Below are 41,823 nucleotides of genomic sequence, written 5' to 3'. Positions count from 1 at the left end.
TTCATGGCTTGGAATGATCTACTGTACATAATTCGCTTCTATACATAATGGCACTTATGCAAAGCTTTGCATAAGTGTCAAAAGCGGCCATTACAATCTCTGAGTGAATGGTAGAATAATTCCGCAAAGCGGTCATGCGTAACGATAAACTAAGCAGTGCCGAACACCTCTACCAAAGCATCTCTTAGTAACCCCTGAAGCGTTGCTTGAACTCGCTTGCCCGACCAAGAACCTCGTTCCTTACCCCAACGGCGAGTTTCTTTCCTTTATATCCGAGGTCGTCGTTTTGCTCGGGAGAGGTGACACTTTCTTTGTACCCATATATCTCAGCGTCGAAATAATAATATCGCTCACGTAAGGCTCTGGCAAAATCATCCGCAAAGACGGCCCCTGACCCACAGCCGGCAATTACTTCGGCTCTTCCCTCTGCGCCGCACGCGAATAAATTGACAACAATCCTATATTCGGTGGGCAAGCCGCTTTCTTGAATTCTCTCGCATAAATCATTCACAGAAAGCTCTTCTGTTGCGTCGCTGAACTTGTTGGCAACTTTCACGCATCCGACATTTCCATGTGCAAGGATATATAATTTGTCGTCTGCTGCCACTTTACTTAAGCAGCCGGCATTATCTCGGTTATTTGCATACCGCACAATTACAGTGCGCTTCCCCTTCCAGTCCTCGACAGATTTCCAAACTTGGGCCATTTTGAATACTTCATCATCATGTCCGCTGGAAAACGGGACAAACAGCCAGCGTGTGTACATAAGAATTCTCCTTGATAAGTTTTGGCTAGATATATTAGTAATGACCTAGGGGACAGGGGTGGGTTACGCACTGCGGATACGAGTAAGTATTATTTTGTGGCCTAACGTTCGCGTTCACCTGTGGGCGACAGCCGCAGGCTAGCGCACGTCGGGTGCAATGAGAGGGGTGGCTTCACCAGTCTTCATCGGTATCCGCGTCATTACCGTAGCATTTGGGTGTAGGGTTCGGATAATTTTTGATCGGCTCCCATGATCCTGACGCGGTTAGGAATTCAATATAGCTGGGCGGAATATTCTGAATTGCTGTGCATTCTTTATCACTCACAGCAGCTTGCATATTCGCGTATTCGTCGTAGGAGGCCGCATTCCTGACTATGATATTGATCATGCTATCAGGGAGAGTAATTCTTAGAAGGCGATGCTGGTCCGTCGTGGCATAACACTCTGCATACTTTTGGTTTCCGGTCAAGCACTGACCGAACGATGTGCTATCAGCTGCACTTAATACCCGCCCTGCTTGAGCGGCCGCAAATACGGTTGCCCCCCCGCTGGAATTGCGCTTCTTGGGGTCCAGGCCTTCATGTCTGATACCTGGACCGCGCTCGCATCGGATTAAACTCGCGCCTGTTATATGCGCATCCATCACTGCTTTGTAAAAGTAGTTCGGCATTTCATTCTATCCTTGTCTGATTGAGAAAGTTCGATTTTGCAAGCTTATCCACCCGTAGCTCGTTAGAAAGCCCACCTGACGCTACTACTGCGTAGTGGCATGACCGTCTAACAAGTCTTTAAATAAACCTTTTTAAGGTACAGTCTTTTCTATTTCACTGTCAAGTATGGTGTCTCAAGGTTAGATTTTCTAAACGGGATAACCAGCATTTATGCATGATAAATGGAGCTAGATAATTTCAAAAGCCACATTTTGAATGACCGAGAAGCACCTTAAACCGACATTCAAGGATCAGCATAAATAGACTGCTTAGGGTCGGCAACGGCCAATTCGATAAATTCAAACGGGGGCTGATAACACGATTGTTACCCCTATAACTCACTGGATTATCATCAAAACTAACGCCACAACAGCAAAGATAATAGCGATGCGCCGCCACACACGGGCTGAGGGAGATAATTTGCCCTTATTGCGCAGATAATCCCGCACTGAGAAAAAAGCGAAAAGCAAAGACAAAACGCCAAAGATCAGTACGGTCAGATTAGGCATCATTTTCATGCAGTATGCTGTAACAGACGCTGTTGCCGCCAGCCGGGAGCGCGGACTTCGAACAGCGCCTCGTTGGGTCTCATCAACGCCAATTCCAATGCAGCGGCAGTTCGCTGGTGCTGAAAACCTTCCCGCAAGACTTTTCGGCACTGACTTTCAGAGATCGGAGCACCCAGCAAATAGCGGCTTCCGGCCTGAAACCGGTGTTGTCTCGCAGCCCACCAGGCTTGGATCTTGGCCGGATCAGGCCAGGGCAAATCCTCGTCGCCGTCGAGTTCGACATCTTCGTCTTCCGGGCTTTCGCTAGGGCCTGATTCGAAACCTTCCGGCCGCTCGCCTTCCAGATTCTCATAAGCGATGTCGGCGCCCGTGATAAAACTGAACGACTCGCCCGCCAGCCGCGCCAGTTCCGGCGTTTCCATCTGCTTGATCAGCCAGGGTACGTACAAAGGATCGCCCACCATTCCCGTACCGGCAATCAGATCCCTTTGCCGTTCCGGATACTGTGCCATGCCTTTCAACAAGGGCGCCGAGTTCTCAATCGGCATCGCGCGCAACAACATGGGCAGAGCGCCAGGAAATTGCCCCGAGCCGGTCACCATGACTACCTTGAGAACTTCCAGCGCATCGCTCCGATTACCCAGCAGCACCGCCGACCATGCGGCCCAGAAACGTATTGAGGCATCCTCGGCATGAAAACAATTGCGGAGATCGTAAATCAGGTCACGGCGTTTCAGCTCTCCCACTGCTCGCAAAGCACGGGCACGGAGCAGTGGCGGGGCATCATGGTCTTGCATCCAATTATCCAGAATATTGCCCGGATTCACTCGATGAACCGCGCAGGCGGAAAGGCCGATAAACCGGTGGAAGTTCGAGCCGGAATCCAGCAGAAGTTTTACCGTTCTCGCCAGTTTGGAAGGTTCAGTCCAGCCAAAAGCCGAAACCAGTCCCTTAGCTACCTCAGCCGAATCTTCGGCAATGCTTACGACTTTGGCTAATTTTTGCGGGTTCTTGCTTTCCAGAGCCAGTAACCCGGCAGTAAACACTTCACCGGCCTCGCCGATTTCCAGCGCCTGTTCGCACAGATTCCAGCCTTCCGGTCCGGCAATTCGCAAGCCATCCAGATGGGCTTCTACACGATTGTCGAGTCTGGTTAATTCACTTAATTTATAGTGAGGCGCTTTAACTGCCCGATTGCGGAGAAACCAGAGAAAAGCCGCTTCTTCGGCGTGTTGTTCAACGACGTGGGGAATCGCGGCAGCAAACATAAGCTATAACTTTTCCAAATAAAGGGAAACCCGATTAATTTAGGGCATATCCTGGTTCATGGAAGCCAATTCATCATATTCATCAACCGACTCCTCCAGCCATTCCAAAAAACTCGCAACTTCGGCTTCTTCACCGTTATGGTGCTGGACGAATCGCCATTCCCCGCGAGGATCGATAACCTCGGGATCTAACAAATATTTAGTCGCAGTCACGGATGACACACCAATAACCAGGCTTCTGGCCGCCACCTCATCCCCACAAGATTCCATTTTTTTTTGCCATTCAGATATCTTCTGCTTGCGCGGGCCGTTAAGCAAATCCTTGACTGGAAGGAGATCCAGCCCTCCATCGATCATGCGCCAGCCATTAAACATCTCGAGAAAGTGTCTGTACGATGGCGGCAGCGGTTTCCCGATTGCCGCCTCAAGCGCCGATATCTCTTCCTGAGAGGATGGAGGCCCTAATTCCTGCTCATCAGGAAGGCCTATTGAATCATAATATTTTTTGCGGGCGGAAATGCCTTTTTCGACGGCGCGCCTGATACGGTCTTCGATGCTCTGATCCATTTTATCCTCAAGTTCGCTAGCAGTTCTTGGTTGTGAAACCGGTCGGGTTTGGTGTTGTATTCCGTTGTTCTTTTATCTGTCGCCCGGATGCGCCGTTCACTTCACGATCCAGCCATAGAAACGGCCCCTGAGCCCGGCCACCCAGTTGCATTTCATGAATGTGGTCCGCCTCCATATTGTTTCCGAGCGGATCGTTTGTTTTTGCACAGTCATCGTAGAATTTTTTTGGCTGCTTGGCCGGGTTGGAGGAATCCGGCCAGCCTTCCGGCGCCGGTTTGTTCCAGTCGCGAGCGAATTTTGCGGCCCATCCGTTGCCGGCTTTACGTTGCAGTGTCGGCTTGCCGTCTTTGTATGTATTTCTGGGTTTGATCTTTCCCTGCTTGGCAAGCGAGTCCAACTGATTGGCCTTGGCTTGCATCTGCGCTTTTTGACACGGCGTCCAGCCAGGCTCGCACTCGAGCACGATCATGCCTACAGGGGTAGGAGCAAGGATTGCACCGGCCAGATCGACGGTATTTTCATGATTCTGGAATTTTTTGTCTGTCAGCCGGCAGACATTTTTGCCGTCCATCTTCACATCAAACGAATAAAGAATCCAGGTGGACTCCTTAATGAAAGTGCTGGATTTGACGCCGCCGATAGAACCCGGCTCATCACCATTGGACAGCGAAAATTCCGAACCCTTGATCGCAATCATCATACCGCCATCGGCCTTAACGGTGGTTGTACCTTTGGCTAATGTCGCAGACTGGGAAATGTTCGGATAAGGAATGGGCACCGGGCCGCCTGGAGTCGGGGTCTTGCAGACATCGGGAATGGTCGCAGTGGAGATGGCGTTACTGCCTTTATGCACCAGCGAATTGGCTACCCCGTTCACCTTAATTGTTACAGGCATTTAAACCGATCTCCTCACTTCCAGAATGCTTGCCGCACGTTCGCCGCCTTCGGAACTGGCCCAAGCGAATGCCACGTTGCCATTTGAATAATTTTTGCTGCCGGCTATTGCGGCAAGTCCAATGTAGAGCGGCCCGCTGGCGGCGGAAACGTCGCCCCAACAATCTGCCGGGGCGACAAAGTCGGATACCGACTCAAAATACTCCTTGGTCCGCAAACAGGTAAAACCATATTCGTCGCCCCGATAAGGTTCGCCGTTCATATCACAATAGACATCGGTCACCTTGACGCCTTCGGGTAATGCCTGCAGGGCGGTGCGGAAAGCCTGAGTAAGACCTTCGCCGACGCAGACTGTCTCAGTCTTGATGCGTTTGGGCTCAAACGCCGAGCCCAAGCTAAGCAAACGCGCCAGAGGCTGAAGGCGCAGCCGTACAACAAATTCGTGCCGCATGACCAAAATCGCGCCGGCCGCTTCCCCTGGAATAAACCCCCAGGCATTGTTGAGCGGACCGGCTCCATGCAGCTGGTCGCATGCTTCCAACCATTCCAACGTCTCGGGTTCCAGATACGAATCGACTCCGGCTACCACACAAGCATCGAATGCGCCCTGAACAAGCTGTCTCGCTGCGGCTTCAAGGGCCAATAGTCCGGCGGCATGTCCATTGGGAAATGCGGCAACGCTTGCAAAAGTACTACGGTACTTTTCTGCCAGTGCATTCATGAGCATAGGTTGAAAATTCTCAGGCAATCCGGGCCGCTGACCGGGCAGGCCCAGCGACAGCGCGGTACGTGGACGCAGTGACTGCGCCTCGGCAATGGGGGCAAGAGCCTGGTCAATTGCCGGAAACAGCAATGCCTTAAATCGTTCCACACCCGTGATGTCGATATCCAGCCAGGGCGCTATCGCGGCACACATCGGCTCGCCAGCCGTGTCGATCATATAAGGATGTTGCGTGAAGCCGCTGATTCCCGCCCGTACTGCCGCAGCGCTAGACCAGGCATTGCGTCCGACCGGCGTGCAGGCCCCTAACCCAACAACATAGATTGCCGTACTACTCATCTTGCCCCATCTCCAGCGCAGCATCATCAGTCATAGCGTTTCCCTCTCTCAAATTAGTCTTGAGGGTTACGACGGTACGTTCCAGCTTTTGTACTTTGAAGTGGCACGGCAAAGCCGTATGCCAGACTAAGGAAACGCGCGGAAAATCCGGCTCCAGGATGACTGTGTGCAGATTGCGCGTTTTATGGATTTCGCGGCTGCCGTCATAAAAACGGGTTTCGAAGCCCAGATAAATTTTGGGCAGCACAAAGCGCAATAAATTTCCGCTGGGCGTCAGGCCGCTGAGCGCGACGGGTTCTCCGCCCTTTAAGAAACCTGGGGCCTGTTGATCAGCCGGCGCACATTGATAAAAGCGGTCATCGAAATCTTCCGGAAGGAGAGGCTGACGATTTTTCATCCAATTGTCATCATAAGTGCCTGCGAACGATACGCGCGGTTGCCAGTGGCAGCTGACAGCCCCAAAGCCGGCCGGGTCCGGCCGATCACTGCCCGACTGAATAAGCTGATTCGGATATTCAATATTGGGTAACGCTACACCTGCCAGATTCAGCCAAGAAGCCGCGTATCCGGTGCCTACAGGATTGCGCCAATCGAAATCCCGCTCCGGATTGTCCGATGCATGGTCCACCCCGCCAAAGGCCCGTTCGTATATTAAGGGCATTTTTTCGAAAGGTTTCGGGGCTGACAAACCGCCTTCAGCATCCCAATGACGATCGCCATAAATGCGAAGCATCTTTGTAATAGGCCCTACCCGAAAGCCGGCATCCAGACAAGTTACCGTATAACCGATAGGGGCGTATGCATGGCCGATGACTAGCACATCGGTAGTTTTTTTTGTTAAAACAAGATCGGCCTCGTACTTTATGCTGCTCTTGCCCGGCTCGCCGTAATATTCAGGAATGCGCAGCACCGGAGGCTGCTCCTTCGAGATTTCGACGGAACCATCCGGTTTGATGTCAAATGTTGCCTTGACTGCTACCAGCCAGATCTCGGCGCCATCGCGATCACGGACCCATCCTCGCTCAGCGGCAAAAGGCGTACGGTTATCAATTTGCCACATGAGAATACATATTAATTGATGTCAACCGCCGCACCCTTAATCTTGTTGTATCCGCTTGACCGACTCAGTACATAAGCGCCTTTGAGAAGCACTTTTCCCGCGGCAGTCAAAGTAACGCTTGCTTCGCCGCAGCGGAGCACGATTTCTTTTTGCGCAGTAAGCAGTAATCTTTCGCCGTCAATCTGAATATCGACAGAGGAGGCAGGGATGCCGCCTGATCGGTGATCGACCAGCAGATTTAGAATGACCGGTTTTTCCGGATCGCCATCGGCAAAGGCCAGAATCACTTCACGGCCTGTATTGGTCTGCGACAGCGGCACGCCTGTTAGCGCCCGCAGCGCTTTTCCCTGCTTATTGTTTGGAAAATTTACCATCGGCAGGCCATTTTCGAAACCTTCCAAGCGGCCGATCACAACACTTGGCAGAGAGGGCGTCTGAGGAGGGCTTACCGCTTCATCGTTGACTTGTTCGCCAGCGTGTGCCGATGGACTTTGAAATTTGATAACCGATTCTGCCGCCATTTTCTAGTTCTCGCCAATTTTGCTGCCTTTGATGACCACATTACTGTCTGCCTTGGCATTGATCTTGCCGGAACCGCGGATGGTAATATTTTTACCCTTGATAGTAATGTCGCCATTTTTTTTCATAGTAATACTGGCATCTCCTGTTTTTATAACGATGGAATCGCCTGCATTTATCATTAAGTTTTTACCTACATCAAGGCTATCATCCTTGCCGACCGAAGCGCTCCGGTTATCACCGATACTGGAACTCTGATTTTTTCCTACCTGAATGGACTGGTCGTTGCCAACATCCATTGAATAGCTGTTGCCAATGGTGGTCGCCTGATTGAGTCCTACGCTGACTGTTCTAGCCGCGCCGACCACAACCTCCTGAGCGGCGCCGATGGCAATGGCCTCATTGATACCCACCGCGCGCGTCCTGTTTAATCCAACGGTAATGGTCTCATTCTGGGCAACGGTTTCCGTGCGGTTCATGCCGATGTCGATGGTTTCATTGGCGCCAACGGTTTCCTTGCGATTGACGCCGATAGTGATGGTTTCGTTGTTATCGACAGTTTCCGTGCGGTCATGCTTGATATGGGAGGTTTCGTCGTGATCGATGGTCTTGGTGCGATCATGGCCTACCCAATGCGTTTCATCGTTCTCGACTTCGATGTCCTGATTTTTTTCGGCATGCAGATAAACCTGCTCCGAACCTTTCTTATCCTCGAAACGGAGTTCGTTGCAGTTGGCGCCAGAACCGCCTTTTGAGGAACGGGTACGAACACCGCTCTGTGTGGCGTTGGCCGGCAATTCGAAAGGCGGCATCATATCGGCGTTGTAGACGCTGCCAATGATGAGCGGCTGGTCGGGGTCGCCTTCCAGGAATTCTATGACGACTTCATGGCCGATGCGCGGAATGGAAATCATGCCCCAGTTCTTGCCAGCCCAAGGGTATGAGACCCGTGCCCAGCATGAACTGTCCTGGTCTTTATTCCCGTAGCGGTCCCAATGAAACTGGACCTTTACCCGGCCGTACTTGTCGGTATAGATCTCCTCGCCGGCAGGCCCCACCACAACGGCGGTCTGAGCGCCCCGGACATAGGGCTTCGGCGTACTGCGCCGGGCACGGTAGGGTCGCTTGTTGTCCTGAACGGTAAAACTGCAATCGAAGAGCTTCTCTTCGCTGGCCGCGGATCTGGAAGAATACTCATCCAGCAGTAAATGATAGTTAGCTGAGACCACCAGATATTCGCGGTTCTGGTCCTGGCGCGGGAATTCCTGCAGCTTGAAGCGGTAGCCGGCGGCCAGACCACGGGCGTTGCATTTACCCTCGCAGCGTTCGAAGCGGGCATGGTGTTCCTCGATACGCTGACGAACCAAATTATCGCCCGCGCTGGTTTCCGTATAACGGCCCGGGTAATCGAAGCGTTCATACTCGGCATGAGGGTGGGAGTTTTTGAGGATAGACTTGACCAACAGATTGGCTTTGGGCTTCTTGAAGTCGTAATCGGTCAGTTCATAGGCGCCCGGCTGGACTTCGCGCGCGAAGATCCAGTCGTGGATGTGATCCTTGCGGGTGCGGTCCATCGGGCCGGTTTCGACATGGTAGGGGATGTCGTCATAGCCTGGAAACGGGTCATGGGCATTGTTGGAATCGGCCAGCACCAGATGATGCTTGTCCTTCTCATGGCTGAAATAGTAGTAAATCCCCTCCTCTTCCATCAGCCGGCTGACGAAGTTGAAGTCGGTCTCGCGGTATTGCACGCAGTATTCGCGGGGGACATAGCTGCCGACCAGCCTTTCTTCAAAGTCACTGAAGCCGCGGTCCTGAAAGACTTGCTTGATAATCTCGAGCACGGATTTGTTCTGGAAGATCCGGCAGTTGGAGGTGCGGGTCAAAAACCACAGCCAGGGCCGGACTGTGGCATGATAGCGGGAAAGCCCGTTCAGATCGCCCCACTGTCCGAAGCGGCTGACAAAGCCATGGAAGTAGCGCCAGCTGCCGTCTTCCAGTTGCAGCCTGATAGTGAGCGGTTCGCCCAGCAGTTTTTCGGGATCGATAGCCCGGTCTTCACTGACCAGCTCCACGCTGTATTCGAATGGCTCGCTCAAGCCCTCCCGGCCATGCATCTGGTAAAACAGCAAAGTATCTTCGGCAAGTGATGTAAAGACCTGAATCTTACGATTTTTTTGTGTAACCGCCATGGAGCTTGATTCCTGGAACAAGAGTGCATTCAACACTGAGCGTCAGCGTATAAGCGATCGATACCACTTTTTGCCGTTTATACCATTTTCTCTATCCAGCAAATATTATTAGAAAGCTGATGAAAGTCAATGCAAATTGGTTTAGTGCAATTTGATATAGCTTGTTCTAAACCCGATAGAACAAGTGGAGGGATAGGTTGCAAGAATAATTATACAAGTAATCAAAGCGGCTCCTAACTACAAGCTCAGCAAGAGACTTGCACATGGGTGAACATCGAATTATCTTAAGCACAAATGCTTATTTTCGATCACTTAAGGAGCCCTTATGCCCGGACAATTAAAGTTCGACTTCCGTTTCAGCACTGCCGCAGACAAGAAGGCTGCATCCGCCGCAGATTCGCCCATGCGCATACTGATGGTGGGCAATTTCAGCGGGCATCGTCATCCTGATGCGGCATTGAAGAATCGGAAAATAACCAGCATAGACATTGATAATTTTGACGAAGTCATGTTCCAATTGAGCCCCGTACTGAACTTTCAGGACTTGCAGACCGAAGTCGTCTTCCACTGTCTCGACGACTTTCACCCTGGTCATCTCTATAAGGAACTGGATGTTTTTCATCGCGTGACTCAGTTGCGCCAAAGCCTGCAGAATCCTGCAACTTTTGCACAAACGTCGGCAAAGTTGATGGGGACGGCCAATGTACCGTATGACGCCGGACAATCTGTCGAGACAACTCCGGCTGAGGATCAGAACGCATTGTTTGAGCGTCTGCTCGGGAAAGCGCCTGCGCAGCAACCACACCTGCAAAGTTCTCTGGACCACTTGTTTAAAAACATCATAGCGCCCCATATCGTTGAGAAGATCGATCCGCGCCAGCCCGAACTAATAGCCGAGGTCGACCGGGCAACTAGCGCATTGATGCGCTCCCTGCTGCACCATCCTGACTTTCAGTCTCTTGAAGCGCTGTGGCGATCCGCTTATGAACTGGTTTCCCGACTCGAAACGGGCGAATCACTGCAGTTGTACCTGCTCGACATATCACAGGCTGAATTGGCTCAGGATCTTCTGAGCGCCAGCGAGAATCTGGAAACCTCGGCCGTCTACCAATTGCTGGCCCGGCAGAGCATTGACCAGCCCTGGTCGGTGATAATAGGCGATTATACTTTCGCAGCCGCCCGACAGGATGTACAAACACTGTCAGCCATGGGCGCTATCGCCGCCCATATTGGTACGCCTTTTCTGGCCGCCGCCGACAGCAGTCTTTTAGGTTGCGCTTCGCTCGCCCAGCCTTCCCCTCCCTCGACATGGAATGGCAACTTTGAATTCATGGCCGTATGGCAAGCATTGCGTGAAAAACCTTATGCGCGATGGCTGGGCCTGGCGTTGCCCCGGATTCTTTTGCGCCTGCCTTACGGTAGGAAAACCGACCCGATCGACAGTTTTGAATTTGAAGAACTGACTATGCCGGACGAGCACGAGGCTTTTCTGTGGGGCAGCCCTGCTTTCGCCTGCGCAAGATTATTAGCGGAAAATTTTCAGGAGACCGGCTGGCCGCTGTCGCCCGACCGGCACTTGAATGTCGACGATCTGCCCGCCTACAGTTATAAACAAGACGGCGAAACGCTCATGCAGGCCTGTGCGGAATGGTACCTGCCTGAAGCCACGGCAGAAGCAATGCTTGAGCGAGGCGTCATGCCGTTGCTGAGCTATCGGAACCGCAATTGCGCACGGTTGTTGCGATTTCAATCAATAGCTGCGCCTCTAGTCGGGCTTGCCGGAATCTGTAGCCGAGAAGATTGACTCACGTAGTCCCAGCCTTGAATAATGTCACGATATATGTACATGCTGGAAAGCTCTCATCCATTAGAATTATGATTACTGCCGGAAAACGGTTTCCAAACGTTCAGGGCGAGGTTACAAACCTCGCCCTGCTCAATAGATTCTGCTCATTATCTAACTTTTACGAGCCACATCAACTCTTTCATACCCCAAATTTCAATCAAGCCATTAACATTGCAGGACGTTACGGTTTTAAGGCTCCGTTTGTCGGTGGATTGCCAAGGCAAATCCTCCTTACAGCTTTCAGATTCAGTAATGCGGTTCTCGGATTTTATCTATAAAATATGTTAGATGAATTTAACAATGATCAGTTAGCTTAAAATCAAGCAGAGACTGAGATTCATCCTGTGCGGTGTCTCACCGCGCGATAACAATAAAACATAATGCGCTGCTTCATGCCAAATGAGCGCAACATAAAGGGGGAACTTTCTAATGAAAAAAATTTTATTTCCGTTGCTGGCATTTACTCCGACAGCCTGGGGGGCTCTCAGCGGGGCTTATATCGCCCAAGATGGAACTCAATTTCCTGTCGCCGACGTGACTTCCGCACTTAGCCATACAGAAGCTGCAAGTGCGTTTGGCGACTACCAAACAAGCAAAGGTTTTACTGATTTCGCGTATCGCATAACTGACGCCGTGGAAGGAGCAGTTTTCGAGTGGAATACAGCTACTGATACTATGACTTGCAGCTCACCCAGAGGCTCGTCTTCACTGCCGTTTGAGTCGCCATCAGATGCCGCTATCATTGAATTCCAAAACAATTGCTTTCCTGTTTTATCCGGCGGCCATGCGACAGAAGAGCAGCAAGCCATCAATGCAGTCAATGCCGCAACGACTATTAATTTGCAGCTTAACCGTAGCACAACCCAGATGAGCCGCTCGCTGCAATCAATGCGCACATTGAGGCAAAACCCGAATTCTTCTAACGCGGGCGGGGGCGCAGGCGATGGCTATGAGCTTGTGGGACCATTTGGCCTTTATGTCAATTCCGGCGGTACATTCGGCAATGTTGAGAGCAACAGCACCGCGGCAGGGTTTGACTTATATACCAGGAATTTTAACGGTGGCGTTGATTTAAAAATCAGCGACCGTTTGTTTACGGGCTTGTTATTTGGCTATACCAGCTCATCAGCGGAAGTCGTGAATTCGGGTGGCCGCCTGGATGCCGATACTTTCAGATTTTCACCTTTTGTGACGCTATTGCCAACTGAAAATACCTATATTGACATTGCAGCTGGGTATGCGAGCCATGACAATCGTTCAAAGCGCAACTGCGCAGCGTGCGCTACTTCGGCGAATGCAGCCTTCCGTACAGACGAATACAACATCCATACGGGACTGGGATACACGCATAACTTTGGAGCATGGAGTTTACGCGGATACGGTGAAGCGTCAGCTATTTATATGGATATTAGCGGTTACCAGGAAAGCGGAGATGCCCGTACTGGCTTGTTAAATGTGCCGAACCAATATGTTACGTCAGTAACCAGCACATTTGGCACCGAATTGAGCTATGCCTGGAGCCTGCCTTTCGGCGTGATCACCCCGCGAGTCACTGGCGAATGGGTGAGAGAGTACGCCAATGATGCCCGAGTGACTCAGGCCCTGATTCAAGGCGGAGGCAGCACTTTAATCACGTCGAATTCACCCGAGACAGATTGGGGTAATATCGGCGCCGGTGTTCTAGTGACATTACCGAACGGATTGTCGGCCATGTTTAACTATCAATCCCTTATTATGTCTGACGCTGTTAACCATACTATTGAAGGCGGGGTGCGTTTCGAATTTTAACCGGATTATTCTTTAGTACGTCCAAACATGGAATGATAATCTTAAAGTCAAGTTATTCCATGTTTTAGGAAGCGATGACAGGCGCGCTATTTTCTTCCATTAGCGGATATTGGGTTGCCAACATGGCAACCCAATGCGTTCTTAGTCCAGGCTTTCCGGCCTGGCGCTTATCAAGGAGAGCCCTTCGCAGCAATTAAAAGACGGATTGCCTTTCAGCAAATCCGCCTACAACTCTTTGAACAGCATATTTTCAACGATTATTTGACCATTTCCGCCTTTACGAAAAAGCTTCCCTTCGTCTTTTCAATATTATCCGGCTTTAGTGACTGCCAAGTGGTTAATACTTTATCCTGTGAGCGTTCCAAACTAAACAAGACTTCGCCAACCTGATATTGCTGAACGCCATACTCATTTTCAATTTTTCCATTACCATAAGACACAAAGGCGATTTGCTTACCCACAGAATCGGATACTGCTCTACAAATAATTTTCTCCGAAATCTGATAACCATTAACTACCAGCGAACAAGAACCGTCAGCTTTGATACGCAAATTCATATCAATTACTATAGGACTACCGCCAAAGCTTTTTCCAAGCTGATACTGGTACAGGTAATCTCCTTCCCACTCAAAAGACTCCTGGCTCATACAAGCATGAGAAGTGAGAAGTAATGCAATTGTCATTATTAGAAATTTGGCCCAAGATAGATATTTCATCGTGTCACCCTATATATCTTTTTTTAGGCCTTTTTGATACTTTTGCATTACTAATGAAGATATCTCCGCAAGTGTGATTTTGCCGTCTTTGTCTTTATCAAAACCAGCATTTTGCTTTTTACTACTTGGGCTAAATCGGGAGAAACTCTTAGCCCTTATGCAATTAGTATGACTTTCCTTTTAAAGACATCACTGACTTTTGCTCTCCACGCAATTTTCTCAAAACATCCCAATGCAAAGTATAAAACTTTGCCCATTGTGCTTCTATCGGCTACGGCATCAGTCTAATTGATGTTCTAATTCATCAGCTTTCTTCAGATAAAACGAGGCAGATTCTTGGCTCCCCAGGCGCTTTAGCCGTTTACTGTAGGTCCTCGCCGCAGTTGCCGCATTGCGAAAAGCGTTGATAATGATATTGCGATCAAGATCAGGCAATAATTCTCCATGAGAAAATTGCCCTGCAATATAGCCATCATCGCAATCAATAACCCCTAAAGATATTTCACCATGCTCAAGATTACCTAAAAAAAGCAACGTACTTAGCCCATCTTTGTATGCTCGCAATACACCTTGCCCATGTGCCTTCCCATTTTGACAGCCTCCATCCCATACAACAATTCTGTCTTGCCACTCGGGCGGGGATATAAATTTACAATCTTCTCTGCCTGCTATTTTATTTAATTCCTCGGAGACAACTGGAGTTGGCGTCAAACTTAAGAATAGCAAAGGCATAACAGCCAGAATTAATTTCAAATTATTGAACAATCGCATGGAGATCACCGCAACTCATTAAAAACATTAATGATTAATTACTTCAAGTTGGGAAGCCATTTTTCTAAGAGAGAACGACTTACCTCAAAATGCATTGATCTATTGAGGAATTTTAATCGGCCCCAACGTATCTATCAGGGTCTCGGAAACTTGATCTGAAGTTTTATTGATGAGATCAAAAATAAAGCGTCTGCCAGTTTCATCTTCAATTTCTAGTGCATCACGCCCCGGAATCAGGGCCATGCTTTTGAAATAAATACCTATGCTATCAACACCGGATTCGGACTGATCCGATACTTCATAAACTTTCACCATCCAAAGGCGTTCCCCAGTCTTCACGTCAATTGCAGTCAGATATCCTCCGGGCTGATCGCCACCGTGGTCGTAACTTTGCATATCCTGTTCATAACGGATTCCGTTGCGCTCTATCGGAGCGACCACTGGCGGAGCGGGGCGACTATTAGATTGAAAACCTGGACACATGAGGTTTTCTTCTTTTATTTAGCCCGTTGGATGGGCTGCGCTTTTCTAACCATCAACTTTGCTATAAATAGTAAGCAAACGATGAAGCTGTTTACCATCCAAATCCAACCCTACCACGCTATTCGCCTTGCGGACTTGGTTCTTCCAATGATTTATCATGTCGGCAGACTGAAAGTGGTTTTGAAATAGCTTTAAAAAATTTCAATAATTTCTTGAGATTCCTTATTCACTGTTGCTCTCAAACACGCGCATCCATACCCATAGCTGCCTACTCCTGTTTGCACCCATTCTGATTTTTTAAATTTTGGCCAGTCACCTTTTGCTTCATATTGCCTTTGAATAGATGTGGACATGATGATTTTTTCATACCCCCCCCTGCAGAGATAGGTAGAACTATTTGTTTGATCACTTTAGCTTTCAGTAAAAAGCGGATTGCCTTTCAGCAAATCCGCCCTACAGTTCTCAGCCTCCGTTCCAGATGCTAGTGCCACGGTAATTGGCAGTCTTACCGCCGGGCGCATTGATTTCGCCAATAGGCACGCTACCAGTATTACCCCAGCGCGTAGCTATCGACTGCAATAGCGTGGTGTAAAAAGCCTTCGTATCAGAAGTATAAGCACCGGAATCATGTGGATTGCCCAGAAAATAATAGTATGGGCCTTCTTTGGCCTTGCCGATCATACGCTCAATACTAAAGCCTCTGAATAAACCCTGAAGGTGGATTTCGCGTCCAGAGTAAGCAATTTTATTGTAAGTATATTTCCCGCTCCAGTCTGTCATAGTGATTTCCTCAAGTTGATAGCCAAAAATGCGCTTCTTTCGTTAGCACATACTATATTTATGTTTATTGATAATAGGACAGTCTACTCAAACCCGTACCCAAAATCCCCATCCTGCACGCTCACATGAACCCGCTCGATCGGTTTGCCTTCCATCATCCGTGTTAAAAACTCCTCGCTGATCCGCGGCAACACGGTATTGGTCAAAATCGCATCGATCATGCGGCCGCCGCTTTCGACTTCGGTGCAGCGGCTCGCGATCAGCTTGATCACGTCATCGTCGTAAGTGAACGGCACCTTGTGGCTTTCAGCGATGCGCTTCTTGATCCGGCCGAGCTGCAGGCGGGCGATCGCGCCGATCATTTCGTCGCTGAGCGGATAATAAGGAATCACGACCAGACGGCCGAGCAGGGCCGGCGGGAACACTTTCAGCAGCGGTTCCCGCAGCGCCTTGGCAATGCCTTCCGGTTCCGGCATCAGTTCCGGATCGCGGCACAGTCCTGCGATCAGGTCGGTGCCGGCGTTCGTCGTCAGCAGAATCAATGTATTCTTGAAATCGATGACCCTGCCCTCGCCGTCTTCCATCCAGCCCTTGTCGAAGACCTGGAAGAAAATCTCATGCACATCGGGATGGGCTTTTTCGACCTCATCCAGCAGCACGACGCTGTAAGGACGCCGCCGGACCGCTTCGGTCAGCACGCCGCCTTCGCCGTAGCCGACATAACCCGGAGGCGCGCCTTTCAGGGTCGATACGGTGTGCGCTTCCTGATATTCGCTCATGTTGATGGTGATGACGTTCTGCTCGCCGCCGTACAAGGCTTCGGCCAGGGCCAGCGCCGTTTCGGTCTTGCCGACGCCGGAGGTGCCGGCCAGCATGAAGACGCCGATGGGCTTGTTGGGATTGTCGAGGCCGGCGCGCGAGGTCTGGATTCTTCGGGCGATCATGTCCAGGGCATGGCGCTGGCCGATGATGCGCTGTTCCAGGTTGTCGGCCAGATGCAGAATGGTTTCGATTTCGTTTTTAACCATGCGGCCGACCGGAATGCCGGTCCAGTCGCCGACCACGGAGGCAACGGCCTGCGCGTCGACGCTGGGCAGGATCAGCGGCGTTTCGCCTTGCAGTTCATGCAGTTTCGCCTGCAAGGTTTTCAGTTCTTCCAGCAACTGTTCGCGCGGCACACTTGCCGTTGCTGGGGCGGATTCGGCTTCGGCCATCCGGTCGGCGGCTTTTTCAAGCGGGCTGTCGGTGCCTTCCACTTTGCCGGTCTGATCGCGCAACTGCTTGCGGATATCGAGTATGCTTTTGACCAGTTCGCGCTCGGCATTCCAGCGTGTTTCCAGTTTGCTCAGGCGCTCTTTTTCCGCACCGAGCTTTTCAGCGGCGACCGTTTCGCGGTCCTTGATGTCGATGCCGACCGCTTTCTCGCGGCCGATAATGGCCAGTTCGGTTTCCAGCGCCGCGATGCGTTTGCGGCAGTCGTCCACCTCGGCCGGTACGGCATGCTGGCTGATCGCGACGCGGGCCGAAGCCGTATCGAGCAGGCTGACTGATTTATCGGGCAACTGGCGGGCCGGAATGTAGCGGTGCGACAATCGGACCGCCGCTTCCAATGCCTCATCGAGCACCTGCACCTGATGGTGTTTTTCCATGACCGACGCCACGCCGCGCATCATCAGAATGGCCTTTTCCTCGCTCGGCTCGTTGACCTGCACGACCTGGAAGCGGCGCGTCAGGGCTGGGTCTTTTTCGATGTGCTTTTTGTATTCGGCCCAGGTTGTCGCGGCGACTGTGCGCAGCGTACCGCGCGCCAGAGCCGGCTTCAGCAGATTGGCCGCATCGCCGGTGCCGGCTGCTCCGCCCGCTCCGACCAAGGTATGGGCTTCATCGATGAACAGGATGATCGGTTTTTCCGAGGACTGAACTTCTTCTATGACCTGGCGCAGGCGGTTTTCGAATTCGCCTTTCATGCTGGCGCCGGCTTGCAGCAAGCCGACATCGAGCGTGCGCAGCGACACATCGCGCAAGGGCGGCGGCACGTCGCCTGCGACGATTTTCTGCGCAAAACCTTCGACGACAGCCGTCTTGCCGACGCCGGCCTCGCCGGTCAGGATCGGATTGTTCTGGCGGCGGCGCATCAGGATATCGATGACCTGGCGAATTTCCTCGTCGCGCCCGACGATCGGGTCCATTTTGCCTTGCCGCGCCTGCTCGGTCAGATCGACCGTAAACTGCTTCAAGGCTTCCTGCTTGCCCATCTGCGCCGGCGACATGGCGCCGCTGGCCTCGCCCGGAACGGCGCCGCCGCCGACCTGAAAGCCGTCGCTGGCGCGCAGGCCTTCTTCCGGCGAGCCGCTGACGATTTCGGCAAAACGTTCGGTCAGAGTCTCAGGCTTGATCTTGTCGAATTCCCTGGAGATGCCTTGCAGGGCATGCGTCAGCCCTTTGGTTTTCAGAATGCCGACGACCAGATGCCCCGAGCGGACTTGCGATTCGCCGAACATCAGCGTGCCGTATACCCAGCCGCGTTCGACAGCTTCCTCGACATGCGAAGACAGATCGGAAATGGACGTGGAGCCCCGGGGCAACCGGTCGAGCGCATCGGTAAAGTCCTTGGCCAGCCGGGAGGGATCGAGATTGAACTGACGGATGATTTTATGCAGATCAGAATCCTGCAGCTGCAGAATCTGATGCAGCCAGTGCACCAGTTCCACATAGGGATTGCCGCGCATCTTGCAAAATACGGTTGCGCCTTCTATCGCTTTGTAACAGACGCTGTTCAGCTTCCCGAACAGCGCCACACGACTGATGTCTGACATTTCACGTCTCCCAATTTGTTTGTTTTTATTGTGCTTACGCTGCGCCCAGGCTGCCCCAGAAAGGATTCAGCATCAAATCGTCAGCATCTGTATTCTCATGCCGCTCGCCCAGCCAGCTTGTCCAGCCCAGCCCCGTCTGTCCGTCCAGCCGCGCGCCCGGCACTTGTTCTTTTTTCAGGACCAGATTGACATCCCAGACCAGTTCGTCGCCTATGTAATTGCGGACTATCGCTATTAACTGCCCGATCCTGTAGCCGTTCGGCAACAGGCTCTGGTATTCCGCCAGGCTCAACGGTCCCAGGCGGATTCGGAACTTATGCTGGCATGACCAGACCCGCGATCCCAAAATCGCCGACATGCCTAATTCGCCGGTTCTGGGCGTCTCGCCCAGGCGCGTCAAGTCCGATTCCTGGATATCCAGCCATTCGCCGACGAATTCTTCGATGCCGACCGTCAACCTGAAATAGTCCGCCAGCATGGCCCTCAGCCCTTCGGCATGTTTGGCCTGGCAGGACAAGTAGCCCGTATAGTAGAACTTGGCCAGATCGGGCATGGCATCGCGCTCGTGCAGGGATTCCAGGCCCAGCCCGGCCAGCGAGCCGATATAACCGGAAAAGCGGTCGGATTCGGGCCGATCGAAACTGACGACGGGCTCCGTGTCGGCCCAGGCGCGATAAAACAGGCACAGCATGCGATGGTGGAATATGTCGGCAAAACGCGCCAACGTATGATCGCGGTAATGATGAATTCTTTCGCGAACGTATTCGGTCAGATGCAGAGGCAGCGGCCCATTGGTGCCGAACAGACCCAAGAAGCGCCCGGTCAGCCGCGGAGGAAGTCCGTCCTCACCCGGCGTGAATGAACTGAGCGTGGAGGATTCGAACGACAGCGACACTTCCTGCCCCAGCCTGATCGGATCATCGACGGGGCGGGCCGAATGGCCCAACCGGGGCTTGTCCTTATAGGCGCACTCCAGAAGGCGCATCAGCTGGAAAAAGCCGTATTTATACGGCGCTTTGCTCAGTGACTCTTCTAGAGGATGTGGCGTTGCCCGATTCTCGTCGGCCATCGCATTACCTCGCCCCGGTCGCTGGTTTTCAGCACCGTTTCCGTAAATGAATTGATTGATACATACTGAGCGAAGAACTGCTCCAGCACGGTGCCCAGCAAGAATACGCCGCTCCCCTCAAAGGCCGACTCATCGACATTGATCAATACTTCCAAACCGCGCCCGAACACGATCGGCCCTTTGGTATTGATACGGCGGACGATGGACTTGGATTGAATCGATAACACGCCCTCGATCTGCTTGCGAGAGCCTGGATCACTGTCGCCATACAACGACAGCAGGTTACGAAACGCCATGGCGCCTTCTTTTTCGTCGTTATCGACGATCGATAAATAGTTCAGCGACAGATGGCTAATCAGTTTCCATGCGGTATCCTTATGCGCATTGGACGGGCGCGGCTTGGTCGGCCCCGATAGGCACCGTATGGATTGAACCGGAGCGCCGGTCTGAATCGTAAAATCAGTCGCTCCTACGCCGATGGGCAACTGCAGCGGCAAATCGCGGTTCGTGCACAGCGTGGCAAGGCCGAGCTGCTTCAGCTCGCTTCTAAAAGGCGCCTCATTGGCATCTACCAACGAGATATATATTTCATTGCCGGTATAGCTGGAGCGGGGGCCGTATTGCCGTAGCTTGGACGAAATGACGCGCGGCGCCCGGTGTAGCGTATAGTAGGCTCTCTTATGCTTGTGCCTGGCATCGGCGCTGGCTTGATAAAAAGGCAGGAATTCCTGCTTATCATCGGCTGTGCCGCCGAAACCCGTAACTTCCTTCACCTGATAAACTTCATAATCCAATGGCCGGGTCCGGTCGGGAACGACATGATATTCGGCGGTTTGATTGGTCAAATGAATCCGGTCGGTCCTTTTGGGAAAGATATTGACGGCCGGCGTACAGAACAAGGCAAACCGTGACGCATCGACCGAATTGATCAACCGGGGGTTGCTGCGATTGAGCAGGATGATGATGTCCAGTTCGTTGTCGGCGCACTGCCGCACGGCTTCCTGCAACTGCGTCAATTCAACGAACATAAAACGCTCGGGAAAGGCAAAATACTCCTGCAGTAACCGATAGCCCTGGAATGAACGCGAGACATAAGGCAGCAGCGCCTGATTGTCTTCAAATCCCAGCGGCTGAACGGCGGCGTTCTTGATGACGTGTTGCCAGGCGGCAGGCCGTTGGGTCGGCTGCACGACTACGGCAATCGCATTCGCCAGTATCTGTTCATAAATCTGCATGGGCAATTCGCCGACACCGCGCAGATAGAGCGGCAGATTATTCAGGGCGATCTGGTTGAATTTCAGTCCCGCCGTCGTTCTCAGGCGCAATCGGATGCCGGCTTTCAGTCCGGGCAGGCTCGATACGCCGAGGTTGGCGACGGCGCCGGCACCGGGCAGATATTCAGCTTCCACCAGTTCCAAAGGCCATAAAGTCAGATCGTGGGCCGTGCGGTATTCGCAGGCGGTCTGCTCGCCTTTGCCGATCTGGCTGCGCAAAGCGGTCTCCCGAAGGATCGGAAATCCTTCGTTGAGCGCCCCCTCGGACAGATCCGGCTGAAACTGCACGACCGTCATGGACGGCGTAGGCGCCAGATAATGCGGATAGACCATTTCCAGCAGATGCTGGGTAAAGCGCGGAAACTCTGCATCGACCTTGAGCTGGACACGCGCCGCCATGAATGCGAAGCCTTCCAGAAGACGCTCCACGTAAGGATCTGCGCATTCGAATTCGTCCAGACCCAGCCTGCCGGCAATCTTGGGAAATTCGCGCGCGAATTCGCCGCCCATTTCGCGGATATGCTGCAACTCGCGGTTGTAGTATTTCAGTAAGCGAGGATCCACAGCTAGCCTCCTCTGTCCATGATTTCCATGTTGCCGGTCTCAAGATCGAGTTCTGTTCTAAGGTAGAGGCGCAACGGTAACGGTTGCGCCCAAAGATCGCCTTCTATGTCGAAGGTCATGGCATTGTGATTCATCCGGTCATCCGAAGCGGTCACCGTGACCTTGACCGAATCGCGCAGGATTCGAGGCTCAAAATCCCAAATGGCCTGTCGGACGCAACGCTCTATTTCCTGCACATCGGCGCCCGATAACGTTGTGCCGGCCAGATCGGGAATGCCGTAGTTGATTACTGAACCGGCGACTAAAGGATAATCATCGAGATTCTCGACCGCAGCCAAACGGCCTGTATTCAACAGCCAGCCCATATCTCTCAATACGCCCTGCCGCAACCGGCTCAGCGACAAGACGCGCTGTTCGCGCGATTCCTGAGTCTTATCGGGCGCGTCGTCGGTCAGCCGATCCAATAGCGAAGGCTGCAAACGTTCTTTCTGGGTTAGCTCGGCCATGGTTTTTATTCTCTACAGGCACCCCATGCGGGATAAAAAAGCGGGCAAGAAGCGTTCAAGGTTGCGTTCGAATAAAGATAGGTTGGCGATTAGTCAATATTAAATTTAATTTCACGGACATCCATTAGCGCATAGTCGTTTTCGTCCGTACTCAATAACCGTTGCCCCAAGCCGATGAATGATTCTTCAGCCTGCTCCAGCCACTGCGTCTTGCGGGCCAGACGTATTGCCGGATCATTGGCGGTTTCGGAACCGGGATAACGTGTTGGGATCAAGCCGAAGGCTTCGCCGCCGTTCGCCCAGACGAAATGCGCCGGCATCCAGGCAAAATCGCGCAGATCGGCCGGTTCCTCAATATGAATCTCGTGAATCTGATGGAATGGAACCCAGTAATAATGACCATTGACTATCGCTTCCAGCATGGGCCCCAGGCGGGTGTCGGCATCGGCTATCCAGTTAAAGGCATTGCTGTTGATTGATCCCGGCGTTGCGGGCGCCAGGTCAAAAGCCTGATCGCGCAGATTTCTCGCTTCCGCGAACCGATTGTCGGCGTTCAGTTTAAGCGCTTCCTGAAGCAGCGCGATCCACTGTGCCGGCTCACCAAAAACCACAGGCGTTTTATGGCCTGAGAAGATATCCTTGCGCAAAACTTCGCATCGAATAGCTTCCCTGTAAGTCTGCACCATAGGCAGATTCGCCGCATCGAGCTCGCCCGCCACATTCAGTTGCGTCAGTGCGCGATCCCATTCGCCGAGAATCGACAAAAGCTGAAATAGAAATGTTCTGAGTTTAGGATTGGCAGGGTCTTTACGAACCTGATTTTGTAATTCAGCCAGCGCTTCCTGAAGCCGGCCTTCCTGTAAATGCTGCTCTGCAAGGTTCATAAACTTTCCTGCTGCTGATAAAAACGCTTTGAATTTGTTAGCCGTAAAAAACGCGAAGAAGGATATGCCTTCTTCGCGCTCCCGACTTTAGATTTTTACGTTTTCAGCGATATTCCATTTAGTCTCAATCGCGCCGCCGTCTTTTGAACCGTCCGCTTTTTGAGGCTGGTAGGCGTATTCGAATTCAGCGAAGTTCAGGCTGACATTTTCCGTCAGTCTGTCTTCACCGCCGCTGCCGCCCGTGCTAACAGAGGTCACGATGACTTCCTTCATCTTGATCACGATATATTCCAGAGGCGTTTCGCCGGCTTTGCGCACGACCAGTGTGGCCTCGGGATAATGCTTGCCATTGCAGCAAGCCATGATCAAAGGCGCGGAAGATTTATCGACATATTTGGTTAACGATATATCCTGCACGCTGACTTTGCCAGCGCCGCCGCCGCCGCCTGTATGCGTGGTGCCTGATTGCGACATCCCCCAGCTCCATGCCAAAACGTCAATCTCATCCTTGTGCGTTTTATCGCGCGATTCACCTTTCACATCGCCGATTTTAATAAACATATCAACAGCCATTTGTCTCTCCTTTTATTTTTAAGACATCAAAAAAAAGCCAGAAGCGTCGTCCTTAATAAGTGCTAGGCTCCATGACTCGTAAGCACCAAACATCAACCGCCTTTGGCGGAGGGCAGTTTGGAAACCAATCGCAACGACACTGTCAAGCCTTCCAGCTGATAGTGCGGGCGAAGAAAGAATTTTGACGAGTAATACCCGGGATTGCCTTCTATCTCTTCAACAACAACTTCGGCGGCAGCCAGCGGCTTTTTCGCTTTAGTCGTTTCGCTGGAGTTTGCCGGATCACCATCCACATAATTCAGAATCCAGTTATTCAGCCAGCGCTCCATGTCCGAACGCTCCTTGAATGAGCCGATTTTGTCGCGCACGATACATTTCAGATAATGGGCAAAGCGGCAGGTCGCAAACAGATAAGGCAATCTGGCCGCAAGGTTGGCGTTTGCCGTTGCATCCGGATCATCATACTCGGCCGGCTTATTCAATGATTGCGCGCCGATAAATGCTGCAAAGTCGGAATTCTTCTTATGCACCAGCGGCATAAAGCCCGATTTGGCCAGCTCCGCTTCGCGGCGGTCACTGATGGCGATCTCGGTCGGGCATTTCATATCCACGCCGCCATCATCGGTCGGAAACGAATGCACCGGCAGGCCTTCGACGGCGCCGCCTGATTCAATGCCGCGAATTCTGGAGCACCAGCCGTACAATTTGAACGAGCGGTTGATGTTGGTCGCCATGGCATAGGCGGCATTGGACCATGTGTAGTTGCCGCTGTTGGCCGCTTCGGTATCTTCTTCGAAATCGAATTCGTCCACCGGATCGGTTTTAGAGCCGTACGGCAGACGAGACAGGAAGCGCGGCATAGCCAGACCGATGTACTTGGAATCATCCGATTCGCGCAATGAGCGCCATGCGGCATAATCCGGCGTCGAGAATATTTTCGTCAGATCGCGGGGATTCGCCAGTTCGGCCCATGAATCCATCTGTAATGTCGAAGGCGAAACGCCGGCAATGAACGGCGCATGCGATGCCGCTGAAATCTGCGCTATCTGGCCCAGCAGTTCAACGTCCTGCGGTGAATGATCGAAGTAATAATCGCCCATCAGGCAGCCGAACGGTTCGCCGCCGAACTGGCCGTATTCCTCTTCGTACAGTTTCTTGAACAGCGGGCTTTGATCCCAGGCCGTGCCTTTGAATTTCTTCAGCGTCTTGCCCAACTCTTTCTTCGAGATGTTCATGACTCTGATCTTCAGTTGCTCGTCAGTTTCCGTATTGTTGACCATATAATGCAGGCCTCGCCATGATCCTTCCAGCTTCTGGAAATCTTCATGGTGAAGAATCAGATTAACCTGCTCGGTCAGTTTTTTATCGATCTGCGCGATGATAGCCTCAATTGAATTGATCGCATCTTCCGATATGATGGAGGCATCCTTCAAAACGTATTCGGCCAATGTCTGAACCGCGTTTTCAACTTCTGCCTTGGCACGATCCGATTTGGGTTTGAATTCTTTGTTCAGCAATGATGAAAAATCGCTGAATTCCTGTGCCTGAGCCCCTGCTTGGGCTTCTGGCGCATTTGCTACTTCAACCATGGCTTATTCTCCTGCTTCCGGGGTTTCTGGCGTTGCGTCTGCAGCCGGCTTAGGCGCCGCGATCAGCGACTGCAGCAAGGCAGGATCGTTGATGGCCTTGGCAATCAGCTCTTCCGCGCCGCCCTTGCCGTCCATATAGGTCACCAGATTGGCCAATTGCGTTCTAGCTTCCAGCAGTTTATTGAGTCCTTCCACTTTTCTGGCAACAGCCGCCGGGGAAAAGTCATCCATGCTCTGGAAGGTGATATCAACGTTCAGATTGCCATCGCCGGTAATAGTGTTCGGCACGGTAAAAGCCACTCGCGGCTTCATGGACTTCAGACGTTCATCGAAGTTGTCAACGTCAATTTCCAGCAGCTTGCGCTCGGCAACCGGCGCCAGAGGTTCGGCGGGTTTTCCTGACAAGTCGGCTAAAACGCCCATCACGAACGGCAACTGGACTTTTTTTTCCGCTCCGTATAATTCAACGTCGTATTCGATCTGAACTCTTGGCGCACGATTGCGTGCGATAAATTTTTGACTACTTTCTGCCATTTAATGCCCCTTATTCAACGTATTAAATTTACAAACCAGCGTGATGTCTTTACTCATCTTCACCACGAGTTCCAATGATGACCTTGGCCTGATCCAAACCATCAGGCGCGATATCCTTAAGCGCGTCCATAAAGCTTTTTCCGACCAGTCTCATGCCGCGTTCAATAAAAATAGGCACTGGACTCGACGGTTCATTTTTTTTGTAATATTCGCAGACCAGATTCAATGCCTTAAGCACATCCTGCGTATTGTTGATGGCGCCAGGCGCCGATTTTTTTTCTGCGGCAGCCGCGGCTTTAACGTTGTCAGCGACAATCTCGCTTTCCGCCTCATCCGCAACAGCAACTTCGCCGCCGCCTTTTATTTCAAGCCAGTCAGTCAGAAGCGCCCTGCTTTCCTTTAACAGATTTCTTAAGTCGCCAAAACTGGGCGCATCATTGACTCCAACCTGCTCAGTAACAAAACGCTCCAATGCATTCAGGTTATCGAGGCCGGAGCTGACCGCAGCCAATATCTGCTTGAGACTTTCCAGATCGCTGTCCAGAACGGCGGCGTCAATTGTCGATGACGCTATGCCGCTTTCATTATCGGAAACGGTAATTTTTCCGGTAGCGACAAACACATCGCGTAGGCTGAATCGGCCGAGACCTCTCGATTCGACCAGGGGCGTTTGTTGGAGCGGGCGCAGAATAGTCTCGTGGTCGCACAAGGACATCAGAATATTGACCCGTTCAGTAGGGTCGTTGTCATCATCCGGATCAAGTTGAGGATAAATACTGTCCCAGCGCTGTTCAACCAGCGCCTTGATCAAAGCCATGCCGTCATTGAAGCCGGCAAATCCTTCCGTTGCGATCAGCGCCCGGAGAAAGCTGACCAGCACCCGCAGGTCTCGGGTACGGGATAATAGCTGTTCCGCGCTCTTTTTTACTTCGCGCCAGTTGGGAGGTTCCGCTGCTTGAATGGTATCGCCGACCTGTTGTTCAGGCTTGCCTTTTATCGCCTGTTCCAGAGCAATGAATTCGGCATCGTATTGCAGATCCTCTCCACAGACATTTTCCGAATCTATCGCTTCTAAATAGCTTTCAATATCGACAGCCAATTTGCCCCCTTATTTTTTATTATAACTGCAAACTCTATCACATCATCAAGAACTCTAAAACTCAATGACGTGCTTTAATCTATGAAATTTCGACGGCCACAACCGAAACATTGTCGCGAGCTCCTCGCTGCAGCGTCAAGTCAATCAAAGCCTGTACGCTGGCTTCACGATTATGGGCATTCAAAATCGCCTCAATCTCCTGAAAGCTCACCTCTTTATCCAGCCCATCGCTGCAAAGCAGATAAATATCGCCCGACTGTACATCAGCAGTTCCAGAATCCAACTGTAAATCATCATCAGCCCCAATAGCGCGGGTGATGACATTGGTCTGTTTCAGAGGCCTATCGGCCGGCATCAGGCTGCTTTCCGGATATTCCTGGTCTTCGCAATGATCTACGGTCAATTGTTGCAACTGCTTGTTCCTCAACCGATAGAGACGGCTATCGCCGGCCCATAGATAAGCAAATTGCTTATCGTCCGCCAGCAACACCACAACCGTGCTGCCCACGATTTGATTGCCGAACCGGCTTTCCGCCAGGTCGCGCAGATCATCATTGACCTGTTTCAGGCAGGCGCCAGTTTTTTTTATGGCTGAATCCAGGTCGCCTGAGAATTCCAGCTTGCCCAGGGCTTCAACAATCATCTGGCTCGCCACATCGCCGGCCTGATGCCCGCCCATGCCGTCCGCAACAGCCCATATACCCGCCTGCGGCCGGTCCAGTATCGCATCCTCATTGCATTTCCGACGCATGCCCACGTCGGTTATGGCAAAAGATCGCCACTTTAGATTCTGTTCATCCTGCCCGGCCTCAGATCCACTGCTGTCCGGCTGATTATTAATACACCTGCGCGGCTGCGTCTTATCCGGATCAATGCCCTCAGCAGCATTTGACAAAGTGGTTTTATCAAGCTGCCAGCCTCGGTCTGACATATGGCCGGAGAGCAGGCTGACAAACGCACTCACCGGCGGCAAGCCTTCACAGCCCAGCAAAAAAGGCTTGATATGATCGGAGCCGAGCGTGGCCCACAAGCTGTAGCCGGATGTAAATACATCAAACAAATTAGTGTGCAAATCCGCCAGCGCTTCCTCGGCCGGCCCCGCATGATCAATGCTTATACAGATGGCGTTTTTGGCGGCACCGGCATCCCTATGCAGGGTTCGATTGGCGAATCGGGCTTCAGGCCTTACTAAGGCAGGGATACTGGTCAGCAGATTATCGAAACCGTTCAGGTCGAGATTATCTTCCAGCGCCGTCAGCGCAATCGACTCGACTTCCGAAAACCAAGCGTTATTGGCTATGAACACATCGGGCAAATTGATGTCTGCTGATATAGGCAACGCCAGCGTCAACGGAAAATAACGCCCGACCCGGTCAACGCTGGGCATCAGCACACCGAGCCAACCGGTATTGCCGCACAGCCCCGGACTTAATGCAAAACGCCAGACCGGACTCGATAAGTAAGCCTTCAGCCAGTTCTCGACAAGCTGCTGCTGGCTCGCCGCCATGGCGCTCTGCAGCCATTTATCCCACGGATTGATAAACTCGCGCGAAAGCCGGCGCGAAACAAAATCGCCCAGGACCGGCAATTTTCCATAAAATCCAGGAATGGACAGGTTTTCCACGGTCATATTCCGGCGATGCAGCGAAAGCTCTTTAAGGCATCGAAGGCAAACGGATTGAATACGCTGTTGGCTCTCAACTCGTATTTTGCCGTCAGTCCTTCAATAGCGAAGGTCACGATATAACTGTCCTGCGTCGATTTCTGTATATCAGCCTTATCAAGTACCCTGAACAGCGCCCATGCGCCCTCTTCCGAGCGACTGACCAGCTTGCCGTCCGGCTTTTCGAAACCGTACCGGACCAAGCCTCCGCCCGTACCCGGCCATTGGAACTGCGTCGCCCGCGCCGGACCGTGGCGATAATCGGTCTGCTGGCCGCCCATATCGATCCAGAAGCGCGATGCATTCGAATCGAGTTGCAGCGGCTTGAGCTCAAACGTGATAGCCGGCAACTGTCCGCCGCTCTGGAAAAAGACGTCGCGTATTTTTGCCGCATTCTGGAACTGGCTCAGAACGCCCGACGATATGCCGATCGACTTGTTGTCCTGGGCAATCAGCCTCCATTGCATGCCGCTGGTGTCGACAAACGGTTTCAGATGGGTATTGAAAAACTGGTCGAGAACGCCGTTGGGCGCAAAGAACTTGCCGAAATCCTGCAGCGTAATATCGGTGCGGCTGGCTTTTGACAGTGGATAGCGCCCTTCCAGCGCGCTTTTGCAGACCGTGGCCACTTCGCTTTGCAGGCTGCGGTTCAGCTGGGCCTTGGCGCCGCCCAGAATAATGCCCCAGTTTCCCGAAGCCAAGGTCCTGACCCAGCCTTGCAAAGGGTCCGGCAGTCGTGCCGAGTGCAGATTAATCTGCGCAATGATGTCATTGCCGCCTCCGGAACTGCGCTGCAAGGCCAAGTTGACAGCGGCGGAAGCATCGGATGTGCTGCCCAGATCAGCCATATAGCCGTAAAGCTGCCCCAGGTCGGCAATCACCTGATCGATAGCCACGGCGCCGCCGATATTCCTGATCTGGGCAGTCAGCCTTTCAAAATGCCGCTCGACTTCCTGACCTGAACCGGCCGAGGATTCGCCAGTCACGCCGGCCACTTTGGCGGCATTCAGCAGCTTTTGCATGCGCGCATCGCCGCCTGTTGCGGCTTCGGCACCCTGTTTCAGCTTATCCAGGCCACCGGCATCGGCCGGGGCGCGCGTCAGCGATGTCTGTTGATCCAGCGCCTGCAGCAGTTTACGCAAAGGCGAGTCGCCGCCGGAGACTATCTCCAGCACTTCTATGGATTGCTGTATATTGGCCGTCGCCCTGATGTTCAAATTATTCAGCAAATCGTCCCAGCGCTTGATGAAGTCGATGAAATAATAATTGCGCAGCTTGGCTTCCAGTTCCGCAGAATCCTGTACCCCGGCCATGTTGTCCTCGCCGAGCACCCATTGCTGCTCAACCGCCTGCTTGGCCAGATCCTTGCTTTCTTTCAGAAAAATCTGATAGAAACCGTCATAGGTAAAAAAGCCGGGAATCAACTGCTCTTCCAGTGTGCCGCTGGCGGTCGAAAAAACGCGATTTCCGCTTAACCCCAGGGCATCGATCAGCTTGAAGTCATAATCATGCCGCTGCAATGCCTCACGCTTGATGCGCATGTAAACCTGCTGCGCGACCGGTATTTGCGTCAATATCTGCCGGGTACCTGCAACCAACTGATCATCCAGAGGCTGGGCCTCCATCGGCAATTTCAGCAGATTGTCCAGATGCACCAGCAAGCCTTGCTGCACAGCCTGGGGGTAATTGTTTTCCCAGTCCAGTGCGATCCAGGGCCGGAAAATCCTGGCATCCATTTTCTCCGGATTGCCGAGCATCAAATAAACGCGCAGCAGTTCATACAAAATCTCCGGGTTTTTGGCTTCCTCGCTGACCAGGCGCTGTTCCAGCCTGGCCTTGATGAGCGGCAGGAAACGGTTCGACAGTTGCTTGCCATAAGCGCTGTCGACCAGCGGCCTGAGCTTGTCGCCCTGGTAAAGCCCGAACTGCATGGACCACGGCGCGTCGTCGGCATAAACGGCGTGCACGGCATAAAGCGCATCCATTTGTTTCAATAAGGCGGCGAAATCGCTTTTCCACTCAGGCGTGTCGGCAAGCGTTTTTTCGTAGAGATCGTTTTTTGCCTGCACGTCGGCAATAGCCAGTTTATTGCGTGTAAAACTGGTCGACCATAAAGCCGCCATGCCGATAGTCAGCGCAATGGCCGCCCCGTAAGACAATTTTTGCATCAGCGAACGGCGCTGCTCCACGCGCTGGTTCAAACCGGCGATTTCGGCCTCGCCGAAGATGACTTCTTTAAGAAGGCGCGTCAGAAAATAGCTTTTGCCCTTGCCGCTGAATACCGGCGCCGAAAAGCGGTCGAGCTTGAATGTAGTGGCTAGTATGCCCATTAACCGATCGATCGGCGTGCCTTCCTGCGTGCCGCTGGTGAAATAAACGCCGCGCAGCAGCGAGGGCGTCTGGTAGCGGTTGATGCCGAAGCACTGCTGAAGGAAACTGAGCATGGGCTCTTTCAGTAACGACATGCGTTGCGGAAAGCCGAAAATCAGATTGCGGCGCTGAAGATCTCTCTCCTCCTGCAGACGTTTCTGCATGCGGCTGTTCAGGCGCACCAGCAAATCATCGAAGTCCTGCCCGACTCGGGCGATGACATCGGCCGGATGTTCTTCATTTTCTTCAGGAAACGTTACGCCCCATATCTGGGCGCGCTCATCCTGGCCGAAATCGGCGAAAAAGTCCGTAAAACCCGCAATCAGATCCGTTTTGGTGAACAACATATAAATCGGGATGCGGATGCCGAGTTGCTCATTCAATTCCTGAATCCGCTGCCGTATGGCGAGCGCGTGCAGCGTGCGCTCTTCTTCCGTCTGCCGAAGCAGGTCGGACAGGCTCATGGCAACCAGAACGCCGTTGACGGGGCGGCGCGGCCGGTGTTTTTTCAACAGATCCAGGAACCCGAACCAGGCCGCCTTATCGACAGCTTCATGGCTGTCCTGGGTCGTGTAGCGGCCCGCCGTATCGAGCAGCACCGCCTGGTCGGTGAACCACCAGTCGCAATTGCGCGTGCCGCCGACGCCTTGGATGGCGCTTTTGCCGAAACGATCAGACAATGGAAATTCCAGGCCGGAATTGATCAAAGCCGTCGTTTTGCCGGAACCCGGCGGTCCTATGATAATGTACCAGGGCAGCTCGTACAGATATTGTTTGCCGTGCGACGACTTGCTTTTCATCTGTTTCAATGTTTGCAAGGCCGCATCGAAGTTTTGCCCGAGCATGCCGATCTCTTCGTCCGACTCATGATTGACCTGTAACGGAGCGGCTATCTTGCTGTCCACCAGTTCGTTGACCATCTGCGCGTTGGCGCGGCTGGCTCTGACCTGAGTGAACAGATTATTGGCGCCCCACAGCACGACAAGGATCAGTATGGCGATCAGGCGTGAAACCTCGGTTTCGAGCGGTACATTGCCGCCTATCGCAATCAGCGGACCGAAAAACCATAACACCAGGCTCAGCGCGATAATACCAATGAGCTGTATCACCCATTTTCTCTTGAAGAAATCGATAATTTTTTTCACGATTAACCTTAAAATTCTTAAAAATTGATTTCTATACGCCGATTCATGGCCCGGTGTTCGGGACTATCGTTAGGCACCAGGCTTTGCGTATCCGCGCGTCCTTCCGATGCAATGGGGTGACTAAACTGGCCGCGGCCGCTTAAAAACGCCGCCACTGTTTTTGCCCTTGCACTGGATAAATCCCAGTTGGAAGGAAAGCGCGCCGTGAAAATAGGTACATTGTCGGTATGTCCGACCACGCTGATGGGATCGGTGATGGTAGTCAGCGCCTGGGCTATTTTTTCCAGCAACGGATAATATTCGGCCTGGATCTGGTCGCTGCCGGAAGCGAAAAAGCTCTTGGCCATGATTCTGATCACGGTCTTGCCGTTAATCTGATCCACAGTGACTTTATGCTGCTGGATTTCAGGCGCCAGAAACGCTCTGAGATCGTCGAGGATGTTTCTGACCGGCGCTGCAGGCGCGGGTTTGTTAACGGCCAAGGTGGGTTTAATATCGAGATCATCCTTGATTTTGTACAACTGGCTCAGCAGCGGATTGGATGCCTGATTCACGGCATACAGAAAACCCAAAAATACCAGCATCAGCGCGAAACCCGCCACCGAAGCCACAACCCACAAAGGCACATATTTGGCCAGCGCATTACGCTTGTCGGTAATGCCGCGCCAGTGCGGCGACAGCTCCTTGTCGAAGTCGCCTCTTTGCCGGCGGATGACCAGATACAGATTTTCACGCACCTCTTCGAGCCGCGTCAGGCCGTGTTCCTGGACACGGTACTTGCCTTCAAACCCCAAGCTCAAGCAGAAATAGAAAAGTTCCAGCAGATAAAGATAGGTTCCCGGCTGCGCAACCAGGTTCTGCAGAATCTGGAAAAACTTCTCGCCGCCCCAGGCTTCCTTGTGGAAGGTAACCAGCAGGTTTTGCGTGGTCCAGATACTATTGCAGCCCCATGGCGTGTTGAGTATCGCTTCATCGAGCAGCGAGCACAGCGCGTAACGCGCAGCCTGCACGTGCTCGGGCGGGCAGCCTGCCTGCAAGGACTTGGCCTCGAAGGTTTTGACCTCGCTGATCAGCTTGTTCCTGAGCCCTGGCACGTCGGCATGCGATACCGAGTTGCGCAGCTGCACCACCAGCGACAATAGCGCCATGGCGCTGCCGACCAGCGGATTATCGCCGGACTGCAGATTGATCTGCTGCGGTACAGTTTCGGCGGCTGTTGCAAAGACCGGCGCCGCAGGCTGTTGCAAGGGTTCCGAAGACGGTTTTTTTCGCAGACCCGGCGAGGGCTTCAAAACAGTTTTGTCGTCATCCAGATAATTGCCGAAAGGATCGCCTTGATTCACGCTGTGTTACCCGTTTTTAATTGCCCAAAATTCTAGTTCAAGACCCGGAAATTCGCCTGCGATATGAATGGCGAAGCCGCCGGACTTGTGCATTTGCTGCCAAAAATCACCCTGCTTGCTCAGCTCGAAATACGAGAACCCCGCATGATAGGGAATCTGCCTGGGCGCAACCGGCAGCGGATGCACCGCGATGCCGGGCAGCGCCGACCTGACCAGTTGTTGAATCTGTTCTACCGGACCGATTTTGACCTGGGTCGGGAACTGGCTGCGCAGCATGTCAACCGGCACCTGCGCATTCACAGCCAACACGAAGAAGGCGTCTTTCAGCAAATTGTAATCGGGGATTTTGGCCGCACGCGTACCGTATTTGGGCGGCGTCAGCGGAATCGGTATGGCGTTCTGCTCCAGCACCAGGCTCAGGCAGTCGCGGATTTCATCGATCACGTAACTGAAAGTCAGCTGCAGATTGTCATGTTTGTAGACGGGAAAACTGACCGGGCGCTTCTGGGTTTTGGAGAAAGTCGACAGTTCGCCGGCCACCTGCAGCGCGATACGGTAGAAATCCTCGGGATGCATGCCGGGCAGGTTCTGCAGATGCTCGAAAAGCGGCTCCAGCCGGTTGACGACCTGCAGCAGTAAAAAATCGGATATTTCCGAAACGCCTCCGCGCCCCGCTTCCGATGCCCGTCCGGCTAATGCTTCGCCCCGGGTGTGCAATAAACCGCAAATTTCCTTGATAAACCCGCTGATCTTGGGATTTGCAAGGCAATCGAGACTGGGAGGGATAAACTCTTCGTCAAGAATCACATTTTTGTCGGCGCGGGATTCAATGACCCGAGCCACACCGATGCAGATGTGTCCGGCACGTTCCTGTCTTTCCAGCATCAGGCTGGTATGCAGCCGGCCTATCATCAATGCCGAGACTTCGTTGCTGTTGGTATTGTGATCCCTGACATCCGCTTCAACGGCGTGATAGCGCGCCATATTACTGGGCTTTTCGGCGCTGTCGACTTCAATGGAGCCTTCAAGGCGCGCCGGCAGGGAGAGATAGATAATGCTATTTTGCACGTCGGACGGAATATCGATAGGCTGAGGCAGCTCATCGTCGGCGGGCAGGTTAAAAGGCGTGCCGTCAGGAAAAATACCGCTGCATTCAGCCAGTGCAAACTTGCCCATCGCCAATTGCCGCTGGTCAATCTTCAGCCTTGCCACGCCCCAGTCATAAACCCGGCCTGTACCGCACCGCCCCCGCACCAAAGCTTCGATGTAGCGGTCATGCTGCTGAAAATGTTGCGGACGCAGGAACATCCCTTGCGACCAGATTACCCTGTTGTTTTCTGACATTATTTATCGTGCCCCCCGCACTGAACTGCAAATATCATACCCAAAAAGCCTGAATTTGGAATATTGTTATTTTATTTGTCTGTCCGTAGATTGCTTAACTGCTTCATTTGTTTTTCATAGGCTTCGGCAAAGGCATCTCCGAAAAAGTCCTCCATCGCCTGCTCGACCACGCGCGGATAGAGAGCGCTGTATTTATCCCAGCATTTTGATTTTTTCTGCAGAACCAGCCCTTCCTCATACTGTTTTTCAATCAGCTTCGGATCGAACTGCCTTAAAATTTGCGCCAGCGATGCCTGAATGCCGGCCTGCATGGCCATCTGATGACTCATGATATCGTTGAAGCCTTCATCAATCGCCTCGACCGGCTCCTTGAAGCCGCCCTGCCCGTTTTTGACCAGATGCGTCAGCGCATCCTCGGTCGTCACGGCAAATTTTAGCGGATTGTTATTCGTTGTTTTAATGGTCGTCATACTGACGCGGAACTGGCTCTTAAACTCTGCACGGCTTCTCAATACCGCCACGGTGCCTTCGACCAGCTTTCTGAACATCAAGCCGATCCTGTGCATGGTTTCCGGCGCGGCTTGCGCTTGCAGCGCCTTGTCTTCGAGCCCGGCGCCCTGTAAAAATGCGTTAAACAGCGCATTCGAAGCCACGGTTTGGTTAACCGCCTGAGCCTGCGGAGCGGCCGGCGCCTCCGGTATTGGAGCCGCGGCAACCGGAACCGCATCATTCAACGTTGGCATTTCCAGTTCCGGCTCTTTACCGACCGCACCATCATCGGGCATCAGTTCAGTTTCCAGCAGCAATTCCTGTTCAACCTCCGGTTCAAATCCCTGAAAGCTGAAATCCGCCGCAACCGGTACCGGATCGATGGATACTGGCGTATCCGGCTCCAGCAATTTGCTGCTTGCCTGCTCGGGCGCCGGTTCTGCTTCTGCCGTTACCGGCGGCAAATCTTGTACAGCCTCCGGTTCGAAACCCTGAAACCAACTGTGATCATCGGCCTGCGCATCTGTCCCGGTATTGAATAATTCCTCGAAATTAAAGTCATCGGGAATTTCATTGCTGCTTTGCGCCCCCTCGGTCGGCGCAGGCGGGATGAAGCTGTCATGAATCGAGGAAATATTGGCCTGCATAAGCCCTTCGAAACCCGGCTGACCTTTGTCATGATCGGGATTCAGCAATGCGTCATGTGCCGGAAAAGGCGCGGCACCGGTATCGCGAAGAAACGCATCCAGATGGGGATCGCCATGAGATGAACTATTAAAGATGTCGTCCGCCGGTGCAAACGGACCCGGTGCGTAAACAGGACTTTTGGCGGCAGGAACAGCCTCAAAAGGCGAAGCGAACAGATCGGGCGCCAAGGCGAAATCGTCCGGTTGCTGCTCCGGCGTAATCGAAACCAGGATCTCATATTCGCCTATCCTCAGGCGCATACCGTCGATCAAGGTCTGGGTACCGTCATTAAGCGGCGGCTCCTGGTCGTCTATGTAGGTGCCGCTTAAACTGGAATCCCTGATCAGATAATGGCCGTTCTCGAACGAGATGGAAGCATGACGTCTGGACACAAACTTTTCAGGGTCAGGCAGGACCAGGGTATTTTCGTCGGCACGGCCGATTGTTCCTCCATGCCTGTCAAAAACAGCTTCTGTGCCGGCATTAAAGGGTTGCCCCTTGAGTGATATTATTTTTAGCAATAGCGACATATCCACCCTACTTTATTATTGCTTCCATTTTATAAAATCTTTAACCGTAAATGATTAAAGAACTCCTTTTTGAGTATTAATATACATCGTGAATCGTGAATATTTATAATTTTTCGAACCGACCCGATTGAAGCTGCCCGTCATCGGCCATTGAAAAGACAGCTTGCGCTCATCAAGAACACGCAGCAAAATCTTGCGGGCCTGTCGCTTTATCGCTAGAATCGGGCGCGTTTTACCCTTTATTTTTCCGTTCGTAAGCATTGCAAGTTCATCCACTTTGTAATCGGGGCTGACTTCAATCGAACTGTTCATTATGGATTTGAGGTTTAATCGTGTTTAGCACCAACAGTTTCATGCGCGCCAATGCGCTGCCCGGCCTGATTATCTGCAGTATGCTCGCTTTAAGCGGATGCAGTTTATTCCAGGATGATGCCCCGCCCTCTGCTGCAACATCAGCCCCTGCGCCGGTTCCTTTCACGGTTGAACTTAAATTTGCAGCCGGCAGCGATCTGAATCCGGACATCGAAGGCAGGGCATCGCCGCTGGTGGTGCGCATCTACCAGCTCGAAAGCATTTCAGCTTTCAATAACAGCGACTTCTTTGCCTTATATGAGAACGATCAGGCACTGATCGGCAAGGACATCAAATATCGCGAAGAGCTGGAAGTCAGGCCCGGACAGAAAATCAGCAATAAACACGAACGGCAAGCGGGCGCCCGTTATATAGCCGTGCTTGCGGCCTTTCGCGATCTCGATCAGGCGCAATGGAAAGCCTTTGTTGAAATGAAGCCAGGTCAGAATGAAGCGTTCAACGTCAATCTCGGCAAAACCAGCGTCAGCATTAGCCGTTAACGGGCAAACCTTGATTTCAACGCATCAGCGCCTCGCAGCGATCGACGATGCGAACAGCCTGTTCCTCAGGAGCAAACGCGGCGTATTTATCGGCAAATTTCTCTGCCGTTTTGGTATATTTGCCATTGGATAAAATCTCCATAGCCGCGGCACGATAATTCGGCTTTTTCGTTTCCGGCGGTATGCATACGCCGGCGCCGAGCATGGCGATATTTCTTGCCGTGATTGACTGCTCCAAATGTGTCGGCAGCATCAGCAAGGGTTTGCCGGACAACAGCATGGCCGCCGCAGTGCCGGCTCCGGCGTGACAAATGACTAACCCACACTGCGCCGCTTGCCGCATATCCACCGGTTGCGCTGAAATGTGCAGATTGGCGCCGCTGTATTTTTGAATGAATGCCGGGGTCGTGCCCGGTATATGCGCAAAAACTGACCAGGACGAAGATCGCAATTGCTGCAGCAGCGGCTCCAAACCGGCATAGTCCTTGTTCAGATAAGCGAAGATACACTTATTGCCCACGGAGGGCCACACGGGTCTATCCCTTTCCGAATAAGAAAAAGCCGGTCCCCAATAGACGCCTTGCTTGCGCCCCTGATAATGATCGAGTTCCGGCAATGTGCAGAGAAAATCCTCCTCCACCTCGAACAAATCCGCCAGCACCGTCAGATGCCGGCCGCCGAGACAGTCCGCCACCGAATTTATCGCCGCCACGACCTGTGTCTCGCTGTTTATCAGCTCTTTCTCGGGCACATGCAATCCAGGCCGCATAGCGGGCATTGGACTGAGCCTTGGCGGCGAATAAAAACCGGTGCCGAACAAGGCGCGCGGGATCTTCAGTTCGCGAGCGGCCAGCAACGCAGTCGGCGCATGATCGAACAACAGCAGATCCGGTCTCAAGCACGCTATCGTCGTTTTCCAAGCCTGCGTTCTCGCCAACAGCCCTGCCGCTTCATGAAAGCCCGCATTGCGCAGAATCCCGGCATAATTTATCGCGAGTGGCATAGCGGCATTGCCGGGCCAGCGCATCGGCGCCTGGAGATAGGCGAACCCGTACTTGCCGAGCAACGTATGGGCATGCTCAAGATTCTTGAGCACAAAAACAACCTCGTGCCCGCGCTGCTGAAATCGTCTGGCTACGGAAAGAAAAGCGCCGATATGGCCATACCCTCCGCCGAGTTCCCAGACATAGACTATTTTGCTCATAACCTTAAAATCGGGAAAATAGTGGCAGCCAAAAAACGTTAATTTTTAATAACATATCTTTATTTCTTGAAGCAATTTGGAAAGATGCCGGCGGTGATCCTGCACAGGCGGATATTCAGTAATCATCGTTAATTCATGGATAGTGTTTATTCAATTGCCAAGATTATATAAGTCATGCTCAGCATTCAGGATTCTGTTAATATTATATTCATCAGCGATAAATAAAAAACACTAACGCTGCCGGCGGCCAGGCATATCCGCCCGTCATCTTTGAGGAGCTAAATCATTATGCAATTACCCTTGGCACATCCCAGGCATCCTTCAGTTCGCACTGAAAAATCGCCTTTTCGAAATACCGTCTTTCAGACGCCGCGGTTATATGGTTCCAAGCCGATATTATTGACAGCCTTGAGCATGATGGCTCTGACGCCGATTTCCGCTGATGCCTGGATATTGGACTTTACCCCTAATTCCTATACTGTTGATGAGGCAGCCGGCACGGCGCAGATAGGCATTACCATTACGCAGGAAGCGAACGATTATGGCGGATGCAGTCTGTCGGGCAGGGTTGTCCCCATTGGCGGGTCGGCAATTGAAAATACCGATTTTGCATTGAGTGACGGATTTTCTGTTCAGACCGACTTTAATTTTACCGGGGGGCAAACAACGTACTCAACGACTGTAAACCTCAATATTATCGATGATACCCTGCCGGAAAGCTCCGAAGACATTCAATTGGGCCTCCAGAATCTAAGCTGTAATGTTGAGGAAGTCATCTCCAGCAATGCCACTGCCGCCGTCAACATCACCGATAATGACAACTCCGGCACTGTGAGTCTTGATAATGCCTCTTACAGCATTAGCGAAAGCGGCGGCAGCATCACCATCACCGCCACGCGTGCAAACGGCTCCGACACCCCTGTTTCGGTTAATTTTTCCACCGCAAACGGGTCGGCGGTTGCCGGCCAGGATTTTGACGCCGTATCCGGCACGCTGAATTGGGATAACGGCGAATCCGGCACCAAATCCATTGTTATTCCAATACGGCCTGATTCAGCTGTGGAACAAGACGAAACGCTGACTTTGACCCTGAGCAATCCCAGCGCCGGCCTCAGCCTGGGTACCAGCAGCGCAACCGTGACAATTCTCGACGATGACAGCGCCGGCACCGTCAATCTCGACAGCGCAACCTACAGCGTCAATGAGAGTGCCGGCCATGTCACCGTATCGGCCACCCGCTCAAACGGCGCCAGCGGCAGCGTAACGGTTGACTATAGCGCCAATAACGGCACCGCAATCGCCAGCCAGGATTTCGATGCCGTAGCCGGCACATTAAGCTGGGCCGACGGCGAATCCGGCACCAAATCCATCGACATCCCGATCAATGCCGATGCCTTAACAGAACCGAATGAAACCTTTACCGTCGATCTGAGCAACCCTACGAACGCTCTGACGTTAGGCACTAGCCGCTCGACGGTTACGATAGCCGACCAAACGGCACCGGCGACGACGGGATTCAGCATCGCGCAGGAGACGGTCACGGAAGGCAATGCGGTAACGGTAACAGTGGAAAGAACCGGCGGCACCAATGGCGAGGTGCGCGTTGATTACACCACGGTAAACCGGTCAGCGCTCGCCGGCAGCGACTATACCGAAAAGTCAGGCACGCTGATCTGGAGCGACGGCGATGCCAGCCCGAAAACAATCACGATCGAAACCACAGCCGATAGCGACACGACTGAGCAAAATGAATTGTTTTCGATCCGCCTGTCCAATCCGGTAGGCGCGACGCTCGGCAGCATTGACGCGATCGATATCGCGATAACCAATGCAACGCCGTCGCTGAGCGACATTGACAACCTTACCCCCAACCAAAGGTCGGTAGCCGAAGCGCTGGACCAGTCATGCGCGGCAGCGACCGGCGAATTCAGGCAGCGTTGCGATGAACTGTACCTGTCCGGGATGAGCAACGATGAAAAAAGGCAGGTTCTCGATGCCATCGTTCCTGAGCAAATCGCAGCCCAGGGGTCGGCGGCTGTCGATTTCGGCTCGCAGCAGCTGCAGATTATCCATGGCCGCATCATCGAAGTAAGAAACAGGCGCAATAACGGCGGCCTGTCCGTGCTCGGCTTCAATATGAATGTCGACGGTGAAAACGTGGCGTTAGGCAGAATGGCGCAGAACGCCTTAAACAACGCCTTGGGAGGGGCCGCCGGGGATGAACCGTTAAGGGACAGCCCGCTGGGCTTTTTTCTGAAAGGCCAGATCAAGATCGGCGATAAAAACAAAACCCGCAATGAAAAAGGCTTCGATCTTGAAACCAAAGGCATTATGCTGGGCGTCGATTATCAGTTTTCTGACGCTCTGATCATGGGCATGGCGGCCGGTTATGGGCACACCAATACGGATTTCAACAGCAACGGCGGCGATATGACTACGCAGTCAGGCGACTTTTCCGTTTACGGCAGCTACTTTCTGCCCCAGGATTTCTACGTCGATTGGGTTGCGAGCTATGCCATCCATGGTTACGAAATGAACCGGCGCATTGCTTATCCCGGCATGATCACCACCGCAACCAGCAATCCGGATGGCGACCAATACGGCGGCAGCGTGGGAGTTGGCAAGGACATTTACATAGGCAGCTTCTTTGTCAGCCCTTATCTTCGCGGCGAGTATATAGAGACCACGATAGACCAATACACCGAACAAGGCGGCGCCGGATTTGCCCTGAATGTGGCGGACCAGTCCATTTCGTCGGTGACATCGACGCTGGGCAGCCAGTTCAGCCAGTCGATCAGCATGCCCTGGGGCATTCTCGCGCCGGGCGCCCGCTTCGAATGGGTGCACCAGTTTGAAGACAGTGCGCGCGCCATTCAGTCCCAGTTTGTCAGCGCGCCGGCCGGCTTGGGTTATTTCACGACGCTGACCGACAGCCCGGACCGGGATTACTTCAACCTCGGCGCTTCAATTGCCGCCACCCTGCCTGAAGGCCGGTCGGCATTTTTCCGCTATGAAACGCGCCTGGGGCAAGCCAACATTTCCAATCATATTCTGGAACTGGGCGTCAGGATTCCTTTTTAGAAAACAGCCGGAATTCCATCGGTACAGCCGGTGGAACTCCCTATCGCTTCATCTGCAATATCTGCTTCTTTCGATGCCAGCGTATAGGGCGCATTAGCGTCAGCGTAATGCGCCGAATGGCCGAATGGCCGAAGGCCAACATGCGGCGCAATACGGCTAGCGCCTATTGCGCCCTATGAATTGCGCCTTATCAACTTGGCTATTAGTTTTAGCGATCGGCAACAATGTGCCATTATGTGAAGTTTCCTTTTATGCACAGTAACTTGGTGGCGCATAGTT

Annotated in this window: 35 protein-coding genes; 4 read left to right on the top strand and 31 right to left on the bottom strand. The window is 52.7% G+C overall.

The features are described 5' to 3' along the window. Nucleotides 1-184: 184 nt before the first annotated feature. From IT781_RS14755 to IT781_RS14710, 10 genes are all read right to left on the bottom strand, one after another. Nucleotides 185-766, bottom strand: coding sequence for a hypothetical protein (locus tag IT781_RS14755; RefSeq protein WP_194970938.1), 582 nt, complete (start codon nt 764-766; stop codon nt 185-187). A 172-nt stretch (nt 767-938) separates the two neighbouring features. Further along, nucleotides 939-1,436 (bottom strand): hypothetical protein, encoded by a 498-nt coding sequence (locus IT781_RS14750; RefSeq protein WP_194970937.1) that lies wholly within the window; start codon nt 1,434-1,436, stop codon nt 939-941. 378 nt (nt 1,437-1,814) lie between these two features. Then, the gene (locus IT781_RS14745; RefSeq protein ID WP_194970936.1) at nt 1,815-1,994 is read right to left on the bottom strand and encodes a hypothetical protein; all 180 of its coding nucleotides are present in this window, start codon (nt 1,992-1,994) and stop codon (nt 1,815-1,817) included. Continuing rightward, a complete protein-coding gene (locus IT781_RS14740) occupies nt 1,991-3,253 on the bottom strand; it encodes a TIGR02270 family protein (protein WP_194970935.1) in 1,263 nt (420 codons plus the stop codon). Before IT781_RS14740 ends, IT781_RS14745 begins: the two co-directional genes overlap by 4 nt. Nucleotides 3,254-3,292: 39 nt before the next feature. Further along, on the bottom strand, nt 3,293-3,820 hold the full coding sequence (locus IT781_RS14735; RefSeq protein ID WP_194970934.1) for an SMI1/KNR4 family protein: 528 nt from the start codon (nt 3,818-3,820) through the stop codon (nt 3,293-3,295). A gap of 16 nt (nt 3,821-3,836) precedes the next feature. Next, nucleotides 3,837-4,715: a DUF4150 domain-containing protein gene (locus tag IT781_RS14730; protein ID WP_194970933.1), complete on the bottom strand. Its 879-nt coding sequence runs from the start codon at nt 4,713-4,715 to the stop codon at nt 3,837-3,839. After that, on the bottom strand, nt 4,716-5,774 hold the full coding sequence (locus tag IT781_RS14725) for a beta-ketoacyl synthase N-terminal-like domain-containing protein (RefSeq protein WP_194970932.1): 1,059 nt from the start codon (nt 5,772-5,774) through the stop codon (nt 4,716-4,718). Next, nucleotides 5,767-6,834, bottom strand: coding sequence for a DUF2169 domain-containing protein (locus IT781_RS14720; RefSeq protein ID WP_194970931.1), 1,068 nt, complete (start codon nt 6,832-6,834; stop codon nt 5,767-5,769). The genes IT781_RS14725 and IT781_RS14720 overlap by 8 nt, the downstream gene beginning before the upstream one ends. 11 nt (nt 6,835-6,845) lie before the next feature. Then, entirely contained in the window at nt 6,846-7,355 is a 510-nt protein-coding gene (locus IT781_RS14715; protein ID WP_194970930.1) for a DUF6484 domain-containing protein, read from the bottom strand. Nucleotides 7,356-7,358: 3 nt separating this feature from the next. Further along, on the bottom strand, nt 7,359-9,545 hold the full coding sequence (locus IT781_RS14710; protein WP_194970929.1) for a type VI secretion system Vgr family protein: 2,187 nt from the start codon (nt 9,543-9,545) through the stop codon (nt 7,359-7,361). A 325-nt stretch (nt 9,546-9,870) separates the two neighbouring features. Between IT781_RS14710 and IT781_RS14705 the strand changes: the two genes are divergently transcribed. Next, nucleotides 9,871-11,349: a type VI secretion system contractile sheath domain-containing protein gene (locus IT781_RS14705; protein WP_194970928.1), complete on the top strand. Its 1,479-nt coding sequence runs from the start codon at nt 9,871-9,873 to the stop codon at nt 11,347-11,349. Nucleotides 11,350-11,820: 471 nt separating this feature from the next. Continuing rightward, nucleotides 11,821-13,179 carry an autotransporter outer membrane beta-barrel domain-containing protein gene (locus IT781_RS14700; RefSeq protein WP_194970927.1) on the top strand — a complete coding sequence of 453 codons (1,359 nt, stop codon included), beginning with the start codon at nt 11,821-11,823 and terminating at the stop codon, nt 13,177-13,179. A gap of 257 nt (nt 13,180-13,436) precedes the next feature. Here IT781_RS14700 and IT781_RS14695 read toward each other — a convergent pair whose 3' ends face one another. The 20 genes from IT781_RS14695 to IT781_RS14600 form a co-directional block, all read right to left on the bottom strand. After that, nucleotides 13,437-13,895, bottom strand: coding sequence for a DUF5991 domain-containing protein (locus IT781_RS14695; RefSeq protein ID WP_194970926.1), 459 nt, complete (start codon nt 13,893-13,895; stop codon nt 13,437-13,439). Nucleotides 13,896-14,174: 279 nt separating this feature from the next. Beyond that, nucleotides 14,175-14,666 (bottom strand): hypothetical protein, encoded by a 492-nt coding sequence (locus IT781_RS14690; RefSeq protein WP_194970925.1) that lies wholly within the window; start codon nt 14,664-14,666, stop codon nt 14,175-14,177. A 99-nt stretch (nt 14,667-14,765) separates the two neighbouring features. Beyond that, nucleotides 14,766-15,149: a PQQ-binding-like beta-propeller repeat protein gene (locus tag IT781_RS14685; protein ID WP_194970924.1), complete on the bottom strand. Its 384-nt coding sequence runs from the start codon at nt 15,147-15,149 to the stop codon at nt 14,766-14,768. Between the two features lie 191 nt (nt 15,150-15,340). Next, entirely contained in the window at nt 15,341-15,502 is a 162-nt protein-coding gene (locus IT781_RS14680) for a DUF4087 domain-containing protein (RefSeq protein ID WP_194970923.1), read from the bottom strand. 109 nt (nt 15,503-15,611) lie between these two features. Further along, nucleotides 15,612-15,929 carry a hypothetical protein gene (locus IT781_RS14675; RefSeq protein WP_194970922.1) on the bottom strand — a complete coding sequence of 106 codons (318 nt, stop codon included), beginning with the start codon at nt 15,927-15,929 and terminating at the stop codon, nt 15,612-15,614. 83 nt (nt 15,930-16,012) lie between these two features. Next, nucleotides 16,013-18,745: a type VI secretion system ATPase TssH gene (gene tssH / locus IT781_RS14670; RefSeq protein WP_194970921.1), complete on the bottom strand. Its 2,733-nt coding sequence runs from the start codon at nt 18,743-18,745 to the stop codon at nt 16,013-16,015. A gap of 34 nt (nt 18,746-18,779) precedes the next feature. Then, nucleotides 18,780-19,814: a type VI secretion system baseplate subunit TssG gene (gene tssG, locus IT781_RS14665; protein WP_194970920.1), complete on the bottom strand. Its 1,035-nt coding sequence runs from the start codon at nt 19,812-19,814 to the stop codon at nt 18,780-18,782. After that, entirely contained in the window at nt 19,778-21,652 is a 1,875-nt protein-coding gene (tssF, locus tag IT781_RS14660; RefSeq protein ID WP_194970919.1) for a type VI secretion system baseplate subunit TssF, read from the bottom strand. The genes tssG and tssF overlap by 37 nt, the downstream gene beginning before the upstream one ends. A gap of 2 nt (nt 21,653-21,654) precedes the next feature. Continuing rightward, complete coding sequence (tssE, locus tag IT781_RS14655) at nt 21,655-22,158, bottom strand: type VI secretion system baseplate subunit TssE (protein ID WP_194970918.1); 504 nt, start codon at nt 22,156-22,158, stop codon at nt 21,655-21,657. Between the two features lie 89 nt (nt 22,159-22,247). Further along, nucleotides 22,248-23,042, bottom strand: a complete 795-nt coding sequence (locus tag IT781_RS14650; protein ID WP_194970917.1) for a type VI secretion system accessory protein TagJ — start codon at nt 23,040-23,042, stop codon at nt 22,248-22,250. A gap of 87 nt (nt 23,043-23,129) precedes the next feature. Further along, nucleotides 23,130-23,615 carry a type VI secretion system tube protein Hcp gene (locus IT781_RS14645; protein WP_194970916.1) on the bottom strand — a complete coding sequence of 162 codons (486 nt, stop codon included), beginning with the start codon at nt 23,613-23,615 and terminating at the stop codon, nt 23,130-23,132. Between the two features lie 92 nt (nt 23,616-23,707). Continuing rightward, a complete protein-coding gene (tssC, locus tag IT781_RS14640) occupies nt 23,708-25,204 on the bottom strand; it encodes a type VI secretion system contractile sheath large subunit (RefSeq protein ID WP_194970915.1) in 1,497 nt (498 codons plus the stop codon). Between the two features lie 3 nt (nt 25,205-25,207). After that, complete coding sequence (tssB, locus tag IT781_RS14635; RefSeq protein ID WP_194970914.1) at nt 25,208-25,738, bottom strand: type VI secretion system contractile sheath small subunit; 531 nt, start codon at nt 25,736-25,738, stop codon at nt 25,208-25,210. Between the two features lie 49 nt (nt 25,739-25,787). Continuing rightward, nucleotides 25,788-26,837: a type VI secretion system protein TssA gene (gene tssA, locus IT781_RS14630; RefSeq protein WP_194970913.1), complete on the bottom strand. Its 1,050-nt coding sequence runs from the start codon at nt 26,835-26,837 to the stop codon at nt 25,788-25,790. A 79-nt stretch (nt 26,838-26,916) separates the two neighbouring features. Further along, a complete protein-coding gene (tagF, locus tag IT781_RS14625) occupies nt 26,917-28,461 on the bottom strand; it encodes a type VI secretion system-associated protein TagF (RefSeq protein WP_194970912.1) in 1,545 nt (514 codons plus the stop codon). A 2-nt stretch (nt 28,462-28,463) separates the two neighbouring features. Beyond that, a complete protein-coding gene (gene tssM, locus IT781_RS14620; RefSeq protein WP_194970911.1) occupies nt 28,464-32,015 on the bottom strand; it encodes a type VI secretion system membrane subunit TssM in 3,552 nt (1,183 codons plus the stop codon). A 17-nt stretch (nt 32,016-32,032) separates the two neighbouring features. Continuing rightward, complete coding sequence (gene icmH, locus IT781_RS14615) at nt 32,033-33,358, bottom strand: type IVB secretion system protein IcmH/DotU (RefSeq protein ID WP_194970910.1); 1,326 nt, start codon at nt 33,356-33,358, stop codon at nt 32,033-32,035. Between the two features lie 6 nt (nt 33,359-33,364). After that, nucleotides 33,365-34,702 carry a type VI secretion system baseplate subunit TssK gene (gene tssK, locus IT781_RS14610; RefSeq protein WP_194970909.1) on the bottom strand — a complete coding sequence of 446 codons (1,338 nt, stop codon included), beginning with the start codon at nt 34,700-34,702 and terminating at the stop codon, nt 33,365-33,367. A 71-nt stretch (nt 34,703-34,773) separates the two neighbouring features. Further along, nucleotides 34,774-36,408, bottom strand: coding sequence for a type VI secretion system-associated FHA domain protein TagH (gene tagH / locus IT781_RS14605; RefSeq protein ID WP_194970908.1), 1,635 nt, complete (start codon nt 36,406-36,408; stop codon nt 34,774-34,776). A 54-nt stretch (nt 36,409-36,462) separates the two neighbouring features. After that, nucleotides 36,463-36,720: a hypothetical protein gene (locus IT781_RS14600; protein ID WP_194970907.1), complete on the bottom strand. Its 258-nt coding sequence runs from the start codon at nt 36,718-36,720 to the stop codon at nt 36,463-36,465. 20 nt (nt 36,721-36,740) lie between these two features. On the opposite strand from IT781_RS14600, the gene tssJ reads away from it, so the two are divergent. Next, nucleotides 36,741-37,259, top strand: a complete 519-nt coding sequence (tssJ, locus tag IT781_RS14595) for a type VI secretion system lipoprotein TssJ (protein WP_194970906.1) — start codon at nt 36,741-36,743, stop codon at nt 37,257-37,259. A 16-nt stretch (nt 37,260-37,275) separates the two neighbouring features. Here tssJ and IT781_RS14590 read toward each other — a convergent pair whose 3' ends face one another. After that, nucleotides 37,276-38,463 carry a glycosyltransferase gene (locus IT781_RS14590; protein WP_194970905.1) on the bottom strand — a complete coding sequence of 396 codons (1,188 nt, stop codon included), beginning with the start codon at nt 38,461-38,463 and terminating at the stop codon, nt 37,276-37,278. A gap of 288 nt (nt 38,464-38,751) precedes the next feature. On the opposite strand from IT781_RS14590, the gene IT781_RS14585 reads away from it, so the two are divergent. Further along, nucleotides 38,752-41,544 (top strand): Calx-beta domain-containing protein, encoded by a 2,793-nt coding sequence (locus IT781_RS14585; protein ID WP_194970904.1) that lies wholly within the window; start codon nt 38,752-38,754, stop codon nt 41,542-41,544. Nucleotides 41,545-41,823: the final 279 nt, after the last annotated feature.

It is taken from the genome of Methylobacter sp. BlB1 (genome assembly GCF_015476545.1).
In the GTDB taxonomy this organism is placed as follows: Bacteria; Pseudomonadota; Gammaproteobacteria; order Methylococcales; family Methylomonadaceae; genus Methylobacter.
This window is presented reverse-complemented; position numbering and strand designations above follow the sequence as displayed.

Excerpts from the sequence above, each read along its gene's own strand:
- IT781_RS14755 (WP_194970938.1), bottom strand. The coding sequence starts at position 766 with ATGTACACACGCTGGCTGTTTGTCCCGTTTTCCAGCGGACATGATGAT.
- IT781_RS14750 (WP_194970937.1), bottom strand. The coding sequence starts at position 1,436 with ATGCCGAACTACTTTTACAAAGCAGTGATGGATGCGCATATAACAGGC.
- IT781_RS14745 (WP_194970936.1), bottom strand. The coding sequence starts at position 1,994 with ATGAAAATGATGCCTAATCTGACCGTACTGATCTTTGGCGTTTTGTCT.
- IT781_RS14740 (WP_194970935.1), bottom strand. The coding sequence starts at position 3,253 with ATGTTTGCTGCCGCGATTCCCCACGTCGTTGAACAACACGCCGAAGAA.
- IT781_RS14735 (WP_194970934.1), bottom strand. The coding sequence starts at position 3,820 with ATGGATCAGAGCATCGAAGACCGTATCAGGCGCGCCGTCGAAAAAGGC.
- IT781_RS14730 (WP_194970933.1), bottom strand. The coding sequence starts at position 4,715 with ATGCCTGTAACAATTAAGGTGAACGGGGTAGCCAATTCGCTGGTGCAT.
- IT781_RS14725 (WP_194970932.1), bottom strand. The coding sequence starts at position 5,774 with ATGAGTAGTACGGCAATCTATGTTGTTGGGTTAGGGGCCTGCACGCCG.
- IT781_RS14720 (WP_194970931.1), bottom strand. The coding sequence starts at position 6,834 with ATGTGGCAAATTGATAACCGTACGCCTTTTGCCGCTGAGCGAGGATGG.
- IT781_RS14715 (WP_194970930.1), bottom strand. The coding sequence starts at position 7,355 with ATGGCGGCAGAATCGGTTATCAAATTTCAAAGTCCATCGGCACACGCT.
- IT781_RS14710 (WP_194970929.1), bottom strand. The coding sequence starts at position 9,545 with ATGGCGGTTACACAAAAAAATCGTAAGATTCAGGTCTTTACATCACTT.
- IT781_RS14705 (WP_194970928.1), top strand. The coding sequence starts at position 9,871 with ATGCCCGGACAATTAAAGTTCGACTTCCGTTTCAGCACTGCCGCAGAC.
- IT781_RS14700 (WP_194970927.1), top strand. The coding sequence starts at position 11,821 with ATGAAAAAAATTTTATTTCCGTTGCTGGCATTTACTCCGACAGCCTGG.
- IT781_RS14695 (WP_194970926.1), bottom strand. The coding sequence starts at position 13,895 with ATGAAATATCTATCTTGGGCCAAATTTCTAATAATGACAATTGCATTA.
- IT781_RS14690 (WP_194970925.1), bottom strand. The coding sequence starts at position 14,666 with ATGCGATTGTTCAATAATTTGAAATTAATTCTGGCTGTTATGCCTTTG.
- IT781_RS14685 (WP_194970924.1), bottom strand. The coding sequence starts at position 15,149 with ATGTGTCCAGGTTTTCAATCTAATAGTCGCCCCGCTCCGCCAGTGGTC.
- IT781_RS14680 (WP_194970923.1), bottom strand. The coding sequence starts at position 15,502 with ATGTCCACATCTATTCAAAGGCAATATGAAGCAAAAGGTGACTGGCCA.
- IT781_RS14675 (WP_194970922.1), bottom strand. The coding sequence starts at position 15,929 with ATGACAGACTGGAGCGGGAAATATACTTACAATAAAATTGCTTACTCT.
- tssH (WP_194970921.1), bottom strand. The coding sequence starts at position 18,745 with ATGTCAGACATCAGTCGTGTGGCGCTGTTCGGGAAGCTGAACAGCGTC.
- tssG (WP_194970920.1), bottom strand. The coding sequence starts at position 19,814 with ATGGCCGACGAGAATCGGGCAACGCCACATCCTCTAGAAGAGTCACTG.
- tssE (WP_194970918.1), bottom strand. The coding sequence starts at position 22,158 with ATGGCCGAGCTAACCCAGAAAGAACGTTTGCAGCCTTCGCTATTGGAT.
- IT781_RS14650 (WP_194970917.1), bottom strand. The coding sequence starts at position 23,042 with ATGAACCTTGCAGAGCAGCATTTACAGGAAGGCCGGCTTCAGGAAGCG.
- IT781_RS14645 (WP_194970916.1), bottom strand. The coding sequence starts at position 23,615 with ATGGCTGTTGATATGTTTATTAAAATCGGCGATGTGAAAGGTGAATCG.
- tssC (WP_194970915.1), bottom strand. The coding sequence starts at position 25,204 with ATGGTTGAAGTAGCAAATGCGCCAGAAGCCCAAGCAGGGGCTCAGGCA.
- tssB (WP_194970914.1), bottom strand. The coding sequence starts at position 25,738 with ATGGCAGAAAGTAGTCAAAAATTTATCGCACGCAATCGTGCGCCAAGA.
- tssK (WP_194970909.1), bottom strand. The coding sequence starts at position 34,702 with ATGTCAGAAAACAACAGGGTAATCTGGTCGCAAGGGATGTTCCTGCGT.
- tagH (WP_194970908.1), bottom strand. The coding sequence starts at position 36,408 with ATGTCGCTATTGCTAAAAATAATATCACTCAAGGGGCAACCCTTTAAT.
- IT781_RS14600 (WP_194970907.1), bottom strand. The coding sequence starts at position 36,720 with ATGAACAGTTCGATTGAAGTCAGCCCCGATTACAAAGTGGATGAACTT.
- IT781_RS14590 (WP_194970905.1), bottom strand. The coding sequence starts at position 38,463 with ATGAGCAAAATAGTCTATGTCTGGGAACTCGGCGGAGGGTATGGCCAT.
- IT781_RS14585 (WP_194970904.1), top strand. The coding sequence starts at position 38,752 with ATGCAATTACCCTTGGCACATCCCAGGCATCCTTCAGTTCGCACTGAA.